Source organism: Streptomyces angustmyceticus (genome assembly GCF_040701845.1).
Lineage (GTDB): Bacteria > Actinomycetota > Actinomycetes > Streptomycetales > Streptomycetaceae > Streptomyces > Streptomyces angustmyceticus_A.
This window is the reverse complement of sequence record NZ_JBFBHQ010000014.1, coordinates 55344-112356: the sequence shown is the minus strand read 5'-3', so window position 1 is coordinate 112356 and position 57013 is coordinate 55344. Positions and strand designations below refer to the sequence as shown.

The 57013-nt window shown below is 72.0% G+C and carries 50 protein-coding genes; 28 read left to right on the top strand and 22 right to left on the bottom strand.

What is annotated here, in order from left to right:
* Positions 1–136: 136 nt before the first annotated feature.
* Complete coding sequence (locus AB0411_RS25590; RefSeq protein WP_366419610.1) at positions 137–1543, bottom strand: cation:dicarboxylate symporter family transporter; 1407 nt, start codon at positions 1541–1543, stop codon at positions 137–139.
* A 165-nt stretch (positions 1544–1708) separates the two neighbouring features.
* Between AB0411_RS25590 and AB0411_RS25585 the strand changes: the two genes are divergently transcribed.
* The 8 genes from AB0411_RS25585 to AB0411_RS25550 all read left to right on the top strand — a co-directional run bounded on the left by AB0411_RS25585 (position 1709) and on the right by AB0411_RS25550 (position 11833).
* On the top strand, positions 1709–3370 hold the full coding sequence (locus AB0411_RS25585) for a sensor histidine kinase (protein WP_366419609.1): 1662 nt from the start codon (positions 1709–1711) through the stop codon (positions 3368–3370).
* 37 nt (positions 3371–3407) lie between these two features.
* Complete coding sequence (locus AB0411_RS25580; RefSeq protein WP_403152640.1) at positions 3408–4097, top strand: response regulator; 690 nt, start codon at positions 3408–3410, stop codon at positions 4095–4097.
* Positions 4098–4160: 63 nt separating this feature from the next.
* Positions 4161–5525, top strand: a complete 1365-nt coding sequence (locus tag AB0411_RS25575; RefSeq protein ID WP_366419607.1) for an extracellular solute-binding protein — start codon at positions 4161–4163, stop codon at positions 5523–5525.
* A complete protein-coding gene (locus AB0411_RS25570) occupies positions 5522–6445 on the top strand; it encodes a carbohydrate ABC transporter permease (protein WP_403152637.1) in 924 nt (307 codons plus the stop codon). Before AB0411_RS25575 ends, AB0411_RS25570 begins: the two co-directional genes overlap by 4 nt.
* A 3-nt stretch (positions 6446–6448) precedes the next feature.
* Complete coding sequence (locus AB0411_RS25565; protein ID WP_437043303.1) at positions 6449–7330, top strand: carbohydrate ABC transporter permease; 882 nt, start codon at positions 6449–6451, stop codon at positions 7328–7330.
* Positions 7331–7472: 142 nt separating this feature from the next.
* On the top strand, positions 7473–8183 hold the full coding sequence (locus AB0411_RS25560; RefSeq protein ID WP_366419606.1) for a helix-turn-helix domain-containing protein: 711 nt from the start codon (positions 7473–7475) through the stop codon (positions 8181–8183).
* 172 nt (positions 8184–8355) lie between these two features.
* Positions 8356–9198, top strand: coding sequence for an ABC transporter ATP-binding protein (locus tag AB0411_RS25555; RefSeq protein ID WP_403152631.1), 843 nt, complete (start codon positions 8356–8358; stop codon positions 9196–9198).
* Positions 9199–9277: 79 nt separating this feature from the next.
* Positions 9278–11833: an ABC transporter permease gene (locus AB0411_RS25550; RefSeq protein WP_366419605.1), complete on the top strand. Its 2556-nt coding sequence runs from the start codon at positions 9278–9280 to the stop codon at positions 11831–11833.
* A gap of 87 nt (positions 11834–11920) precedes the next feature.
* Here the strand turns inward: AB0411_RS25550 and AB0411_RS25545 are convergent, their stop codons facing one another.
* On the bottom strand, positions 11921–12946 hold the full coding sequence (locus tag AB0411_RS25545; RefSeq protein ID WP_366419604.1) for an ATP-dependent 6-phosphofructokinase: 1026 nt from the start codon (positions 12944–12946) through the stop codon (positions 11921–11923).
* Positions 12947–13179: 233 nt separating this feature from the next.
* Here AB0411_RS25545 and pta point away from each other — a divergent pair, with 233 nt between their 5' ends.
* The 3 genes from pta (at position 13180) to pyk (ending at position 18018) form a co-directional block, all read left to right on the top strand.
* Positions 13180–15276 (top strand): phosphate acetyltransferase, encoded by a 2097-nt coding sequence (gene pta, locus AB0411_RS25540; protein WP_366419603.1) that lies wholly within the window; start codon positions 13180–13182, stop codon positions 15274–15276.
* 41 nt (positions 15277–15317) lie between these two features.
* Positions 15318–16529, top strand: coding sequence for an acetate kinase (locus tag AB0411_RS25535; RefSeq protein WP_366419602.1), 1212 nt, complete (start codon positions 15318–15320; stop codon positions 16527–16529).
* Positions 16530–16590: 61 nt separating this feature from the next.
* Positions 16591–18018, top strand: a complete 1428-nt coding sequence (pyk, locus tag AB0411_RS25530; protein ID WP_366419601.1) for a pyruvate kinase — start codon at positions 16591–16593, stop codon at positions 18016–18018.
* 109 nt (positions 18019–18127) lie between these two features.
* On the opposite strand, the gene AB0411_RS25525 is transcribed toward pyk, so the two are convergent.
* The 4 genes from AB0411_RS25525 to AB0411_RS25510 all read right to left on the bottom strand — a co-directional run bounded on the left by AB0411_RS25525 (position 18128) and on the right by AB0411_RS25510 (position 22307).
* Complete coding sequence (locus AB0411_RS25525; RefSeq protein ID WP_366419600.1) at positions 18128–19417, bottom strand: hypothetical protein; 1290 nt, start codon at positions 19415–19417, stop codon at positions 18128–18130.
* The gene (locus tag AB0411_RS25520; RefSeq protein WP_366419599.1) at positions 19407–19973 is read right to left on the bottom strand and encodes a DUF6114 domain-containing protein; all 567 of its coding nucleotides are present in this window, start codon (positions 19971–19973) and stop codon (positions 19407–19409) included. The genes AB0411_RS25525 and AB0411_RS25520 overlap by 11 nt, the downstream gene beginning before the upstream one ends.
* A 130-nt stretch (positions 19974–20103) precedes the next feature.
* Positions 20104–20721: a DUF6230 family protein gene (locus tag AB0411_RS25515; protein WP_086716891.1), complete on the bottom strand. Its 618-nt coding sequence runs from the start codon at positions 20719–20721 to the stop codon at positions 20104–20106.
* A gap of 611 nt (positions 20722–21332) precedes the next feature.
* Positions 21333–22307, bottom strand: coding sequence for a tetratricopeptide repeat protein (locus AB0411_RS25510; protein ID WP_366419598.1), 975 nt, complete (start codon positions 22305–22307; stop codon positions 21333–21335).
* 401 nt (positions 22308–22708) lie between these two features.
* Here AB0411_RS25510 and AB0411_RS25505 point away from each other — a divergent pair, with 401 nt between their 5' ends.
* On the top strand, positions 22709–23353 hold the full coding sequence (locus tag AB0411_RS25505; RefSeq protein WP_366419597.1) for a TetR/AcrR family transcriptional regulator: 645 nt from the start codon (positions 22709–22711) through the stop codon (positions 23351–23353).
* Between the two features lie 80 nt (positions 23354–23433).
* On the opposite strand, the gene AB0411_RS25500 is transcribed toward AB0411_RS25505, so the two are convergent.
* Together AB0411_RS25500 and AB0411_RS25495 are read right to left on the bottom strand one after the other, a co-directional pair.
* Positions 23434–24438: an SDR family NAD(P)-dependent oxidoreductase gene (locus AB0411_RS25500; RefSeq protein ID WP_366419596.1), complete on the bottom strand. Its 1005-nt coding sequence runs from the start codon at positions 24436–24438 to the stop codon at positions 23434–23436.
* Positions 24435–25598 (bottom strand): UDP-N-acetylglucosamine--N-acetylmuramyl-(pentapeptide) pyrophosphoryl-undecaprenol N-acetylglucosamine transferase, encoded by a 1164-nt coding sequence (locus AB0411_RS25495; protein ID WP_366419595.1) that lies wholly within the window; start codon positions 25596–25598, stop codon positions 24435–24437. Before AB0411_RS25495 ends, AB0411_RS25500 begins: the two co-directional genes overlap by 4 nt.
* Before the next feature lie 57 nt (positions 25599–25655).
* On the opposite strand from AB0411_RS25495, the gene AB0411_RS25490 reads away from it, so the two are divergent.
* Both AB0411_RS25490 and AB0411_RS25485 read left to right on the top strand, forming a co-directional pair.
* Positions 25656–26378 (top strand): response regulator transcription factor, encoded by a 723-nt coding sequence (locus AB0411_RS25490; protein WP_366419594.1) that lies wholly within the window; start codon positions 25656–25658, stop codon positions 26376–26378.
* Positions 26375–27778: a sensor histidine kinase gene (locus tag AB0411_RS25485; protein ID WP_366419593.1), complete on the top strand. Its 1404-nt coding sequence runs from the start codon at positions 26375–26377 to the stop codon at positions 27776–27778. Before AB0411_RS25490 ends, AB0411_RS25485 begins: the two co-directional genes overlap by 4 nt.
* 11 nt (positions 27779–27789) lie before the next feature.
* On the opposite strand, the gene AB0411_RS25480 is transcribed toward AB0411_RS25485, so the two are convergent.
* From AB0411_RS25480 to AB0411_RS25470, 3 genes are all read right to left on the bottom strand, one after another.
* The gene (locus AB0411_RS25480; RefSeq protein WP_366419592.1) at positions 27790–28155 is read right to left on the bottom strand and encodes a hypothetical protein; all 366 of its coding nucleotides are present in this window, start codon (positions 28153–28155) and stop codon (positions 27790–27792) included.
* 35 nt (positions 28156–28190) lie between these two features.
* On the bottom strand, positions 28191–29369 hold the full coding sequence (locus tag AB0411_RS25475; protein WP_366419591.1) for a hypothetical protein: 1179 nt from the start codon (positions 29367–29369) through the stop codon (positions 28191–28193).
* A 90-nt stretch (positions 29370–29459) separates the two neighbouring features.
* Positions 29460–29798, bottom strand: a complete 339-nt coding sequence (locus tag AB0411_RS25470) for a hypothetical protein (protein ID WP_366419590.1) — start codon at positions 29796–29798, stop codon at positions 29460–29462.
* A gap of 221 nt (positions 29799–30019) precedes the next feature.
* Between AB0411_RS25470 and AB0411_RS25465 the strand changes: the two genes are divergently transcribed.
* Positions 30020–30622 carry a hypothetical protein gene (locus AB0411_RS25465; RefSeq protein WP_366419589.1) on the top strand — a complete coding sequence of 201 codons (603 nt, stop codon included), beginning with the start codon at positions 30020–30022 and terminating at the stop codon, positions 30620–30622.
* Between the two features lie 120 nt (positions 30623–30742).
* Here AB0411_RS25465 and AB0411_RS25460 read toward each other — a convergent pair whose 3' ends face one another.
* The 4 genes from AB0411_RS25460 to AB0411_RS25445 form a co-directional block, all read right to left on the bottom strand.
* The gene (locus tag AB0411_RS25460; protein WP_366419588.1) at positions 30743–32443 is read right to left on the bottom strand and encodes an acyl-CoA mutase large subunit family protein; all 1701 of its coding nucleotides are present in this window, start codon (positions 32441–32443) and stop codon (positions 30743–30745) included.
* 190 nt (positions 32444–32633) lie between these two features.
* Positions 32634–32966: a DUF3817 domain-containing protein gene (locus AB0411_RS25455; protein ID WP_366419587.1), complete on the bottom strand. Its 333-nt coding sequence runs from the start codon at positions 32964–32966 to the stop codon at positions 32634–32636.
* Positions 32967–33048: 82 nt separating this feature from the next.
* Positions 33049–33561 (bottom strand): MarR family winged helix-turn-helix transcriptional regulator, encoded by a 513-nt coding sequence (locus AB0411_RS25450; RefSeq protein WP_366419586.1) that lies wholly within the window; start codon positions 33559–33561, stop codon positions 33049–33051.
* A 43-nt stretch (positions 33562–33604) separates the two neighbouring features.
* Positions 33605–35077, bottom strand: coding sequence for an MFS transporter (locus AB0411_RS25445; protein ID WP_366419585.1), 1473 nt, complete (start codon positions 35075–35077; stop codon positions 33605–33607).
* Positions 35078–35160: 83 nt separating this feature from the next.
* Here AB0411_RS25445 and AB0411_RS25440 point away from each other — a divergent pair, with 83 nt between their 5' ends.
* Complete coding sequence (locus AB0411_RS25440; RefSeq protein ID WP_366419584.1) at positions 35161–36141, top strand: ArsR/SmtB family transcription factor; 981 nt, start codon at positions 35161–35163, stop codon at positions 36139–36141.
* A gap of 33 nt (positions 36142–36174) precedes the next feature.
* On the opposite strand, the gene AB0411_RS25435 is transcribed toward AB0411_RS25440, so the two are convergent.
* Together AB0411_RS25435 and AB0411_RS25430 are read right to left on the bottom strand one after the other, a co-directional pair.
* Positions 36175–36483, bottom strand: a complete 309-nt coding sequence (locus AB0411_RS25435) for an MTH1187 family thiamine-binding protein (RefSeq protein WP_086716906.1) — start codon at positions 36481–36483, stop codon at positions 36175–36177.
* Positions 36480–36830, bottom strand: a complete 351-nt coding sequence (locus tag AB0411_RS25430; protein ID WP_366419583.1) for a DUF3817 domain-containing protein — start codon at positions 36828–36830, stop codon at positions 36480–36482. The genes AB0411_RS25435 and AB0411_RS25430 overlap by 4 nt, the downstream gene beginning before the upstream one ends.
* Before the next feature lie 315 nt (positions 36831–37145).
* Between AB0411_RS25430 and AB0411_RS25425 the strand changes: the two genes are divergently transcribed.
* The 4 genes from AB0411_RS25425 to AB0411_RS25410 all read left to right on the top strand — a co-directional run bounded on the left by AB0411_RS25425 (position 37146) and on the right by AB0411_RS25410 (position 39797).
* Entirely contained in the window at positions 37146–37784 is a 639-nt protein-coding gene (locus tag AB0411_RS25425; protein WP_366419582.1) for an AIM24 family protein, read from the top strand.
* Positions 37784–38434 (top strand): AIM24 family protein, encoded by a 651-nt coding sequence (locus AB0411_RS25420; RefSeq protein WP_366419581.1) that lies wholly within the window; start codon positions 37784–37786, stop codon positions 38432–38434. The genes AB0411_RS25425 and AB0411_RS25420 overlap by 1 nt, the downstream gene beginning before the upstream one ends.
* On the top strand, positions 38431–39204 hold the full coding sequence (locus AB0411_RS25415) for an AIM24 family protein (protein ID WP_366419580.1): 774 nt from the start codon (positions 38431–38433) through the stop codon (positions 39202–39204). Before AB0411_RS25420 ends, AB0411_RS25415 begins: the two co-directional genes overlap by 4 nt.
* A 116-nt stretch (positions 39205–39320) precedes the next feature.
* Positions 39321–39797 (top strand): MarR family winged helix-turn-helix transcriptional regulator, encoded by a 477-nt coding sequence (locus AB0411_RS25410; RefSeq protein WP_086716911.1) that lies wholly within the window; start codon positions 39321–39323, stop codon positions 39795–39797.
* Between the two features lie 57 nt (positions 39798–39854).
* Here the strand turns inward: AB0411_RS25410 and AB0411_RS25405 are convergent, their stop codons facing one another.
* Both AB0411_RS25405 and AB0411_RS25400 read right to left on the bottom strand, forming a co-directional pair.
* A complete protein-coding gene (locus AB0411_RS25405; protein WP_366419579.1) occupies positions 39855–41279 on the bottom strand; it encodes a sensor histidine kinase in 1425 nt (474 codons plus the stop codon).
* A complete protein-coding gene (locus tag AB0411_RS25400) occupies positions 41272–41985 on the bottom strand; it encodes a response regulator transcription factor (RefSeq protein WP_366419578.1) in 714 nt (237 codons plus the stop codon). Before AB0411_RS25400 ends, AB0411_RS25405 begins: the two co-directional genes overlap by 8 nt.
* 110 nt (positions 41986–42095) lie before the next feature.
* Between AB0411_RS25400 and AB0411_RS25395 the strand changes: the two genes are divergently transcribed.
* Positions 42096–42809 carry a PepSY domain-containing protein gene (locus AB0411_RS25395; protein ID WP_366419577.1) on the top strand — a complete coding sequence of 238 codons (714 nt, stop codon included), beginning with the start codon at positions 42096–42098 and terminating at the stop codon, positions 42807–42809.
* 812 nt (positions 42810–43621) lie between these two features.
* Here the strand turns inward: AB0411_RS25395 and meaB are convergent.
* Complete coding sequence (meaB, locus tag AB0411_RS25390; RefSeq protein WP_366419576.1) at positions 43622–44581, bottom strand: methylmalonyl Co-A mutase-associated GTPase MeaB; 960 nt, start codon at positions 44579–44581, stop codon at positions 43622–43624.
* A 73-nt stretch (positions 44582–44654) separates the two neighbouring features.
* Positions 44655–45830: an acetyl-CoA C-acetyltransferase gene (locus AB0411_RS25385; protein ID WP_366419638.1), complete on the bottom strand. Its 1176-nt coding sequence runs from the start codon at positions 45828–45830 to the stop codon at positions 44655–44657.
* Positions 45831–46003: 173 nt separating this feature from the next.
* Here AB0411_RS25385 and mce point away from each other — a divergent pair, with 173 nt between their 5' ends.
* The 7 genes from mce (at position 46004) to AB0411_RS25350 (ending at position 56545) form a co-directional block, all read left to right on the top strand.
* The gene (gene mce / locus AB0411_RS25380) at positions 46004–46444 is read left to right on the top strand and encodes a methylmalonyl-CoA epimerase (protein WP_366419575.1); all 441 of its coding nucleotides are present in this window, start codon (positions 46004–46006) and stop codon (positions 46442–46444) included.
* A gap of 208 nt (positions 46445–46652) precedes the next feature.
* Entirely contained in the window at positions 46653–50903 is a 4251-nt protein-coding gene (gene scy, locus AB0411_RS25375; protein WP_366419574.1) for a polarized growth protein Scy, read from the top strand.
* A gap of 113 nt (positions 50904–51016) precedes the next feature.
* Positions 51017–51955: a cellulose-binding protein gene (locus AB0411_RS25370; RefSeq protein ID WP_366419573.1), complete on the top strand. Its 939-nt coding sequence runs from the start codon at positions 51017–51019 to the stop codon at positions 51953–51955.
* Positions 51956–52119: 164 nt separating this feature from the next.
* Positions 52120–53160 carry an ABC transporter ATP-binding protein gene (locus AB0411_RS25365; RefSeq protein ID WP_366419572.1) on the top strand — a complete coding sequence of 347 codons (1041 nt, stop codon included), beginning with the start codon at positions 52120–52122 and terminating at the stop codon, positions 53158–53160.
* A 3-nt stretch (positions 53161–53163) separates the two neighbouring features.
* Positions 53164–53937 (top strand): ABC transporter permease, encoded by a 774-nt coding sequence (locus tag AB0411_RS25360; protein WP_366419571.1) that lies wholly within the window; start codon positions 53164–53166, stop codon positions 53935–53937.
* Between the two features lie 182 nt (positions 53938–54119).
* Positions 54120–55379 carry an ABC transporter ATP-binding protein gene (locus AB0411_RS25355; protein ID WP_366419570.1) on the top strand — a complete coding sequence of 420 codons (1260 nt, stop codon included), beginning with the start codon at positions 54120–54122 and terminating at the stop codon, positions 55377–55379.
* 287 nt (positions 55380–55666) lie between these two features.
* Positions 55667–56545, top strand: coding sequence for an ABC transporter permease (locus AB0411_RS25350; RefSeq protein ID WP_366419637.1), 879 nt, complete (start codon positions 55667–55669; stop codon positions 56543–56545).
* Positions 56546–56614: 69 nt separating this feature from the next.
* On the opposite strand, the gene AB0411_RS25345 is transcribed toward AB0411_RS25350, so the two are convergent.
* Positions 56615–56962: an ATP/GTP-binding protein gene (locus AB0411_RS25345; RefSeq protein ID WP_366419569.1), complete on the bottom strand. Its 348-nt coding sequence runs from the start codon at positions 56960–56962 to the stop codon at positions 56615–56617.
* Between the last annotated feature and the right edge of the window lie 51 nt (positions 56963–57013).

Genomic DNA, 57013 nt, shown 5'->3' with positions numbered 1-57013 from the left:
CGCCGGTCGTGCCGGAGTCGGCCGCCCGGCCGGGCGGGAGCGCGGCACCCGGTCGCGCCGCACTCCCGCCCGGTCGCGCCGAAGGGGCGGGTGCCCGCTCCGGCACCCGCCCCTTCGGTCCTCCCGCGCCTGCGGATCAGACCTTCGCGGACGTCTTCTCCGGCTCGCCGTCCCGCGGCCCGGCGACCTCCGCGACGGCCGGCTCCGCGGCGGCGTCGTCGGCCAGCGTCTTCTCGTCGAACGGCGCCCGGCCGGCCAGCACCTCCGTCACCCGGGCCTTGTCGATCTCCTTGGTCCAGGTGCCGACCAGGACGGTGGCCACCGCGTTGCCGGCGAAGTTGGTCAGGGCACGTGCCTCGCTCATGAAGCGGTCGATGCCGACGATCAGGCCCACGCCGTCGACCAGTTCGGGGCGGTGCGACTGCAGCCCGCCGGCCAGGGTGGCCAGGCCCGCGCCGGTGACGCCCGCCGCGCCCTTCGAGGCGATGACCATGAACACCAGCAGCGAGATCTGCTGGCCGAGCGGCAGCGGCTTGCCCATCGCCTCGGCCACGAACAGCGAGGACATCGTCAGGTAGATGGCGGTGCCGTCGAGGTTGAAGCTGTAGCCGGTGGGGACGGTGATGCCGACCACCGGCCGGCTGACGCCCAGGTGCTCCATCTTCGCGATCAGCCGGGGCAGCGCCGACTCCGAGGAGGAGGTGGACAGGATCAGCAGGAATTCCCGGCCGAGGTACTTCAGCAGCTGGAAGATGCTGACCCCGGCGACCAGCCGGAGCAGCGCGCCGAGCACCACGATCACGAACAGCAGGCAGGTGAGGTAGAAGCCGATCATGATGACGGCCAGCGACTTCAGCGCGTCCAGGCCGGTCTCGCCGACCACCGCGGCGATGGCGCCGAAGGCACCCACCGGCGCCGCCCACATGATCATGGACAGCACCCGGAAGACCAGCTTCTGCAGGTGCCCGACCCCGCGCAGCACGGGCTCGCCCGCCGAGCCCAGCGCCTGCAGCGCGAAGCCGACCAGCAACGCCACCAGCAGCGTCTGGAGCACCTCCTGCTGGGTGAAGGCGGAGAGCAGCGTGGTGGGGATCATGCCGAGCAGGAACTCCGGCAGCGACTCCCCGCCGCCCTCGGTCTGGGCCTGCCCGGCGTGCTTGACGGTCTCGGTCAGATGGAGGCCGGACCCCGGGTCCAGCAGGTTGCCGACGACCAGGCCGATGGCGAGCGCCACGGTGGACATCACCATGAAGTAGCCGAGTGCCAGTCCGCCGACCGCGCCGACCTTGGCCGCCTTCCGCACCGAGCCGACGCCCAGCACGATGGTGCAGAAGATGACCGGCGAGATCATCATCTTGATGAGGTTCACGAACCCGGTGCCCAGCGGCTTGAGCTGGACGGCGACACCGGGGGCGGCGAAGCCCACGAGGATGCCGAGCAGCACCGCGCCGATCACGGCGATATAGAGGAAGTGGGTCCGGTCGCGCTTCACCGGCGCGGTCTCCTCCGTGGTACCCCCACGCGGCGGGGTCTGTGCGGACACGGCTGCCTCCTCGGTCTACGGCTGTGCGCTGATCTGCGGCTCTGCCACACAACAAGTCCCGGCGACTATGCACGCCGCTGTGGCGCCCGTCACCCTTGCGTACATTTCGTTCACGTAAAAGTGACCGCGCAGACGGTTCCGGGACGACCGTGCAGACTGTTGCGTATGCGACTCCCCCGACCCCGCCCCTCCCGACGGCTGCGCGGCCCCCGCAGCCTCGCCGGGCAGCTGTTCGCCATGCAGGTCGTGCTGGTGGCGGTGGTCGTCGTGGGCTGCGCGCTCTTCGCGTACGTCAGCGCCGGGCGGCAGGCCGAGGAGACCGCGCGGCGGCAGGCGACCGCGGCGGCCACCGCCGTCGCCGACTCCCCCGCGGTGGTGGCCGCGGCCCGTACCGAGGACCCGACCGCCGCACTGCAGCCGTACGCCGAGCGGCTGCGGCGCGATGCCGGCGTCGACTTCGTGGTGGTGATGGCCCCGGACGGGACCCGCTGGACGCACCCCGAGCCCTCCGCGATCGGCGGGAAGTACCTGGGGCACATCGGCCCGGCGCTGCACGGCAAGGTCTTCCCCGAGACGCACATGGGGGTGCTCGGCCCGTCCGTGCGGGTCGTCGCGCCGGTCCGCGATCCGCGGGACGGCGGCCGGATCACGGCCCTGGTCAGCTCCGGGATCACCATCGAGACGATCAGCGAGCAGCTGCGCAACCAGGTCCTGGCGCTGGTGGGCGTGGCGGCCGGGGCGCTGGCGCTCGGCGGCCTGGGAACGTATGTGATCAACGCCCGGCTGCGGCGGCACACCCACGGGATGAACGCGGCCGAGCTCAGCCGGATGCACGAGTACCACCAGGCCGCGTTGCACGCCGTGCGCGAGGGGCTCTTGATGCTCGACGGGCAGCGCAGGGTCGCCCTGATCAACGACGGCGGGCGGGAGCTGCTGGGGCTGTCACAGGACGCGGTGGGCCGCCTCGTCACCGAGCTGGGGCTGCCGCAGCCGCTGACCGAGGCGCTGCTGGCTCCCGGCCCCCGCGTCGACGAACTGCAGCTGACCCGGGAGCGGGTGCTGGTCGTCAACTCCGCGCCGGTCTCCGGCGGGGAGCGGCGCGGCAGCGTGGTCACCCTGCGCGATCACACCGAACTCCAGGCACTGTCCGGCGAGTTGGACTCGGTGCGCGGGTTCACCGAGGCGCTGCGCTCGCAGGCCCACGAGGCCGCCAACCGGCTGCACACCGTGGTCTCGCTGATCGAGCTGGGGCGGGCCGAGGAGGCCGTGGAGTTCGCGACCGCGGAGCTGGAGCTGGCGCAGGCGCTGACCGACCAGGTCGTGGGCGCGGTCGCCGAGCCGGTGCTCGCCGCGCTGCTGCTCGGCAAGGCCGCGCAGGCCAACGAGCGCGGCGTGGAGCTGACCCTGACCCCCGACAGCCGGATCGACGACGGGCTGTTGCCGCCCGGTCTGCCCGCCCGTGACCTGGTGACGGTGCTGGGCAACCTCCTCGACAACGCCCTGGACGCCGCCGCGCCCACCCCGGAGCACACCGCCACCGAGCCGCCGCGGGTGCGCGTCACCGCGCGGGCGGACGGCGGCGAGCTGCTGCTGCGGGTGGCGGACACCGGCCCCGGGGTGTCCGCGGAGGCCGCCGAGGAGATCTTCCGGCGCGGCTGGAGCACCAAGCACGGCCCCGCCGCGCCCGCCCGGGGCCGCGGTCTGGGCCTGGCCCTGGTCCAGCAGGCGGTACGCCGCAACGGCGGCACCGTCACCCTGGACCGGGCACCCGGGGGCGGCGCGCGGTTCACCGTACGGCTGCCGCTGCGGGCGGGGGCGACGGCATGAGCCGGACGAGCGGCGGGGTCCGCCCGCGGGCGGAAGGATGGACAGGGTGACCCCTTCCGACATCCGGGTCCTGGTCGTCGAGGACGATCCGGTCGCCGCCGACGCGCACGCCCTGTACGTGGGACGGGTGCCCGGCTTCACGGTGTCCGGGACCGTCCACTCCGGCGGCGACGCCCGCCGCCACCTCGAAACGCACGCCGTCGATCTGCTGCTGCTCGACCTCTATCTGCCCGACGGCCACGGCCTGCAGCTGGTGCGCACGCTGCGCGCGGCCGGCCACACCGCCGACATCATCGCGGTCACCTCCGCCCGGGACCTGGCGATGGTGCGCGAGGGCGTCTCGCTGGGCGTGGTGCAGTACGTGCTGAAGCCGTTCACCTTCGCGACCCTGCGCGACCGGCTCACCCGCTATGCCCAGTTCCGCGCCACCACCGGCGAGGCGAGCGGGCAGGACGAGGTGGACCGGGCGATCGCCGCGCTGCGCGCACCGCGTCCGGCCGCGCTGCCCAAGGGGCTGACCGCGGCCACCCTGCAGGCGGTGACCGAGGTGCTGCGGGCCGCCGGGAGCGGGCTGACGGCGACCGAGGCGGCCGCCGACGTGGGCATCTCCCGGATCACCGCCCGCCGTTACCTCGAACACCTCGTGGAGAGCGGCCGGGCGGCCCGTGCGCCCCAGTACGGCCAGGTCGGCCGCCCCGAATTGCGCTACCGGTGGTCGGGCCATTGACCGGCTGTAGTCGGTGACCTACTTTCAGCGGGCAGCCCCTCGTGGCCAGTTGGAGGTCGTGCCGTGCGCCCCACCGCCCCGCTGATGCTTCTCGCCGCCGCCGTCGTGGCCGCCGGCACGCTCACCGCCTGCGGCAGCGGGCCGGGGAGCGACCAGAACACCGTCAAGGTCGCCTTCATCAAGGACACGAACGGCAAGGTCACCGTCCGGGACGACTATGTCCGCCTGGTGGCCCGGCAGTTCGAGCGGAGCCACCCCGGCAAGAAGGTCCGGCTGATCCCGGTCCAGGCGTCGGAGAACGACTACTACACCAAGATCCAGCAGATGATGCGCTCGCCGCGGACCGCACCGGACGTGGTCTACGAGGACACCTTCCTGGTCAACTCCGACATCACGGCGGGACTGCTGCGCCCGCTGGACGACCGCCTGCGCACCTGGGACGACTGGCGGCAGTTCGAGCCGGCCGCGAAGAGCGCGGCCAGGGGGCAGGACGGCCGGACCTACGGCGTCCCGGACGGCACGGACACCCGCGGGCTGTGGTTCAACAAGAAGATCTTCAAGCAGGCCGGGCTGCCGGCCGACTGGCGGCCCAGGGACTGGGCCGCGGTGCTGGACGCGGCCCGTACCGTCAAGCGCACGGTCCCCGGCGTCGTCCCGCTGAACGTCTTCACCGGCAAGGGCGCGGGCGAGGCCGCCGTGATGCAGGGCTTCGAGATGCTGCTGTACGGCACCGGCGCGGACCAGCTCTACGACCCCGCGGACCGCAAATGGGTCACCGGCACCCGGGGCTTCAAGGACAGCCTCGGCTTCCTCGACACGGTCTACAAGGAGAAGCTCGGCCCCGACGTCTCCGACGCGCTCAGCCCGCACATCCAGACCCGGGTGGCCGCCGAGCTGCTGCCCGAGGAGAAGCTCGCCATCGACCTCGACGGCTCGTGGCTGGGCCAGCAGTGGCAGAAGACGGGCGGCGGCAGACCCTGGCCCGCCTGGTCGGCCACGCTCGGCCAGGCGCCCTTCCCCACCCAGCACGGCGCCCCGCCCGGCAAGGTCAGCCTGGCGGGCGGCTGGACCTGGTCGGTGCCGCGGCAGGCCCGGCAGCCCGAGCTGGCCTGGCAGCTGATCAAGACCTTCCAGACGAAGGCGAACGCCCTGGAGTGGTGCGTGCGCGGCGCCCAGATCGCGGTGCGCAAGGACGTCGCGGCCGACCCGCGCTACCGGACCTCCGTGCCCGGCATCGGCTTCTTCACCGGTCTGGTGAAGGTCAGCCGGTACCGGCCCGCGCTGCCCGAATACCCCCGGGTCGCCGCGGCGATCGGCGAGGCGATGGAGGCGGTCACCGCCGGCGACTCGTCGCCGGAGAAGGCGGCCGCGGACTACGACACGACCCTGGCGTCCCTCGTCGGCGGCCGGACCGTCGCCAAGCCGTGACCGGCGCCGTCGCCGGACGTGCGGGCCGCGCCCGGACGCGGGGCGCCGCTCCGGCCGGCCGCGGGCGCACCCGGCTGCTGCGCTGGTCCCCGCTCGCCCCGGCCACCGTCCTGCTGCTGCTCTTCCTCGCCGGCCCCATCTGCTACTGCGTCTGCCTCGCCTTCACCGACACCCAGCTGACCGGCCAGGAGTCCGCGTCCTTCGTCGGCCTGGCCAACTTCCGGCAGGCCTTCGGCGATCCGGCCTTCCGCAACGCCGTGGCGTTGACCCTGGTGTTCACCGTCGTCTCCGCGCTCCTCGGGCAGAACACCCTGGGCCTGGCGCTGGCCGGCCTGATGCGCCGCGCCTCGCGGCCCGTACGGACGCTGACCGGCGCGACGGTGATCTGCGCCTGGGTGCTCCCGGAGATCGTCGCGGGCTTTGTGCTCTACACCTTCTTCGCGCGGCGCGGCACCCTCAACGCACTGCTGGAACAGCTCCATCTGCCGCCCCAGAACTGGCTGTTCACGCTGCCGATCCTGGCCGTGTCGTTCGCCAACGTCTGGCGCGGTACGGCCTTCTCGATGCTGATCTACTCCGCGGCGCTCGCCGAGATCCCCCAGGAGGTCACCGAGTCCGCCGAGGTCGACGGGGCGCACGGGCTGCGGCGGCTGTGGCACATCACGCTGCCGATGATCCGCCGCTCCATCGGCACCAACCTGATGCTCAACACCCTCCAGACGCTCTCCGTCTTCGGGCTCATCTGGGCGATGACGCGGGGCGGGCCGGGGAACCGCAGCGAGACCCTGCCGGTGTTCATGTACGACCAGGCGTTCTTGAAGTCCCTGATCGGCTACGGCACCGCGGTGGCGCTGCTGTTGCTGCTGGTGGGCGCGGTGTTCTCGGCGGTCTGGCTGCGCCTGATGCGCGAGGAGGTCTGAGCCGTGCCGCTCCCCCGCCGTCCCCGTGCCGTTCTCCGGCCTGCCGCGCTCCGACGGGCCCCGCGCAGGAGCACCCGGCACCGGCTGGCCGCCGACGCCGGGCTGCTGGCCGTCGCGGCGGCCTTCGCGCTGCCGCTGGTCTGGCTGGTGCTGTCGTCGCTGGACACGGAGGCGACGCTGCGGGTGCGGCTGCCCGCGGCGCCGTCGCTGCGCAACTTCTCGGCGGTGCTGACCGACGAGATCACCTTCACCCCGATGCTCAACAGCCTGCTGATCTGCGGGGGCGCGACCCTGCTCACGGTGGTCTGCGCGGCGCTCGCCGCCTACCCGCTCTCCCGCCACCGCTCGCGCTTCTCCCGCCCGTACCTGCTGACGATCCTGTTCGCCACCTGCCTGCCGGTCACCGCGGTCATGGTGCCGGTCTACGCGCTGTTCGTGCGGGTCGATCTGGTCGACACCCGGTACGGCACCGCGCTGTTCCTGGCCACGGCCCAACTCCCGTTCGCCATCTGGCTGATGAAGAACTTCATGGACGGGGTCCCGAAGGTGCTGGAGGAGGCGGCCTGGACGGACGGCGCCTCCTGGACGCAGACCCTGCTGCGGGTGATCCTGCCGCTGATGGGCCCCGGGGTCGCCGTCGTCGCCGTCTACACCTTCCTCATGATGTGGGGAAATTTCTTCGTGCCCTTCATGCTGCTGCTCTCCCCGGAGCAACTGCCCGCCTCGGTCAGCATTCTCACGTTCTTCGGCAATTACGGAGCCGTCGCCTTCGGCGAACTGGCGGCATTCTCGATCCTCTACTCGACGCCGGTCCTCGTGATGTACCTCCTTGTGTCCCGGCGGCTCGGCGGCGGGTTTGCGCTCGGTGGCGCGGTGAAAGGCTGAGCGGGGACACCTACCGGGAACCCGGTCGTCCGGACCGGAAACCCGCACGTCCGCAGCGAAAACCGGCCACCTAGTAGCTTCCTACGACTTTCCGGCTTGGGTCTCCGCACGATAGGGGCGGAGCCCGGCCGTCACCTACCGTGTGCCGATGAACACGCCCGCCGGGGAGCCGAGCAGACCCCCTTTCCAGGCCGAGGCCGCCCGCCGGCTGCGCGAGGCCCTCGGAATGACCCCCGCCCATGTCGCCTACGGCATCCGGGCCGCCTTCGGCATACCGGTGGCGCCCGCCACGGTGGCGTCCTGGGAACGGGGCGAGGGCGCCCCCACGGAGGCCGAACTGACCGCGCTGGCCGGGGCCCTGTGGTGCGCGCCGGGCGAGCTGCTCGACGCGCCGGACACCCTGCGCGCCCACCGCCAGACGCGCGGCCTCGCCCCGGGGGACCTCGCGCTGCGCATCGGCATGGACCCGGCCGCGTACGAACGCCTGGAGGCCGGCGGGACGTGGCGCGGCAACGACCGGCAGGCCGCGGCCCTCGCCGAGGTGCTGGAGCTGCCGCTGCCCGCCCTGATCCGCTTCACCGGCCGGGACGAGAAGCTGACCGGCCTGCTGACCAGCGCCGCCACCACCCGCTGGCAGGCCTACGTCCGGCCGGTCGGCAAGGTCGTACCCCTGCCCAGGGCCCGGCTCCAGGCCGTCCTGCAGGAGCTGCACCGCGACTACCAGGCGACCATGACGGCTACGCTCCACTGGGGCGACTCGCAAAGTGCCGAGGAATCCGGCCGGGCCGGACGGGCCTTTCTCGACGGCATCCTCGCGGAATTCTGGGCGCGGGCCGGCGAGCGGCAGCACTGAGAAAAGCCCGTTTCTCCGCCCCGGGGTCCGGGGAAACCCCGAGACGTCCCGTCGGTCCCTGGGCGGAGGGATGTCCGCCTGGAGAATGACGCCGGGCACGGTGATGGCACTTCCGGCCGGTGCGGCTTTCGGTCCTTGCGGGCGAGGACCGCGCCGACCTGGGCATTCAAGAATGGGGACATCGCTTTTTCCGTCCCTTCTCCAGGAGTTCCCCGTGTCCCACGCGGCTGCCCTTCCGGGTTTTCCCGGCTCCCCCGCCCCCACTCGCGCCGGCGCCGCCGTCGCCGCCCGCGCCACGGACCTGAGCAAGGTCTACGGCCAGGGGGAGACCCGCGTGGTCGCGCTGGACTCCGTCTCGGTCGAGTTCCGCAAGGCCCGGTTCACCGCGATCATGGGCCCCTCCGGCTCCGGCAAGTCGACGCTGATGCACTGCATGGCCGGCCTGGACACGATCTCCTCCGGCTCGGCCCGGATCGGCGACGTGGAGCTGGGGTCGCTGAACGACAAGCAGCTCACGCGGCTGCGCCGGGACAAGATCGGCTTCATCTTCCAGGCGTTCAACCTGCTGCCGACGCTGTCCGCGCTGGAGAACATCACGCTGCCGATGGACATCGCCGGCCGTAAGCCCGACCGGGAGTGGCTCAACGCGGTCATCGAGACCGTCGGCCTGTCCGGACGGCTCGCGCACCGGCCGGCGCAGCTCTCCGGCGGCCAGCAGCAGCGGGTCGCGGTCGCCCGCGCGCTGGCCGCCCAGCCGGAGATCATCTTCGCCGACGAGCCGACCGGCAACCTCGACTCCCGCTCCGGCGCCGAAGTGCTGGGCTTCCTGCGGGAGTCGGTGCGGGCGATGGACCAGACGGTCGTGATGGTCACCCACGACCCGGTCGCCGCGGGCTACGCGGACCGGGTGGTCTTCCTCGCGGACGGCCGGATCGTCGAGGAGCTCGACGACCCCACCGCGGACACCGTCCTGGACCGGATGCGGCTGTTCGACTCCAAGGGCCGTACGAGCTGACACCGGCGCACCGCCCCGCCGCGCTCCCCGCGCGCTGCCCCTCATCCCGAGCCACCGGACCAGGACAGACACCACCACCATGCTGCGTACCGCCTTGCGCAACGTCCTTGCGCACAAAGCCCGATTGATGATGACCGCGCTCGCGGTCCTGCTCGGCGTCGCCTTCGTCGCCGGCACCCTCATCTTCAGCGACACCGTCGGCGAGGCCATCAAGAAGGCCGCCGCCAAGAACCTCGACGGGGTGGCCGTCTCCGTCCAGGCCGTCGCCCCCGAGAACGGCCCGGACACCGGCAAGGACGGCAAGCGGACCACCCTCCTCGACGACAAGCTGGCGGACTCCGTCCGCGCACTGCCCGGCGTGCAGTCGGTGCGCCGCGACGTCGTCGGCACCGCGACCCTCGCCGGGCCGGACGGCATACCGATCGGCAAGGGCTGGCAGAACCTCGCCGCCAACTTCCAGCCGGACAAGGACGGCTACGACGCCCGCTACCCGCTGATGCGGGGCCGCGGACCGACCGCCGGCGACGAGATCGCACTGGACGAGGCCACCGCACAGGCGGCCCACTACAAGGTCGGCGACGCCGTGCGGTTCGCCACCGACGGCCCGGTGCTGACCAAGAAGCTGGTCGGCATCGTCACCACCGACGACCCGCAGGTCACCGCGGGCGGCAGCCTCGCGCTCTTCGACACCGCCACCGCGCAGAAGCTGTATCTGCACCCCGGTCAGTACGACGAGCTGGTGGTGGGCGCCACCCCCGGCACCGACCAGCAGGCGCTGACCGCGAAGGTCCGCAAGCTGCTGCCCAAGGACCGCGCCGAGGCGACCAGCGGTACCACGCTCGCCGCCCAGCAGTCCTCGATGATCGCCGAGAACACCAAGTCGCTGACCCAGACGCTGCTGGTCTTCGCCGGGATCGCGCTGTTCGTCGGCATCTTCATCATCGCCAACACCTTCACCATGCTGATCTCCCAGCGCAGCCGGGAGATCGCCCTGCTGCGCGCGGTCGGCGCCTCCCGCCGGCAGGTGGTCCGCTCGGTGCTCGCCGAGGCGGCGCTGCTGGGCCTGGTCTCGTCCGCCGTCGGCTTCGCGCTGGGCGCCGGTCTCGCGGTGGGCCTGCGGGCGGTCCTCGACGCGAACGGCGCGGGCTTCCCGGACGGACCGGTCATCATCGGCCCGGCCGCGGTGCTCTCCTCGCTCGGCGTGGGCGTCGTGGTGACCGTCCTGGCCGCCTGGCTGCCGTCCCGCAAGGCGGCGAAGATCGCCCCGGTGGAGGCGCTCAACACCGTCGAGGCGCCGCCGGCGATGCGCAGCCTGGTGATCCGCAACTCCCTCGGCGCGGTCGTCACCGCCGCCGGTGTCGCGATCATGTTCTACGTCCGCAGCCTGAAGAGCGTCGACGACCTGCCGACCGCGATGGCCGGCTCGATGGTGACGCTGACCGGCGTCATCATCCTCGCGCCGCTGCTCTCGCGGCCCGTGGTCTCGCTGGCGGGCGTCGTCACCACCCGGCTCTTCGGCATCGGCGGCAAGCTGGCCAAGGAGAACGCGCTGCGCAACCCCCGCCGGACCGCGGCGACCGCCTCGGCACTGATGATCGGCCTCACCCTGATCACCGGGATGACGGTCGTCGGGAACTCGACGCAGCAGGCCATGGACGAGATGACGGCCAATGGGCTGAAGGCCGACTTCAAGGTCGGGACCTCGACGTACACCGGTCTGGACCCCGCACTGGCACGGAAGGTGGCGGACGTCCCGGGCGTCGAGGCGACGGCGCCGCTGAGCCAGTCCGGCTTCAACACCGCCGACACCTTTGCCGGCCTGACCGGCACCGACCTCGCCACCATCGGCAAGGTCGCCCGACTGGACTTCACCAGCGGCTCGTTGCCGCACACCGGGGCCAACGGCATCGCCGTCTCCCGGACCGCGGCCAAGGAGCACGGCTGGCACACCGGCGACACGCTGGACGCCACGTTCAACGACGACAAGAAGGCGAAGCTGACGATCGCCGGTGTCTACGAGGACAACGATCTGCTCGGCGACGCGATCGGCGCCGCCTCGCTGGTGGAGCCGCACCTGCTCCGGCCGAAGGTCGACGAGCTGCTGGTCAAGACGGAGGGCGGCCGCACGGACGACGGGCTGGAGAAGCCGATCCGGCAGGCGCTGGGCGACAGCCCGCTGCTGAAGGTCCAGGACCACGCCGACCTGCGCAAGGAGAACGCCGCGAACATCGAGACCGTGCTCTACATCTCCTACGGGCTGCTGGGCATGGCCGTCGTCATCGCGGTGGTGGGCGTCGTCAACACCCTCGCCATGTCGGTCTTCGAGCGGACCCGCGAGATCGGGATGCTGCGGGCGATCGGGCTGGCCCGCAACGGCATCAAGCAGATGGTCCGGCTGGAGTCGGTGGTCATCGCGCTGTTCGGCGCGGGTCTGGGCATGGCCGTGGGCGTCTTCCTCTCCTGGGCCGCCGGCAGCCTGCTCGGCCACGGCCTGCCCACCTACGAGCTGCTGCTGCCCTGGGGCAGCCTCGGGCTGTTCCTGCTGCTCGCGCTGGTCGTCGGGGTGCTGGCCTCGCTCTGGCCGGCCCGCCGCGCGGCCCGGCTGAACATGCTGGAGGCCATCGGCGCCCAGTGACCGCCTGACCGCCCCCCCCACAACGGCGGCGCGCCTGCCCTCGGCCGAGGGCAGGCGCGCCGCCGTTGGTGGTGTGTGCCCGTGGGCTCAGAAGACCGACTCGGCCTCGTCCATCCGCCACCCGGGCACCGTCTTGAGCTCGGTGACCGCCTCGTGCAGCGGCACCATGGTGATGTCGGTGCCGCGCAGCGCGGTCATCCGGCCGAAGTCGCCGCGGTGCGCGGCCTCGACGGCGTGCCAGCCGAAGCGGGTGGCGAGCACCCGGTCGTACGCGGTGGGGGTGCCGCCGCGCTGAACGTGGCCGAGGATGACCGGGCGGGCCTCCTTGCCCAGGCGCTTCTCCAGCTCGACGGCGAGGTGGTTGCCGATGCCGGTGAACCGCTCGTGGCCGAACTGGTCGATCGCGCCCTTCTTGTAGTCCATGGTCTCCTCGGCCGGGTGGGCTCCCTCGGCGACACAGACGACCGCGAACTTCTTGCCCCGGGCGAACCGCTCCTCGACCATCGTGACCAGGTCGTTCACATCGAAGGGGCGCTCGGGCAGGCAGATGCCGTGGGCGCCGCCGGCCATCCCCGACTCCAGCGCGATCCAGCCGGCGTGCCGTCCCATCACCTCGACCACCATGACCCGCTGGTGCGACTCCGCGGTGGTCTTGAGGCGGTCGATCGCCTCCGTCGCGACCCCGACGGCGGTGTCGAAGCCGAAGGTGCGGTCGGTGGAGGAGATGTCGTTGTCGATGGTCTTGGGGACGCCGACGACCGGCATCCCGGCGTCCGCGAGCATCCGGGCGGCGGTGAGGGTGCCCTCGCCGCCGATCGGGATCAGGACGTCGATGCCGTAGTCCTTGGAGAGGTCCTTGGACTTCTCGCAGGCCTCGCGGAGCCGGTTGCGCTCCAGCCGGGACGAGCCGAGGATGGTGCCGCCGCGGGCGAGGATGCCGCTGACCGCGTCGAGGTCGAGCTTGCGGAAACGGCCTTCGAGCAGACCCTTGAAGCCGTCCTCGAAGCCGATGACCTCGTCGTCGTGGCCGGTGAGGGCGCGGTGGACAACAGACCGGATCACAGCGTTCAGGCCAGGGCAGTCGCCGCCCGCGGTGAGGACTCCGATACGCATCGTGCTGTGTCTCCTGTGCTCGCTGTCGGTTCGTGTGAGCCGGTCCGATTGTTTCACGGGCCGGCCGGCCCTCCCCCTCGTCCACAGGCCCCACCCCTACTGTCCTCGCCCCGATCGGGCAAGGGAAACTGGAGGAGCGACTTAGCTACACACGCAGGTATTGTCAAGAGGGGCAAGCCAACAATAACGGCTTAATTTGACCTTGTGGCCATCGAGTGGATCGGAGAGCACGCGTGACGCGCAGCGTGTACGTGACCGGGATCGATCGCGGCGACGGCCGCCAGGTCGTCGAGCTGGGGGTCATGGAGCTGCTGACCCGCCATGTCGACCGGGTGGGGGTCTTCCGGCCGCTGATCCACGACGACGGACCCGACCGGCTCTTCGAGCTGCTGCGGTCCCGCTACCGTCTCACCCAGTCCCCCGAGACCGTGTACGGCCTGCGCTACGAGGAGGCCGCCGCCCTCCAGGCGGAACGCGGCACCGACGAGCTGGTCTCCCGGCTCGTCGACCGCTTTCACGCCGTGGCCAGGGACTACGAGTACGTCCTGGTGCTCGGCTCGGACTACGCGGCCACCAGCCTCCCGGCCGAGCTGAACCTCAACGCCCGGCTCGCCAACGAGTTCGGCGCCGCCGTGCTGGCCGTCGTCGGCGGCCAGGGGCAGGAGGCCGAGTCCGTACGCGCCGAGGCCCGCAACGCCTACACCGCCTACCACTCGCTGGGCTGCGACGTCGTCGCCATGATCGTCAACCGGGTCGCCCCCGAGCACCGCGAGGCGGTCGTCGACCGGCTCTCCGCCCGGCTCCCCGTGCCCTGCTACGCGCTCCCCGAGGACGGCTCGCTCTCCGCGCCGACCGTCGGCCAGATCGTGCACGCCCTCGGCGCCGAGGTGCTGCTCGGCGACGACTCGGGGCTCGCCAGGGACGCCAGGGACTTCGTCTTCGGCGGCGCCATGCTGCCGACCTTCCTCAAGGCGCTGACCCCCGGCGCGCTCGTGGTGACCCCCGGCGACCGGGCGGACCTGGTCATCGGCTCGCTCGCCGCGCACAGCGCCGGCGCCCCGCCGATCGCCGGGGTGCTGCTCACCCTCGACGAGCGGCCCGGCCCCGACATCATGGCGCTGGCCGCCCGGCTCGCCCCCGGCACCCCGGTCGTCTCCGTACCCGGCGGCTCCTTCCCGACCGCGGCCGAGCTGTTCGCGATCGAGGGCAAGCTGAACGCCGCCTCGCCGCGCAAGGCGGAGACCGCGCTCGGCCTCTTCGAGCGGCACGTGGACACCGTGGAGCTGACCAACCGCATCTCCGTCGCCCGCTCCGGCCGGGTCACGCCGATGATGTTCGAGCACGAGCTGATCGAGCGCTCCCGCTCCGGCCGCCGCCGGGTCGTCCTCCCCGAGGGGGACGAGGAGCGGGTGCTGCGGGCCGCCGACGTGCTGCTGCGCCGCGACGTCTGCGATCTGACGCTGCTGGGCGCGGAGGAGCCGATCCGCAAGCGCGCCGCCGACCTGGCCATCGACCTGACCGGCGCCCAGATCATCGACCCGCAGACCTCCGAGCTGCGCGAGCGGTTCGCCGAGCGCTACGCCGCGCTGCGCGCCCACAAGGGCGTCAGCATCGAGCTGGCCTTCGACGTGGTCGCGGACGTCTCCTACTTCGGCACCCTGATGGTCCAGGAGGGCCTGGCCGACGGCATGGTCTCCGGCGCGGTGCACTCCACCGCCGCCACCATCCGGCCCGCCTTCGAGATCATCAAGACCAAGCCGGGCGCCCAGATCGTGTCCTCGGTGTTCTTCATGTGCCTGGCCGACCGCGTCCTGGTCTACGGCGACTGCGCGGTCAACCCGGACCCGGACGCCGAACAGCTGGCGGACATCGCCATCCAGTCGGCCGCCACCGCCGCCCAGTTCGGCGTCGAGCCGCGGATCGCGATGCTGTCGTACTCCACCGGCACCTCCGGGTCCGGCGCGGACGTCGACAAGGTCCGCAAGGCCACCGAGATCGTCCGCGAGCTGCGCCCCGACCTGCTGGTCGAGGGCCCGATCCAGTACGACGCGGCGGTGGACGCGGCGGTCGCGCAGACCAAGCTGCCCGACTCCGACGTGGCCGGCAAGGCCACCGTGCTGATCTTCCCCGACCTCAACACCGGCAACAACACCTACAAGGCCGTGCAGCGCTCGGCCGGTGCGGTCGCCGTCGGCCCGGTCCTGCAGGGGCTGCGCAAGCCGGTCAACGACCTCTCGCGCGGCGCCCTGGTCCAGGACATCGTCAACACCGTGGCCATCACCGCCATCCAGGCGCAGGGCGCCCGCCCCGGCGCCGGCCACACCGCCTGACCCGGCCGCCCTCCCGTCCCCGCACCCACCGGAAAGCCTTCATGACTGCCACTGCCACCCGCGTCCTCGTCCTCAACTCCGGCTCCTCCTCGCTGAAGTACCAGCTGCTCGACATGACCGACGGCGCCCGGCTCGCCGTCGGCCTGGTCGAGCGGATCGGCGAGGAGACCTCGCGCCTGGCCCACACCCCGCTGGCCACCGGGGGCGACAAGCGCGAGACCGAAGGCCCGATAGCCGACCACGAGGCCGCACTGAAGGCCGTCGGCGCCGAGCTGGCCGCCGACGGACTCGGCCTCGACTCCCCCGAGCTGGCCGCGATCGGGCACCGGGTGGTGCACGGCGGCCTGAAGTTCACCGAGCCGACCGTGATCGACGACGCGGTGCTCCAGGAGATCGAGCGGCTGGTGCCGGTCGCCCCGCTGCACAACCCGGCCAACCTCACCGGCATCCGCACCGCGCAGGCGCTGCGCCCCGACCTGCCGCAGGTCGCGGTCTTCGACACCGCCTTCCACACCACGATGCCGGAGCACGCGGCCCGCTACGCCATCGACGTGGCCACCGCCGACGCCCACCGCATCCGCCGCTACGGCTTCCACGGCACCTCGCACGCCTACGTCTCGCGCCGGACCGCCGAGCTGCTCGGCAAGGACCCCTCCGAGGTCAATGTGATCGTGCTCCACCTGGGCAACGGCGCCTCCGCCTCGGCGGTCGCCGGCGGCCGCTGCGTGGACACCTCGATGGGCCTGACGCCGCTGGAGGGCCTGGTCATGGGCACCCGCTCCGGCGACATCGACCCGGCGGTCACCTTCCACCTCAAGCGGGTGGCGGGGATGTCGGAGGACGAGGTCGACGTGCTGCTCAACAAGAAGAGCGGGCTGATCGGGCTGTGCGGCGACAACGACATGCGGGAGATCCGGCGCCGGATCGACGAGGGCGACGAGCGCGCCCGGCTCGCCTTCGACATCTACATCCACCGGCTGAAGAAGTACATCGGCGCCTACAGCGCGGTGCTCGGCCGGGTCGACGCGGTGGCGTTCACCGCGGGCGTCGGGGAGAACGCCGCCCCGGTGCGCGAGGCGGCCGTCGCGGGCCTGGAGGAGATGGGCCTGGCCGTGGACGCCTCGCTCAACGCCGTACGGTCCGACGAACCGCGGCTGATCTCGCCCGAATACGCCCGGGTCGCGGTCGCCGTGGTGCCGACCGACGAGGAACTGGAGATCGCCCAGCAGACATATGCCCTGGTCAGCGCCTAACACTCGGTGTTTCCGCCTACCGAAATATTCCGCAGCTAAACAAACCGATAGGATTCTGCCCATGCGCCGTTCCAAAATCGTCTGCACCCTGGGCCCCGCCGTCGACTCCTACGACCAGCTGAAGACGCTGATCGAGGCCGGCATGAATGTGGCCCGTTTCAACATGAGCCACGGGACCCAGCCGGAGCACGAGGAGCGGTACCACCGCCTCCGCAAGGCCAGCGAGGAGACCGGCCGCGCGGTCGGCGTCCTGGCCGACCTCCAGGGCCCCAAGATCCGTCTGGAGACCTTCGCCGACGGCCCGGTGGAGCTGGTGCGCGGCGACGAGTTCGTCATCACCACCGAGGACGTCGCCGGCGACCGCACCATCTGCGGCACGACGTACAAGGGCCTGCCCGGCGACGTGTCCAAGGGCGACCCGGTCCTGATCAACGACGGCAATGTCGCGCTCCAGGTCGTCGAGATCGACGGCCCGCGGGTGCGCACCATCGTCATCGAGGGCGGGGTCATCTCCGACCACAAGGGCATCAACCTGCCCGGCGCCGCGGTGAACGTGCCCGCGCTGTCCGAGAAGGACATCGAGGACCTCAAGTTCGCCCTGAAGATGGGCTGCGACATGGTCGCGCTGTCCTTCGTGCGGGACGCCAAGGACGTCCAGGACGTGCACCGCGTCATGGACGAGGTGGGCCGCCGGGTCCCGGTCATCGCCAAGGTCGAGAAGCCGCAGGCGGTCGCCAACATGCAGGAGGTCGTGATGGCCTTCGACGCCGTCATGGTCGCCCGCGGCGACCTGGCGGTGGAGTACCCGCTGGAGAAGGTCCCGATGGTGCAGAAGCGCCTGGTGGAGCTGTGCCGCAGGAACGCCAAGCCGGTGATCGTCGCGACCCAGATGATGGAGTCCATGATCACCAACTCCCGGCCGACCCGCGCCGAGGCGTCCGATGTCGCCAACGCCATCCTCGACGGCGCCGACGCGGTCATGCTCTCCGCCGAGTCGTCCGTCGGCGCCTACCCGATCGAGACCGTCAAGACGATGTCGAAGATCGTCGAGGCGGCCGAGGAGGAGCTGCTCTCCAAGGGCCTGCAGCCGCTGGTGCCCGGCAAGAAGCCGCGTACGCAGGGCGGTTCGGTGGCCCGCGCGGCGTGCGAGATGGCGGACTTCCTGGACGGCAAGGCGCTGATCGCCTTCACCAAGTCCGGTGACACCGCCCGCCGGCTCTCCCGCTACCGCGCGGCCCAGCCGATCCTGGCCTTCACCACCGAGGCGTCCACCCGCAACCAGCTCACCCTGAGCTGGGGCGTCGACGCCTTCGTCGTGCCGCACGTCGACAACACCGACGCCATGGTCGACCTGGTCGACGCCGAGCTGCTCAAGCTCAAGCGCTACAGCGAGGGCGACACCATGCTGATCACCGCCGGTTCGCCCCCCGGCGTCCCCGGCACCACCAACATGGTCCGGGTGCACCACCTCGGCGGCGAGCGCTCCTGACGCCTCCGGCACGCGAAACGGCGGTGGGCCGCCCCCGTAAGGGGACGGCCCACCGCCGTTTTCTGCGGCTCCCGGAAGGGTCGGTGATCCCCGGCCCGCGCCGGTGATCTCAGTCCGTGATCGACTGGTGCAGACCCGGGATGTGGAGGTTGCCGCCGAACTGGCCCGCCTGGTCGATCTTCACCTTGGTGAAGTAGGCGAACGGGACGTTGATCGGCGGCGGGTGCTCGGGGTCGAAGACGATCGGGATCAGACCGAAGAGGTTGCCCTGCAGCCGCTCGGTGTACATCGTCACCTTGCCGCCGCGGATCGTGGACGTCGAGCCCCCCGCTCCCTGGACGTGGTACTTCTTCCCGGACGTCGGGTCGTCGACGATCTGGTGCAGATCGCCGATGTCGACGCTGTCGGCGGTGAACTTCAGGGCCTGCTTGGTGTGGCCGTTCTGCGTCCGGACATTGACGACGCCCTCGTAGTTCAGGCCGCGCAGGGTGAGCGCGCTGGACTCCAGGTGCCAGGGGTCGTCCGGCAAGGTGGCGGGGGTCTGCTCGTCCTCGCCCTTCTGCTTGTTCTCCACGACGCAGGGGAAGGACTTCTTGCCGCTGGCGTCCTTGCCGTCCAGGCCGCCGCCGGGCAGGGCGTTGTCCGCCGCGCCCACCGCGCCGTGGACGGTGTCGTTGACCGTCTTCGACCCGTCCTTGACGGCGTCCCCGGCCTTGCCGGCGCCGTCCTTGAGACCGTCGACCGTGTCCTTGACCGGCTTGGTGACCTTGTCGGCGACGGAGCCGGAGTCCTTGGACGCGGACGGCGAGGGGGTCGGCGCGTCCGATGCGGAGGCCGAGGGGCTCGGCGCGTCCGACGGCTCACCGGCATCGTCGGACTTGTCGCCGCCGAGGAGACCGCCGAGCGCGTCACCGATGCCGCCCAGCAGACCGCCGTCGTCCTTCTTCTCCTCGGAGGCCGACGGCGACGGGGTCGCGGAGCCCGAGGGCTCGTCGGTCTTCGCGGAGCCGGACGGCGCGGGCTCGGGCGTCTTGCCGGCGTCCTTGCCCGCCGAGGGCGAGGCGGAGGGCGTGCCGGACGGCTTGGTGTCGTCCTTGCCCTGGGCGCCGTCCTTGCTGTCCGACGCACCGTCCTTGGACTTGGTGTCCTTGTCCACCTTGTCCGGGGCGGTGACGCACGGGCCGTCCTTGAAGGGGCTCTTGGGCGCCGGCTTGGCGATCGCCATCTGGGGCGTGAGCCCCATGCCCATGAGCACGGCGGACGGCATGGCGGCAATGGCTATCGCCTTGCCCGCCGGCACGTGGAGCCGAGTCAGCAGCGGCTTCCTCGGAGCCGCGTGCCTCGGCCCGGTTCTCGCCCCGGCAGCTGCGCTCTCCTCGTGCAGCTCGTCACCCGGCACGGTGCCTCCCGTTCGTTCCGTTGGTCGGGCTCGTTCCTGACAGATCGTCCAGTCCATTGCCCGACCCGGGACCGTCGGCCGGCGCGGGGTGCGTGGCGACCACCGGTCCGGCGACTGTCTTGGGGGCCGGCTGCTCGGCGTCGTCCGCGCTCCGGTCGGCCTTGCCCGGCGCCCAGGAGACTCCCAGCGCACCGCCGATCAGCCCCAGGAGGAAGCCGATCAGGAAGGCGCCGAAGTTCGAGACGACGAGGGAGACCAGGGAGAGCAGAATCGCCGCCACACCCGCGAAGACGCGCGAAGCGGGCTGGAACCACATGGTCAGACCGAGCACGACCAGCAGTACGCCGATGATCAGCGAGCCGGCGCCGGCGGTGGTCGCCATGCGGACGGTCAGGGAACCGATCGTGAGATTCGCGTAAGGGATGTACATGATCGGGATGCCGGCCAGCAGAGTCAGCATGCCGCCCCAGAACGGGCGGTGTCCGCGCCACTCCCGGAACGAAAGCCGCTTGCGGCCGATGGTCTCGATCAGCCGTGGTCGCGTGTCGGCGCTCATGTCGTACAGCTCCTCGGGACTGGCAAATCGGTGGTTCTGTGCTGGGTGTCCTACTGGGCGCTACCCGGCGTACGGGCACGGGGAACGGCTCATGCCGCACAGCTCGCCCCGCGCCCGCACGCTCAGTGCGTCAGTAGCACTCGCTCTTGCCCTTGGCGACGCTCATCTTCAGGCCGCTGAGCTTGAACGTGCCGGCCGTCGTGGCCCATGCCTGCTGCCTGACGTGGGTCAGCGTGGCCGACTCGGCCTGCTGGGCGAACGAGCCCGGGTCGGCCTTGTCGCCCTTGTGCATGCCAGGGCCCTTGGTCGTCGAGCCCGCAGCAACACCGATGTCGATGTTGTTGAAGGTCGCGTCCGCGGACAGCTGGTCCAGGTCGATGTAGAGGTTCTTCGCCTCGACGGGCGTGTCACCGCCACCGGCCGACAGCTTCATCGACACATCGCCGAAGACCGGCACCGGCACGACTACCGACTGGCACAGGTTCTTGATCTTGGCGTTCGAGAACCCCGAGACCGCCACCGGGACCTGCTTGCCGCCCTTCTGGGCGTCAATGGCTCCGTACTGCACAAACCCGGTGCCGTCCAGCCGGTCGGTAGCGACCTTGAACTGCTGGCCGGACACGCTGAACGACGCCGCGAGCGCACCCTGCGAGAGGGCAACGCCGATCGCGGCCGTAGCCGCGACGCTCGGCACCATGACGACGGCGAACCGCTTCCATCTGGTCCCGCCACGAGCCAGGGACTCCATGACTTTCCTCCTTCTCGGACGTACATCTCCGGTACGGGCCGCCTCAGTTGGGACAGCCGTACCTGGGATGGGAGAAGTGCTACGTCCTCGGGAAGGAGAGCGCCTGTCTCGGAGGCACATCGTGTTCCGAACACCGGCGATCACCCCCGAGCGACAACCACTGGCCACGCTCTCGCGCAACCTCACTGGACAGGCCCTGCCGGGTGGGGCAGAGACCCCCCTGTCCACGCCGGCGGCACCTGCCGCCGACCACTCGGTGGGGACCCAAGTACCCCGCGGCACCAACCGGATGCCGGGCTGCGGGAATGGACCGAGCGTGGCCGATCGTGGTCCATTCGGGGCCGCCGCACAAGGGGCTCGTTACTTGCGGGTAACGGCCTGATAAACACGCCACGACCCACCGAAACCAACCGGACACACTCGGTCGCCACTAACGGTGAGGGGACATTGGGCAATTGCGGACACAGCGCCACAAGGGGGCCGCTCAGACTTACTTGAAGTAACAGCGGCCACGTTTACCAAGTTTTGGTAAAACGTGGCCGCTCTGTCGTTTGTTCGGGCAACGCGCGGTGGTCGTACTGGTCAGAAGCGGGCGACTGCGAAGACAGCGGTCAGAACAGCACCCGGGCCAGCGCGGTACGCGCCGCCGTCACCCGCGGATCCTCCGCGCCGATGACCTCGAACAGCTCCAACAGCCGCAGCCGCGCGGCCTCCCGGTCGTCACCCGCCGACCGCTTCACCACGTCGACCAGCCGGCCGAACGCGTCCTCGACGTGCCCGCCGACCAGATCGAGGTCCGCGGCACGGATCTGGACCCGGACGTCGGCCGGGTTGTCCGCGGCCTCCTTGCGCACCGCCTGCGGGTCGAGATCCTGCACCCGGCGCAGGAGTTCGGCCTGCGCCAGACCGAGCTTGGCCTCCGGGTTGGCCGGGTCGTCGTTGAGCACGTTCTTGTACGCCTGGACGGCACCGCCCAGATCGCCGGAGTCCAGCGCCTGGTTCGCGGCCTCCAGCAGCGCGTCGTAGGGACCGGCCGGCGCCGGGGCCTCGGCCTCCTGCTCCGCCTCGCCCGCGTCCTGCGGGTCGAGCGGCGCTCCCACGATGCCGAACTGCTGCTCGGCGGCCTGCACCAGCTGGTCGAGCACCTGACGGATCTGCGACTCCGGGGCCGCGCCCTGGAACAGCGGGATCGGCTGCCCCGCGACGACCGCGAAGACCGCCGGGATGCCCTGCACCCCGAACTGCTGGAACAGCATCTGGTTGGCGTCGACGTCGATCTTGGCCAGCACGAACTTGCCGGCGTACTCCCCCGCGAGGCGCTCCAGCAGCGGACCCAGCTGCTTGCACGGCTCGCACCACTCGGCCCAGAAGTCGATGACGACCGGGACCTCGGTCGAGCGCTGCAGGACGTCCTGCTGGAACCCCGCCTCGTCGACGTCGAACACCAGGCGGGCACCGCTCGCGGGCGCCCGGCCGGTACGGGCGGCTTCGGCACGCGCCTGCTCCGCCTTCTGCTTCGCTTCCCCCGCCGCCTTCACCGCTGCGAGGTCGACGACTCCACTCATGGACATATTGCGTGGCTGCATGGGTCCATCCTCCCCCCTGGGCGGTCCGTTCCGAAAAGCGATCCGGAAAGCGCTTCGGTCGGCGACGTGATCGGTCGTGCGGCGGTGCTGCGGATTGCCGGTCCGGTGCCGGGCGCCGGGCCGTGTACCGGGCATCGCACCCCGTCCGTACGCCCCGCCGGAATGCCGGCGTACGTCCGGGAAGCTGCCCGTGGTGGTCCCGAGGAGGACCGGTGTGCGGTCCGGGAGAGGACCGTCGTGCGCGGCCCCGGGTCCCCACCCGCGGCCTGTGGCTGTCGCTCTTACGCTACGACCCGTAGCGTAACTCGCCGTCGCCCCCGGACCACAACCGGTTCCGGCCCCATGGGGAGTGATCTGCCTCACGGGAGGCACCGCCCGTACTGCCCGGTATGGTCGCCCGCATGCACCACTCCGCCAGCCCCCGGAAAGGCCGCACGGGCCGCCCGCGCAGCGCCGAGACCGATCTCGCGATCCTGCACGCGACCCGTGCCGCACTCGTCGATCTGGGCTGGGGGCGGCTCACCATGAGCGAGGTGGCGGCCCGGGCCGGTGTCGCCAAGACGACGCTCTACCGCCGCTGGGCCAACAAGAACGAGCTCGTCGTGGACGCCGTGGCGGTCCTCTTCGACGAGCTCGAACTCCCCGACCGGGGCTCGTTGCAGTCCGACATCGAGGGCGTGGTGCTGCAGTTCGGAGCGCTGCTGGCCCGGCCGGAGACCAAGACGGCGCTGATGGCCGTGGTCGCCGAGTCCACCACCGACGAGGCGCTGCGCGAACGCATCCGCTCGGCGATCGTCGACCGCCAAAAGCGGCTGGTCCTGCTCGGACGCGCGCGCGCCCAGACCCGCGGCGAGCTGCCGCCGGACTCCCCCGGCGAGGAGGGCGAGCAGGCCGCCACCCGCAACATGGACCTGATCTTCGACGTGATCGCCGGGGCGATCGTGCACCGCACCCTGGTCAGCGGCGAGCCCGTGGACGCCGCGTGGGGCCGCGACTTCACGGCCCTGTTCCTCACCGGGCTCTCCGGCCTGGGCGACGAGGGCTGAGCCCGGGAGACGGGCGCACCGGGCCCGGGTGAGGGGGCCGGCCGCGGCGCGGCACCGAAATGCCCCGCCGCGGCGACGGATCAGACCTGGTAGCGGTCCGCGGCGAACAGGCGGAGGTTCTGCGCCACCCACTGCGAGGTCCGCCGCAGCCCCTGCTCCAGCGAGACCTCCGGCTCCCACGAAGCCCATTCGCGCGCCCGGGAGTTGTCCGACAGCAGCCGCTCGACCTCGCTGCCCGCGGGCCGCAGCCGCGCGGTGTCCACCACCACCTCGGCGTCCCGGCCGGAGGCCGCTATCAGCGCCTCGGCGAGCGCCCCGATGGCGATCTCCCGCCCGCTGCCGAGGTTGACGACCTCGCCCAGTGCCCGGTCGCAGTCGGCCAGCGCCAGGAACCCGGCCGCGGTGTCCGTGACGTAGGTGAAGTCGCGGGTCGGGGTGAGCGAGCCCAGCTTGATCTGCCGGGCGCCGGAGTGGAGTTGGGCCAGGATCGTGGGGATCACGGCGCGCGCGGACTGCCGGGGTCCGTAGGTGTTGAACGGCCGCACCACCGTCACCGGCAGCTCGAAGGCGTGCCGGTGCGACAGCGCCATCATGTCCGCGCCGATCTTCGAGGCGGAGTACGGCGACTGCGGCTGCAGCGGGTGGTCCTCGCCGATCGGCGCGGTCAGCGCGGTCCCGTAGACCTCACTGGTGGACGTGTGCACCAGGCGCCGCACCGCGTGCCGGCGGCAGGCCTCCGCGACGTTCTCCGTGCCCACGACGTTCGTCTGCACATACGCGCCCGGCGCGTCGTAGCTGTACGGAATCCCGATCAGCGCGGCCAGATGGAAGACCGTGTCGCAGCCCGCGACGGCGTCCATCACCCGGCCCGCGTCGCGGACGTCCCCCGCGACCATCTCGACCTCGGCGCCCGGCCCGAGATGGCGCGCCAGATTTCCCTTTTCGGCGTACGGCTTGTAATGGACGAACGCGCGCACCTCGGCGCCGGCCGCCACCAGCATGTCGACCAGGGTCGAGCCGATGAACCCCTCGGCCCCGGTGACCAGGACCCGGCGGCCCGTCCACGCTTGCGTGCTGCTGCTCATGCTGACTCCTTCATCGTGAGGTGGTGGCCGACGGACGGGTGGCCGGCCAGCGCCAGCACCTTGTCGGCCAGCAGGCCGGCGGCCCGCGCATGGGTTCCCGGGTCGGCCGCCGCGGCCATCGCGGCGAGCCGGTCGGGGTCGTCGAGAAGCGGGGTGACCAGGGCGTCCAGCCGCTCGGCCGAGGCCTGCGGATCGGGCAGCAGCAGCGCCGCCCCGGCGTCGGAGAGCACCCGCGCGTTATGGGTCTGGTGATCGCCCGGCGCGTGCGGATACGGCACCAGCACGGCCGGCATCCCGATGGTGGCCAGCTCGGCGACGGTCGCCGAACCGGCCCGGCACACCACCAGATCGGCGGCGGCGTACGCCAGGTCCATCCGGTCCAGGTACGGCACGGCCTCGGCGACCGCGTCCCCGCCGTTCGCCGCCAGCAGGGCCTTCGTCTCCTCCAGGGCCGCGGGCCCGGTCTTGATCAGCAGCCGCAGGTCGGTGCGCGACCGGTGGCGGCCGGCCAGGCCCACGGCCGCCTCGGTCAGCCGGGCCGCCCCCAGGCTCCCGCCGTTGACCAGCAGCAGCCGCGCCCCGTCCGGCACCCCCAGGGCCCGGCGGGCGGCCGGCCGCAGCCCCGCCCGGTCCAGCTCGGCCAGCGGGCCCACCAGCGGCATCCCCACCGTCTCCGCCCGCTCCCCGCCCGCCAGGTGCGCGCGGCTGCGGTCGAAGGCGAGGGCGATGTGCGGGGTGAGCCGGGCCGCGAACTTGTTGGCCCGGCCCGGCACCGCGTTGGACTCATGGACCAGGCTCGGCAGCCCGGCCAGTCGTGCCCCGACGATCACCGGGGCGCTCGGATAGCCGCCCATACCGACCGCGACCTGGGCTTTTTGCTCCTTGAGGATCGTCCGGCACTGGGCACCCGAGCGCAGCAGCGCGGCCGGCAGCAGATAGCGTCGGGCGCCGAGCGAGGGGTCGAAGGGGATCATGTCGACGGTGTGCAGCCGGTACCCGGCCCGGGGGATCAGCCGTGTCTCCAGGCCGCGTTCGGTCCCGACGAAGGAGATCACCGCATCGGGCACCGCCCGGCGGAGCGCGTCGGCGAGAGCGAGGCCGGGATAGATGTGTCCGCCGGTGCCGCCCGCACCGATCACGACAGAGAGTGGTGTGCGCATGGCCGCCACGCTCGCGATACGCCCTAAGAAGCTTCTAAGAGAGGTGTTTGGCAGCCTATGTCCATGCCGCCCACGCCCGGGAACACCCCAGCCCCCAAGATCCTCGTCGTCGACGACGAACCGGAGGTACGCGCCGCCGTGGAGGACGGCCTCGCCGTGGAGGGCTACACGGTACGGGGCGCCGCCGACGGCCTGGCCGCCCTCTCGGAGGTCGCCGGCTGGCAGCCGGACGCCCTCGTCCTGGACGTGATGATGCCCGTCCTGGACGGCCTGGCCGTCTGCCGCCGGCTGCGCGCCCTGGACGACCGCACCCCGATCCTCGTCCTGACCGCACTGGACTCGGTCAGCGAACGGGTGGACGGGCTCGACGCCGGCGCCGACGACTACCTCGTCAAACCGTTCGCCCTGGACGAGTTGGTGGCCCGGGTGCGGGCCCTGCTGCGCCGGGCCTCGACCACGACCGCCGAGGACACCCGGCTCTCCTTCGGCGACCTGGTCGTCGACCCCGTGACCCGCACCGGCCACCGGGCGGGCCGGCCGCTGGAGTTCAGCCGCACCGAGTGGGCGTTGCTGGAACTGCTGCTGCTGCACCCCGGCCAGGTGCTGCCGCGCGAGATGATCCTGGAGCGCGTCTGGGGCCGCGACTTCGGCCCCGACTCCAACTCCCTGGCCGTCTACGTCGGTTACCTGCGCCGCAAACTGGAAGCCGGCGGCGAGCCCCGGCTCGTCCACACCGTGCACGGGGTGGGGTACCGCCTGGACCACGCGGAGGGCGCATGACCGGCACCCGCGGCCTGGGGGCCCGCTGGCGCCGCCGCCGGCCGCTCCGCGCCCGGCTGGCACTGGCGGCCTCCGCCGCGGTGGCACTGGTGGCGATCGGCGTCTGCGCGGCCGCGTTCGTCCTCATCGACTACCAGATGACCCGCCAGCTCGACCGCAACCTGGCCCTGACGTCCACCGAGATCATGCGCGAGCGCCGGGACTGGGGCCCGACGCCGAGCGACACCCTCTGCCAGTACCCGGCCTCGTCCTGCTTCCAGATCGTGCCCGCCGACCCCGCCAAGGATCCGCGCAAGCCCTATGGGCTGCCCGTCTCCGACGCCACCCGGCAGGTCGCGGCCGGCCGGCGCGCGGCGTTCTACACCGAGCTGACCGTCGCCGGGCAGCCGGTGCGGATGTTCACCTCGCGCGTGACCGGCAAGGACGAGGCGGTGCAGGTCGCCCTGCGCTCCGACTCCGTCGACCGGAGCGTGGAGCAGGCCGCCTGGGCGCTGTCCGTGGTCGGCGGCGCCGGCGTCCTGCTGGCCGCCGCGCTCGGCTACTGGGTGTCCCGCACGGGCCTGGCCCCGGTCGCCCGGCTCACCGCCACCGCGGAACGCATCGCCGCCACCCGCGACGCCCGGCACCGCATCGACCTCCCCCCGGGCCCCCTCGCCCGGGAGGACGAGATCACCCGGCTGGCCACCAGCTTCAACACCATGCTCGGCGAGCTCGAACAGTCCGTCACCGCACAGCGCCGCCTGGTCGCCGACGCCTCCCACGAACTGCGCACCCCGCTGACCGCGCTGCGCACCAACGCCGAACTCCTGGCCCGCGCCGACCGCCTGACCGACGCCCAGCGCGACCGCGCCTCGGCCGCGCTGGGCCGCCAGCTGCGCGAGGTCACCACCCTCGTCAACGACCTGATCGAGCTGGCCCGCGACGAGGAGCCGCAGCCCCTGGTGGAGCAGGTGCGCCCGGCCGCCCTCCTGGAGCACGCGGTGGGCGCGGCCCGCGAGCACTGGCCGGAGCTCGCCTTCACCACCGCCGTCGACCCGTCCGCGGCCGACCGCACCCTCCCCGGAGTGCCGGCCCGCCTGTCCCGGCTGCTGTCCAACCTCCTCGACAACGCCGCGAAGTTCTCCCCGCCGGGCGGCCCCGTGGAGACCGAACTGACCCTCGTCGACGGCGTGTTGGACCTGACGGTCCGCGACCACGGCCCCGGCATCGCCGAGGACGACCTCCCCCATGTCTTCGACCGCTTCTACCGCGCCGAGGCGGCCCGCGCCCTGCCCGGCTCCGGCCTGGGCCTGGCCATGGCGCGACAGATCGCCCGCGCCCACGGCGCCGAACTCACCGCCGAGCGGGCCCCGGGCGGCGGCGCACTGTTCCGGCTGCGGCTGCCGGCCGCGGCGGCGTAACGGGGACGCCGTCACACTTCACGAGGCCGGTACGTGGCGCCGACCCCCTCGGCCTCCGCTTCCTCAGCCTTCTCCTCGACCTTCGCGCGGACCGCCTGCCGGTCCTGCGGCGACATCGAACGCCAGCTCTCCCGCATCCCCGAAATGCCGTCGGTGAGGGCCCGGAACCCTGACGGGTCGTCGAGGGCGTCCCTGAGCTCCAGGCGGCCGCCGAGCATCTTGCGGGCCACGTCCTGGAGTTCGGAGGGCGCGTCGGCGTTGTCGCGCACGGCGCGCAGGGCGGAGGTGAGGTGCTCGTTCTGCTCCTCGGAGAGGTCCCTCTCGTCGATGGGGTATTCGCGGTCGCCGGGGTTGGTGAAGGCGTTGTTGCCGGTCATGGGGCAGGGCTCCTGTCGGACGGTACGGGTCTGCGTCAGCCGAAGGCGTTGCGGACGCGTGCGGCCTCGTCCTGGCCGCCGTCGTTGTCGGTGTTGGTGTTGCTCTCGGCGCGGGACCTGGCAGCTGGGCCCCCGGACGCGGCGGACGACGAGTTCGAGCCGTCGGAGCCGCCGCCGGAGGAGGACGAGCCGCCGGAACTGCCTTCGGAGGAGCCGCCGGAGCCGCTGCTGGACGAGCCTTGGGACCCGTCCCCGGACGAGCTGTCGGACCCGCCTTCGGACGAAGACGAGGACGACGAGGAACCGGAACCGCCCTCGGAGCCGTCGCCGCCCTCCGACGACGTGCCGTCACCCGAGGCGGCCGGCTCCGGGTCCTTGTAGGTGGCGCCGTAAACGGTCTTGGCGACCTTGGCGGCCTTCTGCTCCCCCTCGTAGGCCTGCGTGAGGCCCCCGCCGACATCGCCCGTCGCCATCTTGCCGAGCCCCTGGCCGACCTCGCCCACGCCCTTGGCGCCGTCGACGACCTCTACCCCCTTGTCGACAAAGGGCTTGGTCACGGCCTCACCCGCAGCCCCGAAGTCGAACCCCTTCTGCGCCCCGAAGTGGCCCTTGATCCCCTGCGTGGCAAGGTTCCCGGCGAGCTTCTTGCCGGCGTCGATGCCGAGTTCCTTGGCCAGATCGATCGCGATCTCCCTGCCCGACCGCTTCACCTTCTGGGCGACGGCATCCTTGATGGCCTGGATGATCTGGTCCTTCGCCTTGCTGATGATCTGGCGGACCATGACCCTGGTCGTCGCCGTGGCGGCGGCCGCCCCGGCCTCGGAGGCCCCCAGTGTGACCGGCGCGGCAGCCTGGGCCGCCGCGAACTCGAAGGCCAGCGCGATGAGCTGGGCGATCACCGCGAGCTTCATCACCATGATGATCGCGGCCACGATCTGGAGCACGATGGCGAGCGCCTCGGCGGCCTCGGCGGACTCATCGAGAAAACCGCCTCCGGAGAACTTCTTCCATTTATTCTCGAATGCCTCGATCGCCTCACCGGAGTTGGCGCCGCGCACCGCTTGGGTAGCCCCCTCTCCCTGCCGCTGGGCCGCACGCACAGAGACAGCGAAACCGCTCCAGGCCTCGGCCGCGTCGCGCATCTTGTCCTCGTCGATATTGGGCCATTGGAAGCCCAGTAGATCGAGGACCCAGTCGACCTCGACAGGAAGCATGATGGTGGCCACTATGACTCACTCCCCCGGGAAGCGTATTTTCGTTGTTCAATGGGGTGTATGTGGGGGTGTTAACGAGTTGAATCGACGTCAATTCGCAAATTTGGGGCGGCTCGCCGCGTACTTGGCAAGGTGATCGTGCTGATCCCGCTCGGTGGTGGCGTAATGCTCACCCGTCGCCTCCAGCTTTCCCCCGATCGTGGAGAGACCTTCACCGAGGGTGGGCATCGACTCGACGAGACCGGCACTCACCGGCGAGTAGACGTCCATAAAATACTTGATGAGATCGTCGTCGCCCCAGTCCTCGGCCTCTTTGAGCGTGGCCGCCAACTTCTTGGCGGCGGCGCTGAAATCGGAACCAATGTCCTTGAAGGCACCGCCCTGCGCCTTGAGGACGGCTGGATCCACGTCGTACCCGGCGCCTGCCACGGGTCCCCCTTGATCTGCGTTCACGCGAGTTGACAAGAATGCGTACGGATCTCGCAAGGATTGCATAAGTCCGATGGCGTACGGTATCTGATGGCCGCGGCCGCCAAGTGGGAGAGAAGTGAAGATCATCTCCATATTCGGCGCGTCACCCGTTCCGCGACGGAAACCCCAACAGCGGTTTCCCCGACTCCCCGAAGCGAATAGAAAAGGAAATATCCGCCATGTCCCAGTCTGGACGCGTAGCCGAAGTGAAGAGACTGTGGGGCCGGTTCCTCCACTTGCTCTCCATCGTGATGCTGATGGCGGTGAGTTGCCTTTCCCTCTGGTTGGGGCTGACCCAGACGGGCGTTGTGGGCACACATGGAACGTTCACGGTCAGGGAGTGCCATCTCGTCACCCATCACAGCACTTCCGGCAAGAAGGGGCACGTCACCGGTTCAACCTCACACAGCTACACCTGCACCGGGATATTCCGCCCGACCGACAACAAGATCGCGATCGACGACAATTCCGATATGAGTAATCTTGAGAAGGCGTACCCCAAGGGGCATCAATTCTCGACCCAGCGGACCAGCGCTTCCATCTTGCTGAACAACCCCCGCGAGGCCATGACGAAGTTCCTTATCGGCTTCGTGGCGCTTCTCATTGACGCCTTTGTGCTCTTCTGGTTCATCACGCGCTTCGACAAGAACGGCATGACCCTGAAGGAAACCTGGCGTACGACCAAGGGCACGGCGACCCGCCCGGTCGTGATCACCATCGCGGCAGTGGCCCTCGTCGGCATGGCCCTCAGTCCTGTGCTCGCGTCCACCCTGTCCGGCTGAGCCGGCGCCGCTCCTCCCGCCGGCCAGGCCTCCGGTCCGCGGCTACGCCCTCACTTCCGGCAGCTGAGACGCGGGGAGGGCGGGGCCGTCAGCGCGACGGCCCCGCCCGTTTGAGCAGGGTCAGAACCCGGCCGGCTCCGTGTAGACACCCCACTCGTCGCGCAGCGCACCGCAGATCTCGCCGAGGGTGGCCTCGGCGCGTACGGCCTCCAGCATCGGCTCGATCATGTTGCCGCCGTCCCGGGCGGCTTCCAGCATCGCCTTCAGCGAGGCCTGGACCCGGGCGTCGTCACGGGCCTCCTTGCGGGCCGCGAGCACCCGCACCTGCTCGCGCTCGACCTCGTGGCTGACCCGCAGGATCTCCAGGTCGCCGGTGACCGAGCCGTGGTGGCAGTTGACGCCGACGACCTTCTTGTCGCCCTTCTCCAGGGCCTGCTGGTAGCGGAAGGCGGATTCGGCGATCTCGCCGGTGAACCAGCCGTCCTCGATGCCGCGCAGGATGCCGGAGGTGATCGGGCCGATGGGGTGCTCGCCGTTCGGGACCGCCCGCCGGCCGCGCTCCTTGATCTGCTCGAAGATCTTCTCGGCGTCCGCCTCGATCCGGTCGGTCAGCGACTCGATGAACCACGAACCGCCCAGCGGGTCGGCGACGTTGGCGACGCCGGTCTCCTCCATCAGCACCTGCTGGGTGCGCAGCGCGATCTCCGCGGCCTGCTCGCTGGGCAGCGCGAGGGTCTCGTCCAGCGCGTTGGTGTGCAGCGAGTTCGTGCCGCCGAGCACGGCGGCCAGGGCCTCGACCGCGGTCCGTACGACGTTGTTGTACGGCTGCTGGGCGGTCAGCGAGACACCGGCGGTCTGGGTGTGGAAGCGCAGCCACTGCGCCTTCTCGCTCGTCGCGCCGTACTCGTCCCGCATCCAGCGGGCCCAGATCCGGCGCGCGGCACGGAACTTGGCGATCTCCTCGAAGAAGTCCAGGTGCGCGTCGAAGAAGAAGGACAGGCCGGGGGCGAAGGTGTTGACGTCCAGGCCGCGGGAGAGGCCGAGCTCCACATAGCCGAAGCCGTCGGCGAGCGTGTACGCCAGCTCCTGCGCGGCCGTCGCGCCCGCCTCGCGGATGTGGTAGCCGGAGACCGAGAGCGGCTTGTACGCGGGGATGCCGCGCGCGCAGTGCTCCATCAGGTCGCCGATCAGGCGCAGATGCGGCTCGGGCTGGAAGAGCCACTCCTTCTGCGCGATGTACTCCTTGAAGATGTCCGTCTGCAGGGTGCCGTTCAGGACGCCCGGGTCGATCCCCTGCCGTTCGGCGGCCACCAGGTACATGCAGAAGACCGGGACGGCGGGTCCGCTGATCGTCATGGAGGTCGTGACGTCGCCCAGCGGGATGTCCTGGAACAGGACCTCCATGTCGGCCGCCGAGTCGATGGCCACGCCGCAGTGCCCGACCTCGCCCAGCGAGCGCGGGTCGTCGGAGTCCCGGCCCATGAGGGTGGGCATGTCGAAGGCGACCGAGAGGCCGCCGCCACCCGCCTTGAGGATCATCTTGTAGCGCTCGTTGGTCTGCTCGGCGTTGCCGAAGCCGGCGAACTGGCGGATCGTCCACGTCCGCCCGCGGTAGCCGGTCGGGTACAGACCCCGCGTGAAGGGGAACTCGCCCGGCCAGCCGATCCGCTCGAACCCCTCGACCGAGTCCCCGGGCCGGGGCCCGTACGCCGGCTCGACGGGGTCGCCCGAGAGCGTGGTGAAGTCCGCGTCCCGCTTCCGGGCGGAGTCGTACCGAGCCTGCCAGCGGCGGCGGCCCTCATCGATCGCGTCAGCGTCCATACCCCCGAATTTACTTGGACGTCCTAGTACTTGTCGACGGGAGGAGGCCATGCGTCGCCCTGCGCGGCGCCGGTTTCACGCTCCGTGATGGCGCCGGATACGGCAAACGCGCCCGTCCGGCGGAGGGACGGGCGCGTAGGAGCAGGTCAGCGGGTGTGCCGTCGGACCGCGCCGGGGCGGACCGGAGCGGTCAGGCCTTCACCGGCTCCGGAGCGTCATCGGCGATCAGCGGCTCGACCTCCCGCACCACCTGGCGCTCCACGAAGAAGGCGGCGGTGGGGATGGTGCCCGCGACCAGCACCCACAGCAGCTTGCCGAACTTCCACTTGGCCTTGGAGCCCAGGTCGAAGGCGAAGACCAGGTAGATGATGTAGAGCACGCCGTGGATCTGCGAGACGACGAGGGTGAGGTCCTTGCCCATCCCGAAGCCGTACTTGAAAACCATGCACGTGCAGAGGACCAGCAGCATCACGGCGGTGAGGTAGGCCATCGCCCGGTAGCGGGTCAGGACGCTTCGCTTCATGCCCCGAGCGTAACCATCCGTTCCGGGGCGATCTTCGCCGCCCCCTGCGCACGCCGCGGCGCGCCGCTTCGGACGGCACCCCTCAGGGGGTGTCCCGGAAATCCGCCGCCGCCACCCGCAGCGGCCGCAGCAGCGCGAAGATCTCCCCGCACTCCTCGGCGTCGTACGCCCCGAGCCCGAAGTCCATCGCCATCAGGTCGCGGGTCGCCGCGTCGCACACCTCGCGGCCCTTGTCCGTGATGGTGGCGAGGGTGCCCCGGCCGTCGTTCGGATTCGGCCGCTTGGCGACGAGGCCGGACTTCACCAGCCGGTCGACGGTGTTGGTCACCGACGTCGGGTGCACCATCAGCCGCTCGCCGATCTTCGACATCGGCAGCTCACCGGCCTTGGAGAAGGTCAGCAGCACCAGCGCCTCGTAGCGGGCGAAGGTCAGCCCGTACGGCTTGACCACGGCGTCCACCTCGGCCAGCAGGATCTGATGGGCGCGCATGATCGAGGTGATGGCGGCCATCGAGGGCACGGCGCCCCACCGCTGCTGCCACAGTTCGTCGGCGCGCGCGATGGGATCGAAAGCAAGGCTGAGCGGCTTCGGCACGCTTGTGACCCTACCCGGCGCTCATATGCTGGTAAGCGGTGTCTCAGTTTTCGGTATCCACGACGGGTCCGGCCGGCCCGCGCAGCCCGCCGGCGACCGGCCGGGCCACCCCCGCCGGCCGGCCCGGCGCCGTACGCCGCACCTCCCGGATCACCAGCGGCACACAGAGCACCCCCACCACCCCGGCAGCCGGCATCACGACCCGCAGCGGCGCGTACTCCGCGGCGGCACCGGCCAGCCCCATCGCCAGGCCCATCACCGTCATCCGGCCGGCCTGCATCACCGTCATCGCCTGCCCCAGCAGCTTCTCGGGCACCGCGTCGACGAACCAGCGGTCGACACCGAAGTTGTACGAGATCCCGGTGCCGGTCAGCACGAGCAGCACCACCGCCCAGCCGAACGAGGGCTGCGCCGCGAAGCCGAGGGACGGCAGGACGGCGAAGAGGCCCATCGGGAAGGTCAGCCGGGTGCGGGCGCGCGGGCCGAGGAACGAGCCCGCCAGGCTCTCGGCGACCACCGCACCCAGCGGCATGCTGCACAGCAGCAGCCCCATGCCCGCCGGGCCGGCGCCGAGCAGACCGGCATAGGGGACCAACAGCGCCTCGGGCACGACCACGAGCGCCGGCGGCAGCCAGGTCAGCAACAGCAGCGCCCGCACCCCGCGGTCGGCCAGCAGCCGCCGTACCCCGCCGAGCGAGGCCCCCAGCAGCGCCCCGCGCCGGGCATCCGGATCCCCGTCGCGCGCCGGCCGCGCCGCCGTCCCCAGCCGCAGCAGCAGCGCCGAGCCGACGAACGTACCGGCGGTGATCGCGAGCACCGCCCGCGGGGTGGCCGCGGCGAGCAGCAGGCCGCCCGCCCCGAACCCGGCGAGCTGCGCACTCTGGTTCACCAGGCGGATCACCGAGCGCCCCAGCACGAACAGCTCCCCCTCGCCGAGGATCTCCCCCAGCGTCGCGGCCCGGGTCCCGGCGAAGACCGGCGCGACGGCCGCGAGCACACAGCGCAGCACCAGCAGGACCGCGACCGGCGTGCCCGGCGCCACCATCCCCGCCGCCGCCAGCGCACACAGCACATCGCAGCAGACCAGGACCCGCCGGGCCGGATACCGGTCGGCGACCGCGGACAGCAGCGTCCCGCCGACGACGTACGGCAGCAGACCCAGCGCGAAGGTCAGCGCGCTCAGCAGCGGCGACCCGGAGATCCGGAAGACGAGGACGGACAGCGCGATCTCGCAGACGACCACGCCGAGCGCGGACAGCAGATGCGCGGCGAAGACGAACCGGAACTCGGGCACGGCGAAGACGGCGCGATAGCCGACGGCGCCGGCCTCGTCGGCGCGGGGGCCGCGACCGGTACGGGCCTCGTCGGCGCGGGGCCCGCCCTGGGTGAGGGCCCCGTCGGCGAGGGCCCCGTCCACGAAGGCCTCGTCGCCGCGGGCCGCGGCTCCGGTGGCGGCGCCCGCGTCGGGGCAGGCGGGAGGGCGGCCCGGCGGCACGGGCCCGGGAGAAGAGGGCATGGACGCAGCCTGCCGGACGCCCGTTCCGCCCCGTATTGTTTCGGCTCCAGCCGAATCCCGGCCCGGGGGGAGCGTGCACGGCCATGCCGGTGAACCTGCACTTCGGTCCCGACGATCTGCTCCGCATCCGGTTCGCCGTCTCCGCGCTGTGCGAGACCCATGAGGCGGTCCGCACCCTGCACCGCGCCGACCGGCACGGCTACCACACGCCCTGGCTGCGCCGGATGCGCGAGAAGCTGGCCGGCCTGGACCTGACCCCGCTGTGGCTCTTCATGCCGCCGGCGGGCTACACACCGGACTTCCTGGGCCGCCCGCCCGGCACCCCGGTGGCCGGCTTCGACGAGGAGCTGGCGCGGCTGCGCGCCACCGACCCGGACCTGGCCCGCGCCGAGATGGCCAAGTCGCTGGCGGGCAGACCGGGTGCCGCACGGTCGGCGCGCGGCCGGGCGGCGCTGGCGGATCCGGCGGGTGCGGTGCACGAACTGGCCGAGGTCACCGAGCGGGCCTGGCGGACGCTGATCGCCCCGGACTGGCCGCGGCTGCGGGCGCTTTTGGAGGCCGAGATCGCCTACCGGTCACGCCAGTTGGCGGACGGCGGGCTGCAGGGGCTGTTCGCCGATCTGCACCCGCGGCTGTCGTGGTCGGGGGACACCCTGACGGTCCGGACCCGTACCGACTTCGCCCAGATGCAGGATCTGGACGGCCGCGGGGTGCTGCTGCTGCCCAGCGTGTTCGTGTGGCCGGACGTGATCAGCGGTTTCGACCCGCCGTGGCAGCCGACCGTCCTCTATCCGGCGCGCGGCATCGGCGGGCTGTGGACCGAGCCGGAGACCGGCCCGGCGCTGGCGCGGCTGCTGGGCGCGAACCGCGCCGCCGTCCTGGCCGCCCTCGACGCGCCGTCGACCACGACGGCGCTGGCCCACCGGCTCGCCCTGGCGCCGTCCTCCGTCTCGGTGCATCTGTCCGTGCTGCGCGACGCCGGTCTGCTGACCTCGCGCCGGCACGGACATCAGGTGCTCTACGAGCGGACCCCGCTGGGGATCACCCTGGCGGCGGGCGGCTGAGGCCGGGCCGAACGGCCGGCCACAGGGTGCCGCTCAGGCCCGGCGGTCGCCCTCGGCGAGGTAGCGCTCCACGGTCTCCACCTTCGAGGTCAGCCCGTCGGTGACGCCGGGCCGGATGTCGGCCTTGAGCACCAGGGAGACCCGGCCGCAGCGCGCCTCGACCGCCGCGACCGCGCGCTTGACGACGTCCATGACCTCGTCCCACTCCCCTTCGAGGGAGGTGAACATCGCGTCCGTACGGTGCGGCAGCCCCGACTCGCGGACGACCCGGACCGCGTCGGCGACGTACGCGCCGACATCCTCGCCGACGCCCAGCGGGCTCACGGAGAAGGCGACGATCATGCGTTGACGACGCCTTCCTTGCGGGCGCGGGACGCGATCACGCCGGCCTCCTCCTCGCGCTTGAGGATCCGGTCCCCGAAGAGGCCGCCGAACGGCACGATCGCGAGGGCGAAGAAGAAGGCGACGCGCTTGACGGGCCACTTGGTGCGGTTCCACACGTCCAGCAGCAACACCACGTAGGTGATGAAGAGCAGGCCGTGGATCAGGCCGAGCGGCATCACCAGCGAGTCGTAGTCGAAGGCCAGGCGGAAGCCGGTGCCGAAGATCAGCAGCGCCGGGAAGGACAGCGCCTCCGGGATGGAGGCCAGGCGCAGTCGGTGCAGGGCGGCGGCGGTCTTGATGTCCACGGGAACCTCGTTCAGGTGGCAGGCGGGCGGTCGGCGCGCAGCGCCGTCTTCTGGGGGTGGAGGTCGGGTGACGGGCGGGCGGTCGGCGCGCAGCGCCGTCTTCTGGGGGTGGAGGTCGGGTGACGGGCGGGAGCACTGCTTGTGCAAGAGTTCACAAACTTCGCCCCATTGTTACAGCCGCCTCGGCGATCACCTCGCCCGGGGGAGGTGCGGGGCGGCCCCGGCCCTCGCCCGGGAGGACTCGGGGCGATATCAGGGCGATATCAGGGCCAAAGGGCCTGCCCCGCGCGCCCGCGGCCGACTACCGTCTGACCCGTGGCTCAGTTTCGGCTCCAGGGGAGCAAGGTGCTCGCCGTCGACATGACGGGCGACGCCGTCAAGGCGAAAAACGGTGCGATGGTCGCGTACGACGGCCAGATGGCGTTCAAGAAGATGTCCGGTGGCGGCGAGGGCCTGCGCGGCATGGTCACCCGGCGGCTCACGGGCGAGCAGATGGCCGTGATGGAGGTGAAGGGCCACGGCACCTGCTACTTCGCGGACCGCGCCAGCGAGATCAACCTGGTGCGGCTGCAGGGCGAGAAGCTGTACGTCGAGGCCGGCAACCTGCTGTGCACGGACGCCGCGCTGCGGACGGGCACGACCTTCACCGGCCTGCGCGGCGCCTCCCAGGGCAACGGCCTGTTCACCACCACCGTCGAGGGCAGCGGCCAGGCGGCGATCGTCTCCGACGGCCCCGCGGTGGTGCTGCGGGTCACCAAGCAGTACCCCCTCCAGGTGGACCCGGGCGCCTATGTCGCCCACACCGGCGACCTCAAGCAGCACCTCCAGTCCGGGGTGAACTTCCGCACCTTCCTCGGGGAGGGCTCCGGCGAGGCCTTCCAGATCCGCTTCGAGGGCGAGGGCCTGGTCTACGTCCAGCCCAGCGAGCGCAACACCGTGGGAGGTGAGGTCTGATGCCGTTCACGGTGCTCAACTCCCGCATGGTGGAGGCCAGGATCGGGCCGGGCCAGCGGATGTTCAGCCAGCGCGGCGCGATGCTCGCCTACCGCGGCGAGGTCGCCTTCACCCCGAACATCCAGGGTGGCCAGGGCGGCGTCGGCTCCATGATCGGCCGCCGCATCGCCGGCGAGGCCACCCCGCTGATGACCGTCGAGGGCACCGGAACCGTCATGTTCGGCCACGGCGGCCATCACGTCCACGTCGTCGACCTCACCGGCGAGACGCTCTACGTCGAGGCCGACCGGCTGCTGGCCTTCGACGGCTCGCTCCAGCAGGGCACGATGTTCATGGGCTCGCAGGGCGGGGTGATGGGCATGGTGCGCGGCCAGGTCACCGGCCAGGGCCTGTTCACCACCACCCTCAAGGGCGTCGGCTCGGCCGCCGTGATGGCGCACGGCGGCGTCATCGAGCTGCCGATCACGCCCCAGCGCCCGGTCCATGTCGACCCGCAGGCCTACGTCGCCCACCGCGGCGAGGTCCGCAACAAACTGTCCACGGCGCTCGGCTGGCGCGACATGGTCGGCCGCGGCTCGGGCGAGGCCTTCCAGCTGGAGCTGTCGGGCCAGGGCACCGTCTACGTACAGGCGTCGGAGGAAAAGCTGTGACCGGTCCCGTCGTCCACGACGCCTCGTCGCTCCCCGTCGACGACAACGTCAACGCCTACGCCTTCAGCGTCGATCTGAACGGCCAGTGGTTCCTGCAGAAGGGGAAGATGATCGCCTACTACGGGCAGATCGACTTCCACGGCATCGGCCACGGCCGCCTGGACCGCCTGATCGCCGGCAGTTTCCATTCGCCACTGCACGCCGCGGACTGGGTCGTCGCCGAGGGCCGCGGAAAGATGCTGCTCGCGGACCGCGCCTTCGATGTGAACTCCTACGACCTGGAGGACGGCAACCTCACGATTCGCTCGGGCAACCTGCTCGCCTTTCAGCCATCTCTCGCATTGAAGCAGTCGATCGTCCCGGGCTTCCTCACCCTCATCGGGACGGGGAAGTTCGTGGCCGCCTCCAACGGCCCGGTGGTCTTCATGGAGCCGCCGATCCGGGTGGACCCGCAGGCGCTCGTCGGCTGGGCCGACTGCCCCTCCCCGTGCCACCACTACGACCATCAGTACCTGCGGGGATTCCTGGGCGGGCTGCGGGCTCACACCGGTATCGGCGGAGCCTCCGGCGAGGAGCACCAGTTCGAGTTCGTCGGCGCCGGCACCGTCCTGCTGCAGTCCACGGAGGTGCTGATGCCGGAGCTGGAAACCGGGGCGGTACCGACCGAGGCGGGCGTTCCGGGCGGGGGCGGACACGTTCCGCAAAGTGGCTCACAACTGCCCCAGCTCCCCGGCAACCTCGGGAGCCTCCAACGCCGCTTCGGGCTGTGAGCGGTAGTCTGCGGACGGTGACCTCGAACGTCTGACCCACGTCCGGCCCCGGCCGCCGAGGCCGCCACCCCCGCCCAATTAATTCATTATTCAACTTTTACGGGTAGAATCATTCCATGACGACCGACAGTGACACCCCCTGGCTGACCGACCAGGAGCAGTGTGCCTGGCGCACCCACCTGGACGTCAGCAGGCTGCTGATGCACCAACTCGAGCGCGATCTGCAGCCGTTCGGCCTGACGAACAACGACTACGAGATCCTGGTCAACCTCTCCGAGGCCGAGGACCGCCGGCTCCGGATGAGCGACCTGGCAGCCAGCACCCTGCAGTCCAAGAGCCGTCTCTCCCACCAGATCACCCGGATGGAGAACGCCGGGCTGGTGCGCCGCGAGAGCTGCGAGTCGGACCGCCGTGGCCTCTACGCCGTGCTCACCGACGAGGGCTGGGACACCATGCGCCGGGTCGCCCCGCACCATGTCGCCTCGGTCCGCAAGCACTTCATCGACCTGTTCGCCGCCGAGGACCTGCAGGCGCTGCGCACCTCCCTCGCCCCCGTCGCCGCACACCTCCGCAAGGAGCGCGGCGGCCTCTGACCGGCCGGCCTCGGCCCCCCGACCGGGCCGAGGCCGGGCGGCCAGGGCCTCGCCGGATCAGCCGGCCACCGGCAGCCGCAGCTCGAACACCGACCCCGTGCGCACGCCCAGCGTGCCGCCGTGCCGCACCGCCACGTCCCGCGCGATGGCCAGCCCCAGCCCGGCCCCGCCGTCGTCCCGCGCCCGCGCGTCATCGAGCCGGACGAACCGCTCGAAGATCCGCTCCCGCTCGCCCTCCGGCACCCCGGGCCCGTCGTCCTCGACCCGCAGCACGGCCCACTCCCCCTCGCGCACCACAGCCACCCGCACGGACGCGACGGCATGCCGCTGCGCGTTGTCGAGGAGGTTCCCCAGCACCCGCGCCAACTGCGTGCGCGACCCGGCCACTTCCCCGCCCGCCAGCTCCCCGACGTGCACCGGGACCCGGTCCGCGACCCGCTGCGAGGTCTCCTCGCGCACCATCGCCGCCAGCTCGACCCGGGCGTCCGCCGGCTGCTCCCCCGCGTCCAGGCGCGCCAGCAACAGCAGGTCCGCGGCAAGCCGCTGCAGCCGCACGGTGTCCTCCACCGCACCGGGCACATCCAGCAACTCCGGATGCGCCACCCCCACTTCGAGCTGGGTCCGCAGACTCGCGATCGGGCTGCGCAGCTCGTGCGAGGCGTCCGCGACGAACCGCCGCTGCCGCTCCACGGACGACTCCAGCGCCGCCAGCGTCTCGTTGGTCGTCCGCGCCAGCCGGCCGACCTCGTCCTGCGACGACGGCACCGGCACCCGGCGGCTCAGATCCGTGCTCGCCGTGATCGCGGCCATCTCCCCGCGGATGCCCTCCACCGGCCGCAGCGCCCGCCGCGTCACCAGCCAGGTCACCCCCGCCACCACCACACACAGCAGCGGCAGCCCGATCAGCATGGCCGTCCGCACCGACCCCACGGCCTCCTGCTCCAGCGCCAGCGCCGACCCCGCCCGCACCGTCGCCTTCCCGCCGCGGGTGTCCTTGGCCTCGACCACCGCGAACCGGTAGTCGGCCACCTTCCCGTCGACCTCCGCCGTCCCGTCCCGGTGCACGACGTCGTCATCGACCTCGCCGGGCGCGAGCCCGCTCCGGTCGTCGTCATCGTCGTCGTCCTCCGACGACCCCGGCCCGACGCTCCCCGCTCCCGGCTTCTGCTGCGCGCCGCGCACCGGCTTCCCGTCGACGGCCCGCACGTCCTCGCCGACCGCCAGCACCCGCCCGTCGTCACCGGCGACCACCACCGGATGGTCCTCACCGTCCGGCAGATCCAGCTTGTCGTACGCCGTGCCCGTCGCGATCTGCGCGGCCACCTCCCGCGCCGCGACCTCGGCCTGCAGCCCCGCCTGGTCCTGCAGATTGGCGCGCAGCACCAGCAGCACCGCCGTCCCCGCCGCGATCAGCGCCAGCGCCACCACCGCGGTCGCGCCGGCCGCCGCCCTGGCCCGTACGGAACCCAGCACCCTACTCACCCGCCACCAGCCGGTACCCGGCACCGCGCACCGTCACGATGTGCCCGGCACCGAGCTTGCGCCGCAGCGCGCTCACATACACCTCGATGATGTTGACGTCGCCCTCGTAGGCGAAGTCCCAGACGTGCTCCAGGATCTCCGCCTTCGAGACCACCTCGCCCGCCCGCAGCGCCAGCTGCTCCAGCACCGCGAACTCCTTCGCCGTCAGCGCCACTTCCGTGCCGTCCCGCTCCACCCGCTGCGCGCCCTGGTCGATGCTCAGGGCCCCCACCCGCAGCACCGGCAGCGCGCTCCGGCCGTGCCGGCGCAGCAGCGCCTTCACCCGCGCCACCAGGACCACATACGAGAACGGCTTGGTCAGATAGTCGTCGGCCCCGGTGTCCAGCCCCTCGGCCTCGTCGTACTCGCCGTCCTTGGCCGTCAGCATCAGCACCGGCACCTCGTGGCCGGCCGCCCGCAGCGCCCCGCACACGCGGTAGCCGTTCATCCCCGGCAGCATGATGTCGAGCACGATCAGGTCATAGCCGTCCTCCGTGGCCCGGCGCAGCCCCTCCCGCCCGTCGTGCACCACGTCCACCGCGTACCCCTCGGCCATCAGGCCCTTGGCCAGCGACAGGGCCAGCCGCTTCTCGTCCTCGACGATCAGCAGACGAAACGGGCGGCGCGCGCCTCCGGGCGGACTGTGACGGGTGACAGGCGGGTGCATGCGCTCACCATGCCATCCCTTTCCTGAAGCCCCCTTCAGGCACCTTCAGGTCCCCTTCAGCTTCGTTCAGCGAGTGTGTGGACACAGCCGATCGCAAGGGGAGAACACACATGAAGCGCCATCTGATCATCGCCACCGCCGCCGCGGCCGCCCTCGTCGCCGGCGGCACGGTCACCGCCGTCGCGGTCAGCAACGACGCCGGCTCCGCCCCCACCGCCTCGGGCGGGCAGCTCCCGGCGCAGACGACCTCCCACGACGCGGGTGCGCAGGCCACGGGCACCGCCCAGGTGCAGGACGGCCGCTCCAGCATCCGCCTGTCGGACGACGACACCAACAACCAGGAGGACCTCCGCGAGGCCAAGGCCGCCAAGGTGACCGCACCGGACGCCGCGGCCGCCGCCCTCAAGGCCGTCCCCGGCACCGTGACCGGCCTCGACCTGGACACGGACCGCCGCGGCCTGGTCTGGGAAGCGGACGTGCTGGGCAAGGACGGCAAGTGGCACGAGATCACCCTCGACGTCGGCGACGCGCGGGTGCTGAACCAGCACATCGACCAGGACGAGGACGACGACGCCCAGGAGCGCGCCGCCGCCGAGAACGCCGGGACCGACGCCGCGGCCGCCGCCCGCAGTGCCGCCTCGCACGGCACGGTGACCTCCGTCGACCTGGACGACGACCACCGCGGCAAGGCCGTCTGGGAGGTCGAGACGACCACCAAGAACGGCAAGGAGCACAAGCTGCTGGTCGACCCGCAGTCCGGCAACGTGACCGCCGCTCCGGCAGATGACTCGGACGACGACGACAACGACGGCGCGGACGACTGACACGCCCCCGCCTGACCCGGCCCCCGCCCACCCTGTTGTGGGCGGGGGCCTTCGACGTATCGCGGTCGCCCGCAGCTGCGCCGGGCACGGGGTCGCTTCGCTGCGTGGCCTTGGTGCGGGTTGCCGGTGGCTGGGGCCGTTTCGCCCAGGCGCCGTGGGTGGTGGGTCGGAGGGGACGCCCGGTACCCCGTCCTCGGCGCGGGCGCATCTGGTACGTGGGAGAGACCGGCCCGGCGTCCGCTCCGGTCCTGCGGGCGGGGCACCGGACATCCCCTCCGACCGCCGCACGTCGGCGGCCGTCCCGCCGTACCGATCACCCTTACGGCACCGAACGCCCGCCCCTTGGCAAGGCTCTGGCCAGCCGCGCCGGTTCCGGCTGCCGAGGAGTCGTCATCCGGCCGAGCCTGCTCCGGGCGAGGCTTGGCCGGGGCCGACGCGTGGATCGGTGAGGGACGGTGGCACCGGGCCGCGGTCGGCAACGGGCGTAGGTCGGAGGGGATGTACCGGGAGCCGCCCGCAGGACCGGAGCGAACGCCGGGCGATTCTGTGCCACGTACCAGGGCCGCCCGCGCCGTGGGGGCACCTCCCGGCCGAAGGCTGGGGGAGGGTGCCGGTGCGTCCCCTCCGGCCCCCGCGGCCACCACCGGACCCGCAACGCCCCGGCCCCCACCAACCCCATCGGCACCCACAAGAGCCACCCGGCAAAGACCCCACGCGCCAAGCCCTGCTGAGGCCCGGCACAACGGCGCCCCAAAGGGGCGCGGGGAACTGCGCGCCCAGCCACAACGCACCCGCAGACACGCAACGTGCCCTCAGTCCCCGTTCGTCAACCCGTCGACCAACTCATCCGCCGCCCGATACGGATCCGTCTCGCCAGAGACGATCCGCTCCGCCAGCGCGTCCAGGCGCCGGTCCCCCCGCAGGTCACCGATCCGTTCCCGCAGGGCCGTGACCGCGATCGTCTCGACCTCGTGCGCGGCGCGGGAGCGACGCCGCTCGGCCAGGACGCCGCGCTCCTCCATCCAGGCCCGGTGCTTCTCCAGCGCCTCGACGACCTCGTCGACGCCCTCGGCCCGCTGCGCGACCGTCTTGACGATCGGCGGCCGCCAGTCGCCGGGCGTCCGGGATTCGCCCAGCCCCAGCATGTGGTTGAGCTCGCGGGCGGTGGCGTCGGCACCGTCCCGGTCGGCCTTGTTGACGACGTAGACGTCGCCGATCTCCAGGATTCCGGCCTTGGCCGCCTGGATGCCGTCGCCCATGCCGGGCGCGAGCAGCACCACGCTGGTGTCGGCCTGCGAGGCGATCTCGACCTCGGACTGACCGACGCCGACGGTCTCGACGAGGACCACGTCGCAGCCCGCCGCGTCGAGGACCCGGATCGCCTGGGGCGCGGCCCAGGCCAGGCCGCCCAGATGGCCCCGGGTGGCCATCGAGCGGATGTACACGCCGGGATCCGAGGCGTGCTCGCTCATCCGTACGCGGTCGCCGAGGAGCGCGCCGCCGGAGAACGGCGAGGACGGGTCGACGGCGAGCACACCGACCCGTTTGCCCGTCTTGCGGTAGGCCGTCACCAGCGCGGAGGTGGTGGTGGACTTCCCGACACCGGGCGACCCGGTCAGCCCGACCACATAGGCGTTGCCGGTGAGCGGCGCCAGGGCCGCCATCACCTCGCGCAGCTCCGGCGACGCCCCCTCCACGAGGGAGATCAGCCGGGCCACGGCCCTCGGCCGGCCCTGCCGTGCCTGTTCCACCAGCTGTGGGACGTCCACCATCGCCGCTCGGCTCCTTCGGTTCGCTCGTCCGCGAATCGGCCCTGCCCGTACGCGTGCGCGTACGGGTACTCGGTTACTTACCCGGTACCCGGATGATCAGCGCGTCGCCCTGACCACCGCCGCCGCAGAGCGCGGCGGCACCCACGCCACCGCCCCGCCGGCGCAGCTCCAGCGCGAGGTGCAGCACGATGCGGGCTCCGGACATCCCGATCGGGTGACCCAGCGCAATGGCGCCGCCGTTGACATTCACCTTTTCCGGGGACGCCCCGAGGTCCTTCATCGACTGCACGGCGACGGCCGCGAACGCCTCGTTGATCTCGATCAGGTCAAGATCGTCGACGGTCAGCCCGTCCTTGCCCAGCGCGTGGTTGATCGCGTTGGACGGCTGGGACTGGAGCGAGTTGTCGGGGCCGGCGACATTGCCGTGGGCGCCGATCTCCGCGATCCATTCGAGGCCGAGCGCCTCGGCCTTGGCCTTGCTCATGACGACGACGGCGGCGGCGCCGTCGGAGATCTGCGAGGAGGTGCCCGCGGTGATCGTGCCGTCCTTGGCGAAGGCGGGGCGGAGCTTGCCGAGCGACTCCGTCGTGGTTTCGCCCCGGATGCCCTCGTCCTTGCTGAAGACGACCGGCTCGCCCTTGCGCTGCGGGATCTCGACGGGGGTGATCTCGGCCTCGAAGAGCCCGTTCTTCTGGGCGGCGGCGGCCCGCTGGTGGGAGCGCGCCGCGATCTCGTCCTGCTCCGGACGGGCGATGCCCAAACGGGTGTTGTGCTTCTCGGTCGACTCGCCCATCGCGATGCCCTCGTAGGCGTCGGTGAGGCCGTCGTGGGCCATCGCGTCGAGCATCTCGACGGCGCCGTACTTGAAGCCCTCACGGGACTTCGGGAGCAGGTGCGGGGCGTTGGTCATGGACTCCTGGCCGCCGGCGACGATGACGTCGAACTCACCCGCGCGGATGAGCTGGTCGGCGAGCGCGATGGCGTCGAGGCCGGAGAGGCAGACCTTGTTGACGGTCAGTGCGGGGACGTTCATGGGGATGCCGGCCTTGACGGCGGCCTGGCGTGCCGGGATCTGCCCTGCCCCGGCCTGGAGCACCTGGCCCATGATCACGTACTGCACCTGGTCGCCGCCGATGCCCGCCCGGTCCAGTGCCGCCTTGATGGCGACGGCGCCCAGGTCGGCGCCGGAGAAGGTCCGCAGGGATCCCAGGAGCCGCCCCATGGGGGTGCGCGCTCCCGCCACGATCACTGAGGTGCTGCCGTTCGTGCCGTTCGTTGCAGACATGCGGTGCGGCCTTCCTTTGCAGGGAAGTTAACGAGGGTTCCCGTCAATGTACTGAGCGGTACGCGCCGGGTCACCGGCAAGCGGGTGTGATCGCGCGCACGTTGCGTAACCAGCCATGCGAGGGGTGCACTGGAGCCATGCTGACGCGAATCGACCACATCGGGATCGCCTGTTTCGACCTCGACAAGACTGTCGAGTTCTACCGTGCCACGTACGGCTTCGAGGTGTTCCACACCGAGGTCAACGAGGAGCAGGGAGTCCGGGAAGCCATGATCAAAATCAATGGGACGTCGGACGGCGGCGCCTCGTACCTGCAGCTTCTGGAGCCCACCCGCGAGGACTCCGCGGTGGGCAAGTGGCTTGCCAAGAACGGCGAGGGCGTCCATCACATCGCCTTCGGCACCGCGGACGTGGACGGCGACTCCGAGGACATCCGCGGCAAGGGCGTCCGGGTCCTGTACGACGAGCCCAGGACGGGTTCGATGGGGTCCCGGATCACCTTCCTGCACCCCAAGGATTGTCACGGAGTGCTCACCGAACTCGTCACCGCGGCGCCCGCCACCTCCGAAGACCACTGACCTTCACCTTCCCCGGCCGGTAGAGTGCAGCTTCGGCCGGGGTAAGGGAGTGGGGCTCGGTCCATACTCTGCCGATGATCTGACACCATTTCTTCGGAAGGGTCAGCTCCGATGGGCGCGAGTCCGGTACGACGTGACGTGTACGGGACGAGCACCGCAGGACCGGAGACGGCCGCCACCATGACCAGGGGACGGATGGGACCGCGCAGTGCGGGGCAACGACCGCTACGAGGCTGACGACCACCTCTCGCAGTTCGAGGCCGAGATGGAGCGGCTGAAGAGCGAGCGGGACAAGGCCGTCCAGCACGCCGACGACCTCGGCTACCAGGTCGAGGTGCTGCGCGCCAAGCTGCATGAGGCGCGCCGCAACCTCGCGACCCGTCCTGCCTACGACAACGTCAGTCATCAGGCCGAGCAGCTGCTGCGCAATGCGCAGATCCAGGCGGACCAACTGCGTACGGACGCCGAGCGCGAGCTGCGCGAGGCACGGGCGCAGACCCAGCGGCTGCTGCAGGAGCAGGCCGAGCGGCAGTCCCGGCTGGAGGCCGAGCTGCACGCCGAGGCGGTCACCCGGCGCCAGCGGCTCGACGAGGAGCTCAACGAGCGCCGGCAGACCGTCGAGTCGCACGTCAACGAGAACGTCGCCTGGGCCGAACAGCTGCGGGCCCGGACGGAGTCGCAGGCCCGCCGGCTGATGGAGGAGTCCCGCCGGGAGGCCGAGCAGGCGCTGTCGGCCGCGCGGGCCGAGGCCCAGCGGCTGGCCGAACGCGCCCGCGAGCGGCTCGGCACCGAGGCCGAGGAGGCCCGCGCCGAAGCGGAAAGCATCCTGCGCCGCGCCCGCACGGACGCCGAACGGCTGCTGAACGCCGCCTCCAACCAGGCCCAGGAGGCCACCGATCAGGCCGAGCAGCTGCGGACCAGCGTCGGCACCGAGTCGGAGGAGGCCCGCCGCCAGGCCGCGGAGCTGACCCGTACCGCCGAGGCCCGCGTCCAGGAGGCGGACAAGGCGCTGCGCGACGCCCGCGCCGAGGCCGAGAAGCTGGTCGAGGAGGCGCAGCAGAGCGCCACCAAGCGGCTGACGGCGGCCGAGTCGGACAACGAGCAGCGCACCCGTACGGCCAAGGCGGAGATCGCCCGGCTGGTCGGCGAGGCCACCAAGGACGCCGAGGCGCTCAAGGCCGAGGCCGAGCAACTGCGCGAGGACGCCCGCGCGGAGGCCGACCGGCTGATCGCCGAGGCGGAGGAGACCGCCCGCTCCAAGGCGTCGGAGGACGCCGCGGCCCAGCTGGCGAAGGCCGCCCGCACCGCCGAGGAGGTGCTGAACAAGGCCTCGGAGGACGCCAAGGCCACCACCAAGGCGGCCGCGGAGGAGGCCGAACGGCTGCGCAGCGAGGCCGAGTCCGAGGCGGACCGGCTGCGCGAAGAGGCCCATGACACCGCGGCCCAGCTCAAGGGCGCGGCGAAGGACGACACCAAGGAGTACCGCGCCAAGACCGCCGAACTCCAGGAGGAGGCGCGGCGGCTGCGCGGCGAGGCCGAGCAGCTGCGCGCGGACGCGGTCGCCGAGGGCGAGCGGATCCGCAGCGAGGCCCGCCGCGAGGCCGTCCAGCAGATCGAGGAGGCGGCCGGGTCCGCCGAGGAGCTGCTGGGCAAGGCCAAGGCCGATGCCGAGGAGACCCGTTCGGGCGCCGTCGCGGAGAGCGAGCGGGTGCGGACGGAGGCCATCGAGCGGGCCACCGCGCTGCGCCGGCAGGCCGAGGAGGCGCTGGAGCGGGCCCGGTCCGAGGGCGAGGAGCTGCTCACCGAGGGCGCCCAGGCCGCGGAGATGGTGACCACCGAGGCCGAGGAGTCCGCCGCGCGGCTGCGTGCGGAGGCCGAAGCGGCCGCGGAGGAGCTGCGGGCCGGCGCGCAGGCCGAGCTGGACCGGCTGCACGGCGAGGCGGAGGAGAAGGTCACCGCCGCCGAGCGGACGCTGCGCGACGCCCGCGCGGAGGCGGAACGGCTGCGCCGGGAGACCCAGGAGGACGCGGCCCGGCTCAAGGCCGAGTCGGCGGAGCGGCGCCGGACGCTGCAGCAGCAGGCCGAGGAGGAGGCCGAGCGGCTGCGCGACGAGGCCGCGTCCGACGCCTCGTCGGCCCGCGCCGAGGCCGAGTCGGTGGCGACGCGGCTGCGCGGCGAGGCGTCGGCCGAGGCGGAGCGGCTGAAGTCGGAGGCGCAGGAGACCGCGGACCGGGTGCGCGCCGAGGCCGCGACGGCCGCGGAGCGCACCGGCGCGGAAGCGGCGCAGGCACTGGCCGCTGCCCAGGAGGAGGCCGCGCGGCGGCGCCGGGAGGCCGAGCAGCTGCTGGGCGAGGCCCGCGAGGAGGCCCACCAGGAGCGCACCGCGGCGCGCGAGCAGAGCGAGGAGCTGCTGGCGTCGGCCCGTACCCGGGTGGGCGAGGCGCAGGAGGAAGCCGAGCGGCTGGTCGAGGAGGCGGACCGGCGCGCGGGCGAGCTGGTGGCGACGGCGGAGCAGACCGCGCAGCAGGTGCGGGACGCGGTCGCGGGGCTGCACGAGCAGGCCGGCGAGGAGATCGCGGGGCTGCGTTCGGCGGCCGAGCACGCCGCGGAGCGCACCAAGGCCGAGGCGCAGGACGAGGCGGACCGGGTCCGCAAGGACGCCTACGAGGAGCGGGAGCGCGCCTCGCAGGACGCGGCGCGGGCGCGGCAGGAGGCCCAGGAGGCCACGGAGGCCGCGAAGTCCCTGGCGGAGCGGGCGGTTTCCGAGGCCATCGAGGAGGCCGACGCACTCCGCACGGAAGCCGCCGGGGTGCTCGACGAGGCGCGCCGGGACGCCGACTCGGCGCGTACGGAGGCCGCCGAGCAGGCCGACCGGCTGGTGGCGGAGGCGACCGCGCAGGCCGAGAAGCTGGTCGCGGACGCCACGGCGAAGGCGCAGCAGCTGCGCACCGACGCCTCGGACGCGCTGGCCGCGGGCGAGCAGGACGCGGCGCGGGCCCGTGCGGAGGCGCGCAACGACGCGAACCGGATGCGCTCGGACGCCGCCGAGCAGGCCGACCGACTGGTCACCGAGGCGCGCGCGGAGGCCGAACGGATCGTCACCGAGGCGACCGAGCTGACGTCGTCGGCGCAGGACGACGCGGACCGTACGGTCCGGGAGGCCCAGCAGGCCGCCGAGCGGCTGCGGGCCGAGGGCGAGCAGCAGGCACAGGCCCTGGTGGCGGAGGCGACCGAGGCGGCGGACCGGCTGCGGGCCGAGGCGGCCGAGACGCTGGAGAAGGCCCGTCTGGACGCCGAGCGGACCGGCGACCAGGCGCGCGAGGCGGCCAACAAGACGCGTTCGGACGCGGCCGAGCAGGCCGATCAGCTGATGTCGGAGGCCGCGACCGAGGCGGAGCGGCTGCGCACGGAGGCGGCGGAGACGACCGCGGACGCCGAGCGGGACGCGGACCGCACCCGGGCCGATGCCCGGGAGCAGGCGGACCGCATGACCGCGACGGCGACCGCGGAGGCGGACCGGCTGCGGGCGGAGGCGGCCGAGACGGTCACCGCCGCGCAGGAGCACGCCACCCGTACCCGCGCCGAGTCCGCGAAGATCAAGGAGGACGCCGAGGCGGCGGCCGAGCGGACCCGCGCCCAGGCGCAGCAGGAGGCGGACCAGCTCCTCGACGAGGCACGGAAGGACGCCGCCAAGCGCCGCGGGGACGCGGCCGAGCAGGCGGACCAGCTCGTCGCCAAGGCCCAGGAGGAGGCGCTGAAGGCCGCCACCGCCGCCGAGGAGCAGGCCGACACGATGGTCGGCGCGGCCCGCAAGGAGGCCGACCGGCTCCTGGCGGAGGCGACGTCGGACGGCAATGCCCGGGTGGAGAAGGCCCGCGCCGACGCGAACACGCTGCTGGAGGAGGCCCGCCGCGACGCCACCGGCATCCGGGAGCGCGCCGAGGAGCTGCGCCAGCGGATCGAGTCCGAGGTCGAGGAGCTGCACGAGCGGGCCCGCCGGGAGTCCGCGGAGACGATGAAGAACGCCGGCGAGCGGGTCGACAAGCTCATCGCGCAGGCCACGGCCCAGCAGGTGGAGGCCGAGGAGAAGGCCGACCGGATGGTGGCGGACGCCAACAGCGAGGCGAGCAAGGTCCGGATCTCGGCGGTGAAGAAGGCCGAGGGCCTCATCAAGGAGGCGGAGAACAAGAAGGCCGCGGCGGTGCGCGACGCGGAGCGGATGCGCACCGAGGCCGAGGCGGAGGCCGCCCGGATCGTGGACGAGGGCAAGCGGGAGCTGGAGGTCCTGGTGCGCCGGCGGGAGGACATCAACGCCGAAATCTCCCGCGTGCAGGACGTGCTGGAGGCCCTGGAGTCGTTCGAGGGACCCGGTGGAAACGGGGAGGGCAAGGGCGGCGGGGTGAAGGCGGCCGCGGGCGCGGGGGCAACTCGTTCGAGTGGCAAGCAGTCTGAAGGGTAGCCACTCAAATGAGGGGTCATTCTCCAGATCAAACGGGCAATGACTCGATGACACGCCGTTGTGACCCCTAGGATTCTCCTTATCACCTCACCGGTCTCTTCGACAGGAACCCCATGAGCGACACTTCCTCCCCCTTCGGCTTCGAGCTCGTGCGGCGTGGGTACGACCGCGGTCAGGTGGACGACCGCATTACGAAGCTCGTCGCCGACCGCGACAGCGCGCTGGCCCGCATCACGTCGCTGGAAAAGCGGATCGAGGAGCTGCACCTCGAGACGCAGAACGCCCAGGCGCAGGTCAATGACGCCGAACCGTCCTACGCGGGCCTCGGAGCACGCGTGGAGAAGATCCTCCGTCTCGCCGAAGAGGAAGCGAAGGATCTGCGCGAGGAGGCCCGCCGGGCCGCCGAGCAGCACCGCGAGCTGGCCGAGTCGGCCGCCCAGCAGGTCCGTAACGACGCCGAGCAGTTCGCCACCGACCGGAAGGCGAAGGCGGAGGACGAGGGCTCCCGGATCGTCGAGAAGGCCAAGGGCGAGGCGGCCGCGCTGCGTGCCGAGGCGCAGAAGGACGCGCAGTCCAAGCGCGAGGAGGCGGACTCCCTCTTCGAGGAGACCCGGGCCAAGGCGGCGCAGGCCGCGGCCGACTTCGAGACCAACCTCGCCAAGCGCCGTGAGCAGTCCGAGCGCGACCTGGCCTCGCGTCAGGCCAAGGCCGAGAAGCGCCTCGCGGAGATCGAGCACCGCGCCGAGCAGCTCCGCCTGGAGGCCGAGAAGCTGCGCACGGACGCGGAGCGCCGGGCCCGCCAGACGGTGGAGACCGCGCAGCGTCAGGCCGAGGACATCGTGGCGGACGCCAACGCGAAGGCGGATCGTATCCGCAGCGAATCCGAGCGCGAGCTGGCGGCGCTGACCAACCGCCGCGACTCGATCAACGCCCAGCTGACCAACGTCCGCGAGATGCTGGCCACGCTGACCGGCGCGGCGGTGGCCGCGGCCGGCGCCCCGGGCGACGACGAGACCGCTTCCCACGGCGTCCCCGCCCAGCAGACCCGCTGACCTCCCCCGGCTATCGCTGGGAGGTCCCCCCAGGCAGGTTCCGAAACGGTCCCGCGCCCCCGTACCGCCTCTGCGGCGGTGTGGGGGCGCGGTGCGTACGGGGGGTCAGCCGGGCGGCCCCGCCCCGGTGGCAGGGGCCAGGGAGCGCGCCTAGCGTGCTGTACATGATCGAGCTCGAGGGGCTGACCAAGCACTACGGCGACAAGGTCGCCGTGGACCACCTCACCTTCACGGTGCGGCCCGGCATCGTCACCGGTTTTCTCGGGCCCAACGGCGCGGGCAAGTCGACGACCATGCGGATGATGCTCGACCTGGACAACCCCACGTCGGGCACGGTCCGGATCGACGGCAAGCACTACCGGCAGCTGCAGGACCCGCTGACGTACATCGGGGCGCTGCTGGAGGCGAAGGCGGTGCACGGCGGCCGGAGCGCCGCCAACCATCTGCTGTGCCTGGCGCAGAGCAACGGCATTCCCCGCAGGCGGGTCGGCGAGGTGCTGGACACCGTGGGGCTGACCACGGTCACCAAGAAGCGGACGAAGGGTTTCTCGCTCGGGATGAGCCAGCGGCTGGGCATCGCCGCGGCGCTGCTCGGCGATCCGCAGGTGCTGCTCTTCGACGAGCCCGTCAACGGCCTCGACCCCGAAGGCATCCACTGGATCCGCACCCTCATGCAGAATCTCGCGGCCCAGGGCCGGACGGTCTTCGTCTCCTCGCATCTGATGAGCGAGATGGCGGTGACCGCCGAGCACCTGATCGTGATCGGGCAGGGCCGGCTGATGGCGGACACCTCGATGAAGGAGTTCATCCGCCAGAACTCGCGGTCGTACGTGCGGATGCGGTCCCCGGAGCAGGAGAAGCTGCTGGATCTGCTGCACGCCGAGGGCATGCAGGCGGTGGCGGCCGGCAACGGCTCGCTGGAGGTCGACGGGGTGCCGGCGGAGCGGCTGGGCGAACTGGCCGCCCGGCATCAGCTGGTGCTCCATGAGCTGAGCCCCCAGCAGGCGTCCCTGGAGGAGGCGTTCATGCAGCTGACGGCGGAGTCGGTGGAGTACCACGCGCACGACGGCGAACCGGTGCCGGCGCAGGCCGGAGGGCCGCCGGCGATGCAGCACCCGGGACAACCGCAAGCGGCCGGGGCGCGGCCGGGCGAGCCGCAGCCGACCGGCTGGGGTGCGGACTGGCAGAAGAAGAAGAGGAGCTGACGGATGGCGGCGGTCGGGCAGGTCATTCGGTCGGAGTGGACCAAGATCAGGTCGGTGCGGTCCACGGTGTGGACGCTGGGCATCGCCGTGGTGGTCACCATCGGGGTCGGCGTGCTGATCTGCAGCCTGACCAGCAGCGACTTCAACTCGATGCCGGCCAGGGCCCGGTTGGCGTTCGACGCGACCAACATCAGTTTCGCCGGGATGGGGCTGGGCCAGCTGGCGATGATCGTCTTCGGTGTGCTGGTGGTGACGAACGAATACAGCACCGGCATGATCCGCGCCTCGCTGGCGGCCGTACCGCAGCGCGGCACCTTTCTGTTCTGCAAGCTGCTGGTGGCCACCGCGCTGGTCTTCGTCGTCGGCCTGGCGACCAGCTTTGTGACGTTCTTCGCCGGGCAGACGGTGCTGGGCGACCTGCGGGCGTACATCGGCGATCCGGGCGTGCTGCGCGCGGTGATCGGCGGCGGGCTCTATATGACGCTGATCGCGCTGTTCTCGATGGGCGTGGCCACGATGCTGCGCAGTCCGATGCTGTCGCTCGGCATTCTGATGCCGTTCTTCTTCCTCATCTCCAACATCCTGGGCAATGTCCCGGCGACCCAGAAGATCGGACGCTTTCTGCCGGACCAGGCGGGTTCGAAGATCATGCAGGTGGTGACGCCCGCCAACAGCGATGTGCCGTACGGCCCGTGGGGCGGGCTGGCCATCATGATCGCCTGGACCGCCGCGGCGCTCGTCGGCGGCTACGTGGTCCTCAAGCGGCGGGACGCCTGACCGGCCGGGCGCACTCCCGGCCGCGTCCGGGGCAGCCCGCCCGGCGGGACGGCAGAGCCGCGGCCCGGCGGGGCGAGGGGAACTGGGGGAATTGACGGGAACCGTCAACCGCCGGATAGCCTCCTAACCCTCACGGGGGCACGAGGGCGCCTCTGCCCCGACCATCTCGCGAGGGGCGGAGAATGATCGAGGCAGTCGGCCTGACGAAGCGCTACGGCGCCAAGACGGCCGTGCACAACCTGTCGTTCCAGGTACGGCCGGGCACGGTGACCGGCTTCCTGGGGCCCAACGGCTCCGGCAAGTCGACCACGATGCGCATGATCCTGGGCCTGGACGCACCGACCTCGGGACGGGCCACCATCGGCGGCCGCCCCTTCCGCAGCCTCCCCAACGCCTCGCGCCAGGTGGGCGCACTGCTGGACGCCAAGGCCGTGCACGGCGGGCGCAGCGCGCGCCAGCATCTGCTCTCCCTCGCCCAGTTGTCCGGCATCCCGGCCCGCCGGGTCGACGAGGTGCTCGGGGTGGTCGGTCTGCAGGACGTCGCGGGGCGGCGTTCCAAGGGCTTCTCGCTCGGCATGGGCCAGCGGCTGGGCATCGCCGCGGCACTGCTCGGCGATCCGCAGGTGCTGCTCTTCGACGAGCCCGTCAACGGCCTCGACCCCGAAGGCATCCTCTGGGTGCGCAATCTGATGAAGCAGCTGGCGTCCGAGGGCCGGACGGTCTTCGTCTCCTCGCATCTGATGAGCGAAATGGCGCTGACCGCCGAGCACCTGATCGTGATCGGCCGCGGTCAGCTGATGGCGGACATGCCGGTCAAGGACTTCATCTCGGCCAACTCCGCCGATTTCGCCCGGGTGCGCACGCCCGACACCGAGCCGGAGCAGCGCGAGAAGCTGACCGCCGCGCTCGGCGAGGCGGGCGGGCAGGTCGCGCCCGAGCCGGACGGCGCGCTGCGGGTGACCGGCCTGCCGCTCCCCCGGATCAGCGAGCTCGCGTACCGGGCCGAGGTCCGGCTGTGGGAGCTGTCGCCGCACCAGGCGTCGCTGGAGGAGGCGTACATGCGGATGACGCAGGGCGCCGTGGACTACCGCTCGACCAGCGACCCGCGGGGCGGCCTGCCGGGCGCCCCCGCCGGGTACGCCCAGGGGATGGCGGGCGGCCCGGGCCACCCGGCCGGTCAGCCCGGCCAGGTTCCGGCCGGTGTCCCCCAGGGGCAGCCGAACCCGTACGCCCAGCAGGACCCGTACGCCCAGCAGGCGCCCGGGGCCGCTCCCGGGCCGGGCTACCCGCCGCCCGCGCAGGCCCAAGGTCACCCGTACGGGGCACCCGCGTCCTACGGTGCGCCTCACCCGTACGGGCACCAGCCCGCCGCGCCGATGCCGCCCGCGGCGCCCGCCGCCCCCGCCGACCAGCCCATGCCGCACCACGAGGAAGCCCGATGACCAGCCCTCAGCAGCCGCAGCCCCAGCCGCAGCCTGAGCGCGGACCCCACGACACCGGCGCGCAGGAGCAGCCGGTGCCGGCCGCGCCGCCGATGCCGCCCACCGCCCCGCCGGCGCAGCAGGGCACCCCGCCCCAGGCGCCGCCCGCCGCCCCGGAACAGCCGGCGCAGCAGCCGCCGGCGCAGCAGCCCGCGCCCGCCAAGGAGGCGGGCACGATGATGCTCCAGGCCCAGCAGGCACCCCAGCCGCTCGCGGCACACGGACCCGGCAAGGACGCCGGCACGATGATGCTCCAGGCACAGCAGCCCCCGGCCCAGGCCCAGGCCCAGGCCCCGCAGCCGGCCGTCCCCCCGCACCCCCAGCAGGCCTACGCCGGCGGCCCGGGCGGCTATGTCTCGCCCATCCCCGTGCGCCCCACCCACCTCGGCCATGCCCTGGCCTCCGAGTGGACGAAGATCCGCTCGGTGCGCTCGACGATCTGGACGCTGGGCGTGATGCTCCTGCTGATCGTCGGCATCGGGCTGCTGGCCTCCCTCGCGGCGGGGTCCGACCGCGAGATGGACCCGCTGCTCGGCGTGGGCTTCGTCGGCGTCCTGCTCGGCAGCCTGTGCGTGATCACCCTGGGGGTGCTGTCGATCTCGTCCGAATACGGCACCGGCATGATCCGTACGACGCTGACCGCGAGCCCCAGCCGGGTAAGGCTGCTGACCGCGAAGGCGCTCGTCTTCTTCACCCTCGCGCTGGTGCTCACGACGATCGCCACCACCGTGGTCGCCCTGCTCGACAGCGCGATGCTCAACGGTCCCGCGCCGACCACCGACCAGTGGCTGCGCGCCACCCTCGGCGCCGGGCTGTACGTCGCGCTGCTCGGTCTGCTGGCGCTGTCCGTCGGCGCGCTGCTGCGGCACTCGGCGGGCGCCATCAGCACGATGATGGGCGTGGTGCTGCTGCCGATGCTGCTGGCGCTGTTCCTGCAGGGCGAGAGCCTCAAGGACGTCCAGCGGACCCTGATCGAGTACTCGGTCCCCAGCGCCCTCGCGGCGCTGTACGACATCCCGTTCCTCAGCACCGGCCCGTCCGGCTGGACCCCCGTGTGGATCCTCGCCGGCGTGACCGCGGTGGCGCTGGGCGGCGCCTACGCCGCGATGCTGCAGCGCGACGTCTGACGCCGCGCCCACGGCTCCCCCGCAGAGCCCGTCCCGCCGCCCCGTCCGGGGTGCCGGGGCGGGCTCTGTTCAGTACCGGGGCGCGTTCCGGGACCGCTGGAGCCGTGCGCCGCGGCGGTCGCGCGCCTTCCAGCAGGCCTTGTGCCAGTGCCGGCGGTCGTCGACGTCGCCGTGCTGCGGCCAGGCGACGACATGCGGCATCCCGGGCGGGATCTCCTGGTCACAGCCGGGGCAGCGGTAGTGCTTGGCCGCGCCGCCGCCCCCGACGGGCCGCACGACCCAGTCCTCGCCGCGCCACTCCTCGGTGGTCTCCCAGCCGCCGCCGAGGGGAGGCGCCCCCGGCCTGCCGTAGCGGTCACCGCCCGGGCGGTCGATGGGGTTCGCACCGCCGTGCTGGCGGTTTCGGCGCGGGGACACAGAACACCTCGGATAGGTACGGAGTCACGGACTGTCACCAGCGTACGCGGC

Excerpts from the sequence above, each read along its gene's own strand:
- AB0411_RS25480 (WP_366419592.1), bottom strand. The coding sequence starts at position 28,155 with ATGACCGGCAACAACGCCTTCACCAACCCCGGCGACCGCGAATACCCC.
- AB0411_RS25400 (WP_366419578.1), bottom strand. The coding sequence starts at position 41,985 with ATGCACCCGCCTGTCACCCGTCACAGTCCGCCCGGAGGCGCGCGCCGC.
- AB0411_RS25410 (WP_086716911.1), top strand. The coding sequence starts at position 39,321 with ATGACGACCGACAGTGACACCCCCTGGCTGACCGACCAGGAGCAGTGT.
- AB0411_RS25580 (WP_403152640.1), top strand. The coding sequence starts at position 3,408 with ATGGACAGGGTGACCCCTTCCGACATCCGGGTCCTGGTCGTCGAGGAC.
- AB0411_RS25555 (WP_403152631.1), top strand. The coding sequence starts at position 8,356 with ATGGGGACATCGCTTTTTCCGTCCCTTCTCCAGGAGTTCCCCGTGTCC.
- AB0411_RS25510 (WP_366419598.1), bottom strand. The coding sequence starts at position 22,307 with ATGCAGCCACGCAATATGTCCATGAGTGGAGTCGTCGACCTCGCAGCG.
- AB0411_RS25370 (WP_366419573.1), top strand. The coding sequence starts at position 51,017 with ATGAGCGACACTTCCTCCCCCTTCGGCTTCGAGCTCGTGCGGCGTGGG.
- AB0411_RS25365 (WP_366419572.1), top strand. The coding sequence starts at position 52,120 with ATGATCGAGCTCGAGGGGCTGACCAAGCACTACGGCGACAAGGTCGCC.
- AB0411_RS25460 (WP_366419588.1), bottom strand. The coding sequence starts at position 32,443 with ATGGACGCTGACGCGATCGATGAGGGCCGCCGCCGCTGGCAGGCTCGG.
- AB0411_RS25550 (WP_366419605.1), top strand. The coding sequence starts at position 9,278 with ATGCTGCGTACCGCCTTGCGCAACGTCCTTGCGCACAAAGCCCGATTG.
- pyk (WP_366419601.1), top strand. The coding sequence starts at position 16,591 with ATGCGCCGTTCCAAAATCGTCTGCACCCTGGGCCCCGCCGTCGACTCC.
- AB0411_RS25585 (WP_366419609.1), top strand. The coding sequence starts at position 1,709 with ATGCGACTCCCCCGACCCCGCCCCTCCCGACGGCTGCGCGGCCCCCGC.
- AB0411_RS25535 (WP_366419602.1), top strand. The coding sequence starts at position 15,318 with ATGACTGCCACTGCCACCCGCGTCCTCGTCCTCAACTCCGGCTCCTCC.
- AB0411_RS25465 (WP_366419589.1), top strand. The coding sequence starts at position 30,020 with ATGTCCCAGTCTGGACGCGTAGCCGAAGTGAAGAGACTGTGGGGCCGG.
- AB0411_RS25545 (WP_366419604.1), bottom strand. The coding sequence starts at position 12,946 with ATGCGTATCGGAGTCCTCACCGCGGGCGGCGACTGCCCTGGCCTGAAC.
- AB0411_RS25350 (WP_366419637.1), top strand. The coding sequence starts at position 55,667 with ATGCTCCAGGCACAGCAGCCCCCGGCCCAGGCCCAGGCCCAGGCCCCG.
- AB0411_RS25520 (WP_366419599.1), bottom strand. The coding sequence starts at position 19,973 with ATGAGCGCCGACACGCGACCACGGCTGATCGAGACCATCGGCCGCAAG.
- AB0411_RS25360 (WP_366419571.1), top strand. The coding sequence starts at position 53,164 with ATGGCGGCGGTCGGGCAGGTCATTCGGTCGGAGTGGACCAAGATCAGG.
- AB0411_RS25395 (WP_366419577.1), top strand. The coding sequence starts at position 42,096 with ATGAAGCGCCATCTGATCATCGCCACCGCCGCCGCGGCCGCCCTCGTC.
- AB0411_RS25500 (WP_366419596.1), bottom strand. The coding sequence starts at position 24,438 with ATGAGCAGCAGCACGCAAGCGTGGACGGGCCGCCGGGTCCTGGTCACC.
- AB0411_RS25440 (WP_366419584.1), top strand. The coding sequence starts at position 35,161 with ATGCCGGTGAACCTGCACTTCGGTCCCGACGATCTGCTCCGCATCCGG.
- mce (WP_366419575.1), top strand. The coding sequence starts at position 46,004 with ATGCTGACGCGAATCGACCACATCGGGATCGCCTGTTTCGACCTCGAC.
- AB0411_RS25490 (WP_366419594.1), top strand. The coding sequence starts at position 25,656 with ATGTCCATGCCGCCCACGCCCGGGAACACCCCAGCCCCCAAGATCCTC.
- AB0411_RS25495 (WP_366419595.1), bottom strand. The coding sequence starts at position 25,598 with ATGCGCACACCACTCTCTGTCGTGATCGGTGCGGGCGGCACCGGCGGA.
- AB0411_RS25420 (WP_366419581.1), top strand. The coding sequence starts at position 37,784 with ATGCCGTTCACGGTGCTCAACTCCCGCATGGTGGAGGCCAGGATCGGG.
- AB0411_RS25505 (WP_366419597.1), top strand. The coding sequence starts at position 22,709 with ATGCACCACTCCGCCAGCCCCCGGAAAGGCCGCACGGGCCGCCCGCGC.
- AB0411_RS25455 (WP_366419587.1), bottom strand. The coding sequence starts at position 32,966 with ATGAAGCGAAGCGTCCTGACCCGCTACCGGGCGATGGCCTACCTCACC.
- meaB (WP_366419576.1), bottom strand. The coding sequence starts at position 44,581 with ATGGTGGACGTCCCACAGCTGGTGGAACAGGCACGGCAGGGCCGGCCG.
- AB0411_RS25515 (WP_086716891.1), bottom strand. The coding sequence starts at position 20,721 with ATGGAGTCCCTGGCTCGTGGCGGGACCAGATGGAAGCGGTTCGCCGTC.
- AB0411_RS25435 (WP_086716906.1), bottom strand. The coding sequence starts at position 36,483 with ATGATCGTCGCCTTCTCCGTGAGCCCGCTGGGCGTCGGCGAGGATGTC.
- AB0411_RS25485 (WP_366419593.1), top strand. The coding sequence starts at position 26,375 with ATGACCGGCACCCGCGGCCTGGGGGCCCGCTGGCGCCGCCGCCGGCCG.
- AB0411_RS25475 (WP_366419591.1), bottom strand. The coding sequence starts at position 29,369 with ATGCTTCCTGTCGAGGTCGACTGGGTCCTCGATCTACTGGGCTTCCAA.
- AB0411_RS25445 (WP_366419585.1), bottom strand. The coding sequence starts at position 35,077 with ATGCCCTCTTCTCCCGGGCCCGTGCCGCCGGGCCGCCCTCCCGCCTGC.
- AB0411_RS25355 (WP_366419570.1), top strand. The coding sequence starts at position 54,120 with ATGATCGAGGCAGTCGGCCTGACGAAGCGCTACGGCGCCAAGACGGCC.